Raw genomic sequence first — 54,720 nt, forward strand, 5'->3', positions numbered from 1 at the left:
TTTTTGTTTTTCGGGGTGGGGGGGGGGGGGGCGCCGGCGGGGGGGGGGGGGGGGGGGGCCGCGGGGGGGGGGCCCCCCCCCCCGGCCCCCCCCCCCCCACCGCTGGGTGTCACTGCCGACGAGGCGTCACCGCGGGGCGGAGACCGAGGTGTCCAGCGTGCTCAGCGTGATGACGATCCCGCTGGTCAACACCATCCCGGCCAGTACACGGGCGCGGGCGCAGGCGCGGTTGCGGCCCTTGAGGGCGATCCCGCCCGCCGCGTCCTGCTCGACGGTGGCGGCCTCGGTGACGTCGGCGTCGGCGTCGGCGGAGGTGGCGGTGGTGAACTGCTGGTCCATGACGGTGATCCCCTTCGGATGACCCGTGCGGGCGAGCACGGGGTGGGAGGCGGAGGAAGGCCGTGGTGCTGACGAGCGGTCGGGCGAAGGTGCGTGGGTCGGTCAGTGGATCGGTCGGTGGTCAGGATGTCCCAGGAGCAGAGCGGAGGGGACGGTCTCGGGGCGGGCCAGGCGGAGCAGGCCGTAGCCGATGCCGGACAGTCCGGTCAGCAGCCCGGGGGAGGGCACGTGGTCGGGAGTGGCACATCGGTGGCCCTGAGCCTCGACGAGGGCGAGCACCTGCCCGGTGCGCCGGGTGAGGGTCTCGGCCGCGGTCGCGTCACCATGTTCGGCGAGCACGGCCAGGGCCTCCAGCGTGCCGAGGGTGCCGTGCCCGAGGCTCAGGCCGGGGTACACCTCGGTCTCCGTCAGTCGGTTCCGGACCGAGGGCGCGTCGTGTCCCACGGCGGCGGCCGCCACCCCGGCGAGTCCGGAGCACCAGGACGGGTCCTGTGCCGTGGCGGGGGCGTCCTGGAGCGCGGCACGGAGCATGGCGTGGGCGGTGGCCGCGTGCGCGGCGGCGCGTCCGGGCCGACCGGCCGCGTACCGCAGCAGCGCCCAGCCGACGCCCGCGCCGCCGTCCGCGAATCCAGGGACTCCGTCGGCGTCGGCCGTCATGGCCAGCAGCCGGTCCGCGACCGCGTCCGCGAGCCGCAGGGCGGCGGGCGCCCCGGTCGCCTCGTGCACCGCGACCGCGGCGGCCAGCGCTCCGGCCGTACCGCCGGCCAGCCCCGGATCCGGGCAGGCCGCCACGGCGTGGCCGAGCGCGGTCAGCGCGTCCGGCAGACAGTCCGTCAGGTTCTCGTCCAGCAGGGCCGACAGCCGCACCAGGGCGTACACGATGCCACCGAGCCCGTCGTACGCCCCGGGACCGGCCGCCGCACTCGACTCGGGATCGGCGGCCAGCCCCTTCAGCAGGGCCGGCAGGGGTGTCACGGCCTCCCGGGCCAGCGGCGCGTACCTGTCGCCCCCGGCCAGCGCGTCCGCCTGGGCCAGGAACAGCGCGACCCCGCAGTAGCCCTGCGCGAGTCCGGCGCCCATGGGCAGCACCGCCCAGTGCGGGCCCGAAACCCGTTCCAGACCCAGCCAGTTGGTCCGGCCCTCCGAGCGCACCGCGCGGGCGGCGATCTCGTCGGCGATCCCGCAGGCCGCGGCGAGCAGCCGGGACGGCTCCGGCACGACGGCGGGCACCGGTGCCACGGTCAGCTCGGACCTGGGCCGGTCCTGCGGAGCATGGGCGCCGCGGGCCGCTAGCGTGGCGGCGACGATCCACTCCTGGTCGTGGCAGTCGACCTCGTCCATCCGGGCGATCTTCTCCCGGACCGCGGTCAGACTCGCCACCGGGAGCAGACCGGGCAGCCAGGTCCCATCGGCCGTCCGGACCCCGGTCCCGGACGGCCGATGGGCGAACAGGGGTACGTCACCGCGCCACAGGTCCGCCGTCTCGTGCTCGACGAGCCGGCGGCGCGTCTCGTCCTGCTCGGACTCGGTCCACAGGACGGCGAACACACCCTCCCGGGCCAGCGCGTCACCGAGCAGCGACGGATGGGTGGACTCCTCCAGCAGCGTCGCGTACAGCCGGGTCGAGCGGACGATGAGGCGCGCCGGACTGTCGCCCCGGGCGGCCAACGGGCCGTCGGCACCGTCCAGTTCACGGCCGTGTGCGGCGATGGTCGCGTAGGCGGTGCGGAAGCCCTCCAGCAGGGCCGCCCGGTGGTCGGCGCCGTCCAGCGGACGGCCGTCGGGCAGGGGGTGGTTCTGCGCGGCCGGGCTGAGCACGGGGGCGCGCACGGCCCGCATGGTGTCCGTGCCGCTGTCCTCCCAGCGCAGCCCCTCGCTCGGGTAGGTGCCGTCGGTGGACCGGCCGAGCGCGGAGATGTCGAGCGCCCCGTGCTCGCCGATCAGCAGGTGGGGCAGCAGGCAGGTGCGGTGCACGGAAGCGTGCAGGGCGTCCGCGGCCGGGTCGGCGCCGGCCGTCATGGCCTGCGGGAGCCCGGTGTGCAGCAGCGTCTCGGCGTCCACCAGGACCGGCTGGTCGCCGCAGGCGATGACGTTCTCGTAGTGCATGTCCGCGCCGTCCACCGCGTACAGCAGGGCCAGCAGCGCGCCCTGCCGCCGGTAGAAGGCGTCGGTCTCGGTCACCGACCGGCACCAGCGGTGTTCCACGAACTCCAGCCAGCCGTATCCGTCCCGGCGAAGACCGCGCGGGCTGCGCAGCCCGAGCCCGGGCACCTTGGCGTTCAGCCAGCCCACCAGGTCGTCCAGGAGAGCGTGCTGCTCCAGCGGCCGGGGCTTGTACACGATCCGGTCGCCGCTCGAGAAGTGCAGGATCGCGACCGCCCGGTTGCCCTGGTGCGCGTCACCCAGGCCGAGGTCGGCGCGGGTGAGCGCGCCGGGGATCCGGCCGTCGAGGAGACCGGCGGTCAGGTCGTCCCGGTCGGCCTGGAACCGTCGTACGAGTTCGGCGGCGGCCTCGGCGGCGTCCAGCGCGGTCTGCCCGAGCATGCGGGCGAGCACCGGGTAGGCGGCGAACAGCCCGCCCAGACCCTGCCGGGTGCGTGTCTTGGAGAGGAAGGAGGTGAACCGCTCGCGCGGTCCGGCTCCGGCCAGCCGGCCGGCCCGTCGCGCCGAGGTGAGTTCGTGGACCAGGGTGCGTGCGGCCTGCCGGACCAGCTGGTGCGTCAGCCGCTCCTCGAACGCGCCTCGCCAGACCGCCCGTTCGGCCTCCGGCAGCCCCTCCAGCAGGCTGTCCAGCCGCGCGGCGGCCGGGGCGACGAGGGGTCGTACGACGGGAGCGAACGCGTCGGGTCCCGCGCCGCCGCCGGTGCTCCCCTCCACCGTTTCCTCGGTGGCCGCGTCCAGGGCCTGTTCGACGTACCACGCCCAACGGGGCCTGTCCGCACGGGCCGCCAGCCGCTCGGCGGGCTCCAGCGCGAGCGCCGCCACCGTACCCGCGTCCACTCCGAGGTGGGCCAGCCGCGCGGCGAAGCCCTCCGCGTCCCCGGCGGCCCAGGGGGCGCGGACGGCGGCGGTGCCGGTCGGCGCAGCGGGAAGGTCCGGGGCGGCGAGCCGTTCCGCGAGGGACAGCGCCGGGGCCCACCAGTCGAGCGGCAGGCCGGCGCTCCGGGGAGTCGGGAGGCTGGCGGTCTCAGTCACGAGACGAAGGTCGCAGAACCGGTACGTCCCCCACATGGGGAAGTGACCCCCATATTCTCCCGGGGCCCCCACCCCACTGGGGCCCGGCCTCACCCACGGCGGAAGAAACCACAGGTCGGCTGGGGTGTTCCCGCAACCCCCGGGTAGGGGCGGCGAGTTCGCTCCCGGTTCGCGACAACCAGGCTCACCCGCCGGTACGGCCCTCGCACCCGCCCTCCGGACGGCATGCGACCCCCATGCCCCCGCACTCCCCACCCCCACCCGGCCTTCACACAACCTCCCCGGACCCGCTCCACGGCGCCATGACCGGCTCCCTCCCGCCCATCGCCGGGGGCCGACACCCACCGGGCGGGAAAGGTGGGGGACTACTACCGATGCTCCGCACCTGACGACGCAGCAGTGTGTTGTGCAGTACCCCAGACCGCCCGCCACTCTGACGACCGGGCGGACGACCTTCCAAGGAGAGCAGATGGGAGCACCCGTACCCGTCGGTGTGGTCGCCCTCGACCCGGTGCTGGAGGCCGGCACCCGCAGTACCCTGCTCGCGTGCCCGGGGCTGGCCGTGTGCGAGCCCGGCGACGCACGGGTCGCGGTCCTCACCGTGGACCGGCTCGGCCCCGCCGAACTCGACATGGTGCGCACGACCCGCGCCCACCCGAACCGCCCGGCCGTTGTTCTGGTGGCCGGCGCCCTCGCCTCCGGTGACGCCCTGCACGCCCTCGCCGCCGGCGCCCGCGGCCTGCTGCTGCGCCGGGAGGCCGACTCCGCACGCCTCGCCCACGCGGTGCTGGCCGCCGCACGGGACGACTGCACCCTGCCTCCCGATCTGCTCGAACAGGTCCTCGACCGGCCGGGCTCGGCCCGGCACACGACGGGCGGCTGGGCCGGCAGCGCCCTGTCGGAGCGCGAGCGTTCGGTCCTGCAACTGGTCGCCGACGGGCACGAGACGGCGGAGATCGCCCAGCGCCTCGCCTACTCCCCGCGCACGGTGACCACGGTCGTCCACGACATCACCCAGCGTTTCCGGCTGCGCAACCGCGCCCACGCGGTCGCCTACGCATTGAGGGCGGGCCTGCTGTGACGACCACATTGAGCGCACCCACCACCGGCGGTGCGCTCCGGATGCGCGTCCTGTCGCCCCGGCACGCGGATCGTGTCCGCACCCTCGCTCGCCGCGCCGGTCTGCACCAGACGCCCGGCCATGATTCCCCCACCCCCACGGTGATCGTCGCCGACGATGCCGAGCAGGCGCTGCGGGGCGTCCGTGACCCCGGCCCGCTGCTGCTCGTGTGCGACAACGTCACGCGCAGGGGCCTGATGCTGGCCCTCCGCGCCGGAGCGGTCGTCCTCAGGGCCGCGGACCTCACCGAGGACACCCTGACGGCAGCCTTCCGCAACACCGGCCATCCGTACCGGAGCATCCCCTACCCGGTGCTGTCCCACGTCCTCACCAGCGGCTCGCAGCACGGCGCACCGGCGCCGACCGGGGTGCACGCCGCCCTGACGGCCCGCCAGACCTCCGTGCTGCGCCTGATGGCCGAAGGGAACGCCAACGCGGACATCGCCCGGCTGCTGTCCTGCTCCGAACACACCGTCAAGAACGTCATCTACGAGGTCATGTCCCGCCTCCAGGCCCGCAACCGCGCCCACGCGGTGGCCCACGCGGTACGCCACGGCCTCATCTGACGCCGTGCCGCAGGCCTGCCGACGCCCTGAAGGCGCCTCAGAACGACGGTGTCGGCAGCAGCCGCGGCTCGATGCGCTCCTCGACCGCCCGATCGCCCTGCCGGGAGACCAGGTAGGCGCCCTTGCCCGGCAGTTCCGTCACGGCCTCGACCAACTCGGTGCCCCGGTAGACCAGGCCCACCCCGTCGTCGGTGCAGTGGGAGCTCGGCAGGGTGCCGTCCGCGACGAGGCGGTGGATCAGCGGGCGCCGGCCCTCGTCGGAGTCGTAGTGCACACCGTTGCCGTACGGCAGCAGGCCGAGGGCGTCGGTGACCGGGCGCAGCTCGGGCCCGTAGGAGTCCGTCGCGCCGCCCCGGAACCAGCAGATGGAGCCCGCGCTCACCCCGGCGAGCACCACGCCCGCCTGCCAGGCGCGGCGCATCACGGCGTCCAGGCCGTGCACCCGCCACACGGCGAGCAGGTTGGCCACCGAGCCGCCCATCACCCAGACCACGTCATGGCCGAGGACGGTGCCCTCGACGTCGTCGACGTTCGGCATGGGGAACAGCTGCAGCGGGGTGAGGTCGAAGCCCGCCACCCGGGCCGCCTCGGACACCCGCGCCGTGACGTGTTCCGCGTCCCCCGTGGCCGTGCCGACGTACAGGATCCGCGGGCGCCTGCCGTGCACGCCGGAGAGTTCGACCGCGTGGTGGACCAGGGCATCGAAGAGCACCCGGGTGCGCCCGCCGACGCGGTGCCCTCCCGAGGTGGCGAGGATGGTCGGTTCGGGTGCCGTCACGCGCGTGATCGTATCGCGGTGACTCCGGGGGAGACAGGGAGGAATCGTGGAGGCGAACACCACGAGCCTCGGGTGGCGCAGCCGAACAGCCCAGTGGGGGCCGGACGTTGGACCGGCCCCCACTGCTCCCCTCCGGTGAGCTCCCCCTATGGACTGCGCAGCGCCACGGCGGCCGCGTACCCGGCCGGCACGAGGACGTCCCGCAGGGTCCAGTGCGCCGCCGGTGCGACCGGCAGCGGTCCGGTGCCGACGTAGTCCAGCGCGGGATCGCGCACCAGTCCCGTGCCCAGACCCTTGAGGTAGGCCTCCTTGCGGACCCAGGCCCTGGTGAACGCCGCCGGACGCTCGTGCGCGGGCAGCAGGGCCAGCTGATCCCGCTCGGCCACGTGCAGCGCGGACTGGGCGCTCAGCACTGCCTGCGCCGTGGCCAGCCCCTCCACGTCGACGCCGACCGGAGCGGCGGCGAGCGCCACCAGCACCAGGCCCCCGCTGTGCGACAGGGAGAAGTGCACCCCCGGTGTCGTCAGCGCCGGCCGGCCGTGCGGTCCGCCGCAGCCCGCGCACGGTTCGCGCACCAGCGGCAGCGCGTCGGCCCGCATGCCCAGCAACACGCTCAGCACGTTGCGCAGTGCCGCGTGCGCCACGACATAGGCGTCCCGGTCCCGGGCGTGCCGGAACGCACGGGCACGCGCCCGCTCCTCCGCGTCCAGCAGCTCCTGCGCACAGCGCAGCGCGTGTTCGTCCAGGGCGCCGACCTGGGCCTGGTACAGCTCCAACGGCCCGTCCAGCGTCCGGGGCCGAGGGACGTACGCCTGGCGCCGCAGACCCGACAGGTCCAGCACGGCGGGGCAGAGCCGGCCCGGCGGCGGGGCGTTGGCAGGGCGGGTCAGGAGCCGGCCCGGGTGGCGCTCAGACATCAGCCCCGGCCAGCCGGCGGCGCAGGCTGAGCGGGCGCATGTCCGTCCAGATCACGTCGATGTGGTCCAGGCACTCCTGCCGGCCGCCCCGCCGGCCCTCCGGGTACCAGCCCGCGGGCAGCTCGCGGTCCGCGCGCCAGATCGAGTACTGCTCCTCCTCGTTGCGCACCACGAGGTACACCTCGTCGCTGTCCGGGCCGGCCTCCTCGCCGCCCGTACCGGTCGCCAGGTTGTCGTGCGTCACGGTGAACCTCCCGCAGATGATGGGCCGGCCGCAGGTCAGGGGCCGACGAGGTCAGCGTGCCCGCGGCCGCGCACCCCGGGCAGGGACGAACGCGCCGATCCGGTGGCGCGCGTTGCTGCCGGATCTTCTCTGGTGGCGGGTGGCCGTACCGCGGGACGGTGCTGACCGGTCGCGGGGAGCCCGGCACCCGGAACACCCCCGGCGGCGCCTGCCGCCCGGCCGAGCCACGCGATTCCCGCGCACCCCCTTTCCGGAAGGAGCCACGCGATGTCGGACGAGCACGCACCTGTCCTGCTGCCGGGCGGAGGCTGGCGGCTGTGGGAACAGTTCGCGCTGCGCGGCCCCGGCTTCCCCGCCGACGGCGTCCTGCGCCTCGCCCCGCCCGGACTGGCCGAGGCCGCCGACAAGTTCGGCCCGGACACCGACCTGTCCGGCACCGAGTGGCAGGCCTTCACCGAGGACGTCTCCGAGGCCGCCGTACGCACCGCCCACCACCTGCAGGAGATCGCCGCCCAGGCCCGCTTCCAGGCGGCCCTGGCCTGGCAGAACCCGGCCGTCCTGCGCACCGGCATCGCCCCGTTCCTGCGCTGGACGCCCACGGCGGAGAGCCGTAGCAGCATGCCCCGGCAGCGCGAGGAGCTGGTTGCCCACTACTGGCAGCGGTTCTGCGTGAAGAACGACACCATCGGCTTCTTCGGCCCGGTCGGCTGGGGCCAGTGGGACCCGGCTGCGCCGGAGGCCGTCGCCGTCGACCCCGGGCAGGGCTTCCTCGCGGCGTCGGAGGTGTACTTCTCCGCCTGGGCGATCGACGCCCTCGCAAAGGTGCTGGCCGAGGACCGGGACCTGATGCGCTGGATACCGCCCCGCCGGGTGTCCTTCGTACGCGGCGCGGACGGCGCGGTGCGGGTACCGGGGCGGCCGGCCCAGCAGATCGGCGCCACCGAGCTGGCCGTGCTGGAGCTGTGCGACGGCACCCGCCACCCGGACGCGATCGCCGACGCCCTGGGCATCGAACCGGGCGAGGCGGCCCGGATCGTGGGCGAACTGGTCTCCCGCCGCTGGGTGCACTGGAAACTGGAGGTCCCCGCCGCCACCCGTCCCGACCGCGCCCTGCGCCGCATCCTGGAGCGCGTACCCGACGAGGCGGCCCGCGACCGGGCGCTCGCCAGGCTCGCCGTGCTGGAACGCGGCCGCGACGCCGTACGGGACGCCGGTGCCGACGCCACCGCGCTGACCGCCGCGATCGGCGCCCTGGAGGCCGACTTCGCCGTGCTCACCGACAGTGAGGCCCAGCGTGCCAAGGGCGAACGCACCGCGCCCTGCCGGGGGTTGGTGTACTCCGACGCCCGCCGGGCGGCGACCGCCACCGCCGGCACCGGACTCCTCGCCCATCTGGAGCCGCTCCAGCTGTGCCTGACCGCCGCCCGCTGGATGACCAACCGCTTCGCCGACGCCATCCGGACCCGCCTGCGCGCCGTCCACGACCGGCTGCACGCCGACGGCGCGCCCGTGGACCTCGCCACCCTGTGGCTGCACACCCTGCCGTCCCCGCACCCGGACGCCGCCGACCTCATCGACACCGCCCAGGCCGAACTGCGCGCCAAGTGGTCGAGGATCCTCGACCTGCCGCCGGGGGCGCGCCGGGTCCGGCTGTCCACGGCGGAGCTGGCCGAGCGGGTGCGGCGGGAGTTCGACGAACCGGGCGACGGCTGGTCCCTGGCCCGGTACATCAGCCCCGACGTCCTGGTGACGGCCGAGGACGACGCGGCCCTCGCGCGCGGCGACGTCGAACTGGTCCTGGGGGAGATGCACTGCGCGCTGAACACGATGGGCGCCTCCCTGTTCGTGTACCAGCACCCCGACCGGGACGTGCTCCTCGCCGAGACCACCCGCGACTTCCCCGGCCCGCGCCTGCTGCCCATGCTGCCGAAGGAACTGCCCCTGAAGTGGTCCTCGCGCAGCCGCCCCGCCCTGGACCGGCCCGAGGACCACTACGTCGCCCTCGTCGACCAGACCGGCGACCCGCACCGGCCCCGCACCGTGCTCGGCGCGGACGTCACCGTCGAGGACCGCGCCGGCCGGCTCACCGCCGTCCTGCCGGACGGCACGGCGTACGACCTCCTCGACGTGTACGCCAACACGCTCACCCAGCGCGTCATGGACCGCTTCACCCTGCGCCCGGAGGGCGAGCACACGCCGCGCATCACCGTCGACCGCATGACGGTGGCCCGCGAGACCTGGCAACTCCCTGTCGCCGAGGTGGACTTCGCCGACGAGAAGGCGGAGGCCGCCCGCTTCGTCCGCGCTCGGCACTGGCAGCGCCGCCATGAGCTGCCCCGGTTCGTGTTCGTCGTCTCCCCGACCGAACCCCGGCCGTTCTACGTCGACTTCGACAGCCCCGTGTACGTCACCATCCTCGCCAAGGCGGCCCGCAGGCTCGCCCGCAAGGACCCCGAGGCCCGGCTGAAGGTCAGCGAGATGCTGCCCACCCCGGAACAGGCCTGGCTCACCGACGACGAGGGCCGCCGCTACACCTCCGAACTCCGTTTCGTGGCCGTCGACCAGACCGTCGTCGGCACCGGGGAGGCGTGATGCGGACCGTAGCCGACGACATCGACGCCCATGCCCGGCGTCACCCGCGCCGGATCGCGCTCACCACGCCGTCCGGTGACGTGCCCTACGCCCGACTCGCCCAGCACATCGAGGAGACGGCCCGGATCCTGCGGGCCCACGGCGTCGGCCCGGAGACGGTGTGCGCCGTGGCCGTCGAGCACGGCACCCGGGCGGTGGCGGCCATGGCGGCGGTCCTGCGCTGCGGAGCTGCCTTCCTGACGCTCGACGTGGGGCAACCGCGTGACCGGCTGGCCGCGTTCACCCGCAGCGCGGGCGCCACCCTGCTGCTGACCACCTCCGACCTGGCACCCGCACTGGGCCTGCGGATGCCGTCCGTCCTCCTCGACCAGCCGCACCCGGTGACCCCGGACGACGCACCGCCCGGCCCGGTCGACCCCCGTGCCCTCGCCTACGTCAGCCACACCTCCGGCAGCACCGGGGAGCCGAGTGCCGTCCTGGTCGAACACCGCAGCCTCGACGCGTACGTGCGCGACACGGCCGCCGCGTTCGGCCTCGGCCCGTCCACCGTGGCCCTGCAGACGGCACCCCTCGGGTACGACGCCTCGATCCGGGACACCTTCGTCCCGCTGCTCGCCGGCGCCCGCCTGGTGATCGTGGACCGGGCCCGACTGCTGCGCCCCGAGGAGTTCGTCCGCACGGTCCGCGAGCACGACATCACCGCCGTGCTGAGCGCCACCCCCTCCTTCCTGTCCCACCTGCTCGGGCAGCAGGGGCCGGGCGAACCGCTGGCGGGCGTCGGCCTGGTGGCGTCCAGCGGGGAGTCACTGCGGCCCTTCCTCGCCGCGGGCGGCCGCTCCCTCGTACCCGGCACGCTGGTCAACCAGTACGGCCCGACCGAGTGCACGATGACGACCACCCGGTACGCCGTCCCCGCCCGCCCCGACCCGGCGGCCGACCCGGTGGGCACGCCCCGCGCCGGAGCCGTGATCCGGATCCTCGACGCCGACCAGGCGCCCGTGGCCGACGGAACCGTGGGCGAGGTGTACATCGGTGGCGCCGGCCTGGCCCGCGGCTACGGCGGGCGACCGGCCCGAACCGCAGCGTGCTTCGTACCCGACCCCTACGGTCCGCCCGGCGCCCGCCTCTACCGCACCGGCGACCTCGGCCGGTGGGGACCCGAGGGCCTGCACTACGCCGGGCGCACCGACCGGCAGGTGAAGATACGTGGCTACCGCGTCGACCCGGCGGAGATCGAGGGTGCGCTGCTCGCCCACCCGACGGTCACCGGAGCCGTGGTCACGCCCCACACCGACGACCGGGGACGCGGGTATCTCCTCGCCCATGTCACGGGCGAGCCGGCCGGCACCACCGACACCGCGCTGCGCGCCCATCTCGCCCGCCTGCTGCCGCCTCACCTGATGCCCCGCCGCTTCGAACGACTCGACACGCTCCCCACCACCCGAGGCGGCAAGGCGGACCGCAGGCTCCTTGCCGATGCGGGGAGGGCCGGGAGAGTAGGGGGCGCCGGGCGAGTTGGGAGAGTCGGGGGAGCCGGGGAAGTCGGGAGCGCCGGATGACCGCCACCGACGTGCGCACGGGTGCGACGGTCTGCCGCCCGGGGGCCGCAGAGGCGGGCCCCGGCCCCGTCCAGATGCGCCCCGACCTCGCCGACCCGCGCCCCGGCCCTGCCGACCTGTGTGCCGCCGCCGAGCGCATCGCCCCGTACGTTCTGCACACCCCGCTTCTGTCCGGCCCGGCGACGGCGGTGGACGGTCCGCGTCTGCTGCTGAAGGCCGAACACCTCCAGCCGGCCGGCTCGTTCAAGGTGCGCGGTGCCGCCAACGCCGTCCTCACGCTGGGTGCCGACCGGGTCGTCACCGGATCCTCCGGCAACCACGGCATCGCGCTGGCCCGGCTCGCCCGTACGCTCGGCATCCGGCTGACGGTGGTCCTGGCGGCGGGAGCGGCTCCCGCGAAGGCCGCCGCCATCCAGGCCCTCGGCGCCCGGACCGTGCGGGTGGGCGGCGGAGTGGCCGAGCGGGAGGAACGCGCCCGCGCCCTGGCGAGCGAACAAGACGCCGTCCTCATCCCCTCCTCCGACCACCCGCTGGTCGTCGCCGGACAGGGCACGGTCGGCGCCGAAGTGCTCGCCGACGCCCCCGACACCCGGACGGTCTACGTCCCGACAGGCGGCGGCGGACTCCTCGCCGGCGTATGTCTCGCCGCCGACGGCCACCCGGTGCGCGTGGTCGGCGTCGAGCCCGCGGCCACCCCACGCTACGCCCGGTCCCTGGCCGCGGGCCGTCCGGTCCAGCTGCCGCCCAGCACCACCGTGGCGGACGGGCTGCGCGGCCAGCGCCCCGGATCCGTTCCCTACCCGATCATCCGCGACCGCGTCGACGACCTGATCGCCGTCGGCGACGCCGAGATCCTCGCCGCCGCGGCCCTGCTGCGCCGGTACGGCATCGACGCCGAGCCCAGCGGGGCCGTGGCCCTGGCCGGTGCCCTGCGCGCCGGCCGCCGCGAACGAGCCGTGGCCGTCGTCTCCGGCGGCAACACGCCCACCCGCCTGCACGATCACCACCTCACCCACCCTCACCCGAAGGAGCACACGTCATGACCACGAACACCGCCACCGCCGCCAGCACCCTCGACCTGCTCGTCGGCATCTTCCAGGACGTCCTGGCCCTCGCCGACCTCACCGCCGACACCGACTTCTACGAGGCGGGCGGCGACTCGCTCACCGCCTTCCAGATCACCGGCCGGCTCCAGGAGGCACTGGGCGTGGACCTCCCGGTCTCCCTGGTCTTCGCCTACCCCACGCCCCGCGACCTGGCCGAGGTCGTGGACACGGACTACGGCGTCGCCTGACGCCCCCGGGGTGCGGTCGCCAGGTCGCACCCCTCGAAGCAAGGAAGGCAAGGACAGCCCACCCGCGTTCGCCAAGGAGAGCCCTGCCATGACCGAAGACCTCGTGCCGTCCCTCGGCCGCTGGCGGCTGTGGGAGCAGTTCGCCCTGCGCGGGCCGGGCTTCCCCGCCGACGGCGTGCTGCACCTCGCACCGGAGGGACTGGCCCAGGCGGCCGACAAGTTCGCCGCAGGTGACGCCCTGGACGGCGCCCACTGGGCGGACTTCGCCCACCTCTTCGCCGAGGGCGCCGTGGAGACCGCCCACACCCTGCAGAACATCGCCCGCATCCCCGCCTTCCGGGAGGCGGTCGCCTGGCAGAACCCGACCGTGCTGCGTACCGGTATCGCCCCGTTCCTGCGCTGGACGCCCACGGCGGAGAGCCGTAGCAGCATGCCCCGGCAGCGCGAGGAGCTGGTTGCCCACTACTGGCAGCGGTTCTGCGTGAAGAACGACACCATCGGCTTCTTCGGCCCGGTCGGCTGGGGCCACTGGGACCCGGCCGCGCCGGGCGTCGCGCTCGACACCGGGCACGGTCTGATCGCCGACTCGACCGTCTACTGGGCCAGTTGGGGCATCGACGCGCTGGCGAAGACCCTGGACGCGGACCCCGCCCTGCGCGAGTGGATCGCACCCCGGCGCGTGCCCTTCGTCGCCCTGGACGGGGACCGGGTCCGGGTACCGGGGCGGCGCCCGGTGACGCTGCCGGCCGCGGCCGCGGCCGTCCTCGCCCGCTGCGACGGCATCCGCGCGGCCCGGCAGATCGCCGCCGAACTGCCGGACACCGACGTGCCCGCCGTCCTGGACGACCTGGTCGCCCGCCGCTGGGTGGTGTGGCGGCTGGAGGTCCCCGCCGACACCCACCCGGACCGCGCCCTGCGCTCCTGGCTCGAGTCCGTCGGGGCGCCCGAGCCGCGCCGCCGTGGCCTCGCGGCCCTGGACCGGCTGGAGGTGGGCCGCGCCCGTGTCGCGGCGGCCCGTGACGTCGACGAGCTGGTCGAGGCGATGACCGGCCTGGAGCGCACGTTCGTGGAGTTGACCGACATGCCCGCCGTGCGCGAGAAGTCCGCGTCGACCGCCCCGTGCCGGGCGCTGGTGTACTCCGACACACGCCGGGCCGCCACCGCCCGCGTCGGTCCGGCCGTGCTCGACGCCCTGCGCCCGCTGCGGCCCCTCATGGACAGCGCAGGCTGGCTCACCTCTCGCCTCGCCGAGACGGTGACGGCCGAGGCACAGCAGGTGTACGCGCGTCTGGCCGCCGAGGGCCCGGTCGACCTGGCGTCCTTCTGGTTCGCGTGCCTGCCCGTACTGCACGGCCCGGCGCGCACCGCGGCCACCGAACTCCAACGGGAGTTCGCCGAGCGCTGGCAGCGCGTCCTCGCCGTGCCGGCCGGGGCCCGCCGCGTGAAGGTACGACTGGCCGACATCGAGGCTCAGGTCAGGGAGGAGTTCGGGACGACCGGCGGCGGCTGGACGGCCGCCCGCTATCTCAGCCCGGACGTGATGCTGGCCGCCGACGGCGCGGAGTCGGTCGCGGGCGGCGACTTCACCCTCGTCCTCGGTGAACTCCACGTCGCCGCCAACACGTTGGGCGCCTCGCTCTTCACCCACCAGCATCCCGACCCGGACGAGCTGCTCCGCCTCACCGATCGCGACCACCCCGGCCCGCGCCTCATGCCCCTGATTCCGAAGGAGCACCGCGCCCGTCTCTCGGCCAGGATCCGCCACACCCTCGTACGACCCGTGGACCATCAGGTGGCCCTGGCCGACTTCACGGCGGACCCGGCCCGCCCCCGCACCGTCCGCAGCGCCGACGCCACAGTCGAGGAGCGTGACGGCCGACTGCTCGTCCGGCTCCCGGACGGCTCCGCGTTCCCCGCGACGGACGTCTTCTCCCACGTCCTGACGACCCTGGCGATGGACCTGTTCCGGCTCCTCCCGGAGACGGACCACTCGCCCCGGGTGAGCGTGGACCGCCTGGTGATCGCCCGCGAGACCTGGCGGGTGGCCGCCGCCCGGGCGGAGTTCGCCGACGACAAGGACGAGGCCCGCCGCTTCGTCCGCGCCCGCCACTGGCGGACCGAACTCGGCCTGCCCCGCTTCGTGTTCGTCGTCTCCCCGACCGAGTCCCGGCCGTTCTACGTCGACTTCGACAGCCCCGTCTACGTCACCATCCTCGCCAAGGCCCTGCGCCGCCTCGCCCGCAAGGACCCGGAGGGCGCCGTCACGATCACCGAGATGCTGCCCACCCCGGAACAGACCTGGCTCACCGACGACGAGGGTCGGCGCTACACCTCGGAGCTGAGGTTCGTCGCCTTCGACACCGATCCCAGGCCGTAGTGTTCGACCACATGCGCGAGCCGGGAGGTGCCTTCATGGCCGAGGAGCCGATCGACCTGATCCGTCTGGAGGGCGGGGGCAACAGCGTCACCCTCCGGATCACCGGGAAGGAGGCGGGGAAGCGTCCCGACGAGACGGACGTCCTGGCCGGGGAGTTCCAGGTCGACACAAGCTTCGTGCGGGGCAGCCTCAAGACCTGGCTCTTCCCGGAGGATCTGCGACAGTGGCAGCAGGCCCTGGACATGCTCGACGCGGGACAGGACATCGCATGGCGTGAAGGCTCCCGCGCCCCATGGCTGTTCATCGAGCGAGTCGAGGACGACGACCGGTGCCGAGTCACGATCAGGGACCACTCGATGTCCCTGACGACAGTGACCGTGACCGTCCCGTTGACCGACGCCTGGTTCGACGAGGCGTACGACCGCCTCGACCTGATCTGGAAGACCTGGCGTCCGAACGAGGGCTGAGCCGGAGCCGGCTACCCGTGCTGCGAGGGCGGTACGGGGCCCGTGAACGGGGGCATGTGCCGAAAACGCTCGTCCAGGGTGACCGTCGGCGTGATGCGATGCAGCGCTGCCCGGACCAGGGTGAGCGGATGGTCGGGGAAGAGCGCGTCCCACTGCTCGTCGTCGGCCACGTGGCACGGGAGTCCGCCGAACTGCCCTCCGACGGCGTACGGGTGGGGACGGAAGTAGGCCTCGTGTCCCACCTGGGCCATCACCGTGGCCTCGCGCATCCCGGTCATCCCGCCCTCCGCGGCCTGCACCTTCAGGACCGTGCTGCACCCGGCCTTCGGCACGGTCCACGAGCCGAGGAACACCTGCCCGTGCGGTCCGCCGGGCCTGGGCACCTTCACCAGTTGACGGACCGCCGGGACGCCGTGCACGGTGCCGGGGACCGCCTCGATCAGCCCGCCGCCGGCCCGGGCCACGCCCGCCGCGAGCCCGGTCCGCAGGTGTTCCAACTCGTGCAGCGGGGTGGGCAGATCGGGAACGAGGGGAAAGAAGTGGACCGACAGGACGAGTCCCGCCGCATCCGTCCACACGCCGGGCTCACGCTCGGTGAAGCCGGTCAGATCCAGGCCGGTGATCGGAGTCATGGTGATCATCATGCCGGGTGCGGACACTTCGCCGACGGCCGGGGCTCAGTCGTCCTCCTCCTCGCCGAAGGCCTCGAAGTCCGCGAACTCGACCGGGTCGTCGTCCTCGTCCAGGACGCACAGGCCGGCCGTGCCGAGCCGCCCGCGCTGCCAGGCCAGCAGCGTGTCGATCAGACCCTGCTCCAGCGGCGGCCCCTGGTCCGCGTGCCGGGGCCAGAACACGAGCGGCCAATCGTCGGGCCGGTCGCCCTCGGTGAGCCAGCCCAGGTAGTCGCCGTCGATGGAGTCGGCGAAGGGCAGGAAACCGCCGGGCGCCGGGAAGGTGGCGAGGGGATACCACTGAGGGTGGCCGGACTTCAGCGACTCGTAGGCCTCCAGCGTCTCGTCCACGAAGGCGGTGAAGCGCGGTGCCGTGGTGCGCAGCGGCTCCGGGAACCGCAGCCAGCCGCTCCAGCAGCCGCTGCCGTACGTCTCCATCAGCCGCACGTACTCCCCGGGCAACGGCGTGCCCAACTGCTCGAACAGCCCCTCCCAGGTGCCGTCGCCGAGCCGTGGCTCGGCCGGCGGCGGAGTCAGCAGGCGCAGCGCCTCCAGCCCCGTGCCGGTCTCCAGGGCGACCCGGCGCTCCGCCTCGCTCAGCCGGGGCGGGACGGGGGTTGGGGCGGTCCACGGCTCGGCGGTGTGGAGGAAGGCGGTGCGCGCGAAGGCGCCGGGCAGGGGGCCCATCAACGGGCCCGGCGGGGAGGGGAGTTCCCAGGTGTCGCGGACGGTGCGTCGGAGATATCCGGTGAGCGTGAGGTCGTAACGGTGCCAGGGGAGCAGACCGCTGCCGGGCACGGGCCCCTGGTGGGTGACGACCACCGTCCACTCGTCGGGATCGTCGGAGACCGAGGTGTCCCAGAACAGTGTGTCGCTGCCCCGGCTGCAGCCCCAGGCGAGCAGCCCGCCCGGTTCAGGGTGCAGCAACGGTCGCTCGCCCGCAGGGAGTTCACGCGCCTCGATCCGGGCCTCCCGCTGCGTGGCCCGCAGCCACTGGCCGTAGTCGAACCTGCCCGGCTGCACGCACGGCACATGGATCCAGAGGAACTCCCCGAAGTCCACCGGCCCGTACCGGTCGGCCAGCAGCTTGTAGTCGGTGGGCAGCCGCGTCCCCAGCCATTCCTCCACGGCCGCCCAGTCGACGGGGACGGGTGCGGGCGGGTGTTCGGCGTCCGGCTCGGCGAACTCGGCCAGGTCCACGGTCACGTGCGTCCTCCGGTGTGATCATCGACTGGGCGGGATTCTGCCACCGGTGGTCACCCCCTGCGGTCAGCGGCCCCCGCCGTATCGCCGACGACGACGTGTTCGGGCACTCCACCCGGAGCCTGTCCGCCGGGGTCGCCATCCTCGCCACCTCGGTCGCGGTCATCAACCTGCTCGTCGGCGGCGCCCTGACCGCTGTCGCCCTCACCGGGCACGTCCTCGGCGCCTGGCCCTCACCGGACCCGCTGAGCCCCGGCCTGATCGGCGCGGGCATGCTGGGCACCGCCCCGGCCTTGTTCGGACTCGCCCGCACCCGTGCCTGGGAGCAGGCCCGCACCCTCGTCCTGCCGCTCGCCGTGGTCCTGGCCGGTCTGTTCGCGGTCAGCCTGCTCAACGCCGGCCGGATGTACCTCGCCCGTGGCGGCCCGATCGTCTCCGTGCTGTTCAGCCTGGGCCGGCTGTTCGTGCTGGGGCTGCTCTGCGTGGGCGCGGCGATCTGCCTCGCCGGGCAACTCCTCCGCCGGTCCGGGCCGCCGGTCCCGCGCACCGCCCCGCTGCCCGGCTGGTCCAAGCCGCCCCTCGCCGTGCTCGGCTCGTCCTGGCTGGGCATCGGGACCGGACTGCTCCTCCGCCCCGGCTTCTGGGCGGACTTCGTCCCCTGGCACACCGACCGGGCGGACGCCCAGGCCCTCGGCCTCTGGGCCCTCGCGCTCGGCGTGGGGGTGCTGGGCGCTCTCGCCGAGGACGACTTCGACCGCACCCGCCCCGCCCTGCTGTCCCTGCCCGACACGGCCCTCGCCATCACGGTCGTCCTGGCGGCCCGCGCCCCGCACGTCGACTGGTCCTCCGGACCCGCCCTGGGCCTGGTCGTCATGGTGGCCGGACTGCTGACCGCCGGGGCCGGCGGCCGCCTCCTGCTGAAGGGCGGTGCCGCCGACGGCGGGGCGATGCGGAGCGCTGGTTAGGCTCAGTGCGTGCCCCATGTGGAAATCCTTCAGCTGCTGGTCTCGCCCGTGCACCGGTTCGAGGGCCGTCCGGGAGACGGACTGCCCGAACTGCCGCCCGACGACCTGGTGACGACCGCCGAGATCCGCGCGGGACTGGGCATCATCGGGGACCGGTACTTCAACCACCCCGCCCACCGCAACGCGTCGATCACCCTCATGGCCGTCGAACGCCTGCCGGGGCAGGGCCCGGACGAGTCCGACCTGCTGCGCACACGTCGTAACGTCCTGCTGCGCGGCGTGGACATCGACGCGTACATCGGCTCGACGGTCTTCCTCGACTGCGGCACCGGGCCCGTGGACCTGGAGGTACGGAGCGCTGCCCGGCCCTGCGCCTGGATGGACACCACGCTGGGACCCGGAGCGCAGCGGGCGCTGCGCGGCGGCGGGGGAGTGCGCTGTCGGCCGCTGACCGACGGGATCCTGACCGTGGGACCCGCCGTGTTCGGGGTGCGGGAAGCACAGGAGACGTAGGCGAACCAGGCACGGCAGATGAGTACGGCGACTCAGGCGATGCGCTCCGGAGATCATGAAGCCTGAGGGCATGACAAGCCCCTCGCCCAGCCCCTCGCCGATCGCCCCGTTCCCGTACCCCGCCCAGGCGCCGCAGCCCGTGCCGCCCCGTCCGCGCCGTCGGCTGCTCGTGGGCGCGGTGGCGCTGATCCTCGTCGCCGCGTGCGCGGTGGCCGCCGTCTGGTGGAGCAAGGGCGGGGAGGACGACCCACTGGCGGGACGTCCCCGGGTCACCGACACACGCGCCGGACTCTCCTACGCCGTGCCGGAAGGCTGGAAGCACGACGCGGCCAAGGACAAGGACCTGATCGACGCCTTCTCCTCGACGATGAGCAGGACCTCCGGCGCGGCCTCCTCGGGCGGCGGCACCGTACTGGCCGGCCGTGCCGCGCGGGCCGTGCCGCGCGCGGAGCTGCGCCGGGCGACCGAGAACGCCGCCCGCTCCAACGCCGAGTTCTTCTACCCCGACCGGCCGGCCACCCTGGAGGAGTCGCACGCCACCGAGGTGGACGGCCGGCCCGCCCACACGGCCGTCCTGCGGATCCGGAACGGCGACGACGGCACGGCCCGCCTGGAGATGACCCTGGTGACCGTCGACGGCGCACGCACCGCCTTCCTCCTCGGAGTCACCACGGACGAGGCCGACACACAGACCACGGCGGACATCCACGCGGTCGTCACCGACGCCACTGTCTCCTGACTGCACCGGTCACCAGGATCAGGAACCATGGGCGACCGACTGCCCCGAGCCGGCACCGGCCTTCACCCGCGCCGCCTCACGAAGCAGCCGCAGGCCGTTGCGCCCGACGACGACCGTCGAGCCCTCGTGGCCGAGGACACCGAGCGGCAGCGGCAGGGTGGCCGCGAGGTCCCAGCTCGGCCTGCCCGACACCCCGGACACGGACCGCCCGGCGGGTTGATCGCACTGCGGGTGTGCGCCGGACGCCGGCCCGGTGTGACCTGGTGTCCTGCGGCGCGGAGGCCTCACCCCAGGCTCGGCGGCGCCCAGTCGGCGTGGCGCAGGATGCCTCGGACCGTCGCCCGGGACGGGGCGAGTCGCAGGGCCGTGTTGCGCAGGGCGACGGCCGCGGGATGGGACAGCTGCTGGCCCATCCGGCCCGCCTGCCGGGCCGCGCGGGCGACCGACTGCGTGCGGGGCCGGCGCTCGGCGTCGTACCGGGCCAGCGCCGCTGCGACCGTGGGCGCGTTCGCCAGCGCCGCGGCCAGCGTGGCGGCGTCCTCCAGGGCCTGGCAGGCACCCTGGCCGAGATGCGGGGTCATGGCGTGGGCCGCGTCGCCGAGGAACGCGATCCGGTCCGCGACGAAGGTCGGCAGCGGTGTCACCAACTCGTGGATGTCGTGGTGCAGTACGGCCTCGGGCCGGGTCGCCTCCAGGAGCGCCGGGATCGGTTCGTGCCAGCTGCGGAAGCGGTCGCGCAGCATGCCGAGGGGGTCCGTATGACGCACTCCGGGCGGGGAGTTGAGCACCGCGTGCCACTCGGCGCGCCCGTCGGCGAAGGCGATGTGGCCGAACTCCGCTCCCTGTCCCCAGGTCAGCTCGAAGTCGCTGCCCAACTCCACCGGGCGCGCGGTGATGGCACGGAGGACCGTCGACCCGCTGTGCACGGGGCCGGGATGGTCCGGGAACACCTGGCCGCGCAGCCGGCTGCCCACGCCGTCCGCCGCGACGACCAGGTCCGCTTCCAGGACACCCGCTCCGGTCGGCACCTCGATCCGGTCGGGCGCCGGGCGGTCGACCGACGGCACGGTGACGCCCGTGCGCAGGCACTCCGGGGGCAGCGCCGCGCGCAGCAGGCCGTGCAGCGTGGCGCGCGGGATGCCGACGATCGGCGTGCCCAGCTCACGCGCGAGCGCGGCTCCGTCCATGCGTGCCAGCAGGCCGCCCGAGGGAGTGCGGGTGCCCCCGCTGTACTGCGGCCGGCCCGCCGCGCGCACCGCCGCGCCGACGCCGAGGACGTCCAGTGCGCGCAGCCCGTTGGCGTGCAGGGAGATGCCCGCACCCGCGTCGGCCAGGGCGGCGGCTCGTTCGAGGACCGTCACCTCCCAGCCGATCCGCTGCAGACCGATCGCCGCGGACAGTCCCCCGATCCCGCCACCGACCACCACCGCGGTACCGCCCATGTCGGTCCCCTCCCGTGCGCAGATCTTCTACAGATGTAGAAGGAGCGTACTCGGGCCCTCTACGGCTGTAGAAGCGGGGGTGTAGAAAGAGGGGGTGTCCACCGATCGACGTACCCTCCTCGCCGACGCGGCCATCGGCGTGCTCGCCGACGCCGGCATGCGCGGACTGACGCACCGCGCCGTGGACCGCGCGGCGAACCTGCCGCCCGGCACCACCTCCGCCTACTACCGCACCCGCCAGGCGCTGCTCACCGCACTGGTGCGCCGCCTGGTGGCACTCGACCAGGCGGAGCTGCAGGAGATCGGGAGCAGGACACCGGCGATCCGGCACGCCGACGAAGTGACGGCGGGCCTCATGGCCTTCACCGCGCTCCGACTCGCCGGGGAGGGGCGGCGGCGGTCCCTCGCGCGGTACGCGTGCGCCATCGAGAGCGTGCACCAGCCCGAGCTGCGCGAGATCCTCGTGCCCCGCGAGAACCTGGCGCGCCAGGCCCTGCAGGACTTCCTGGCCGCGCAGGGCGTGGAGGATGCCGAAGAACGTACGGTCACCCTGCTGACCTGCGTGGACGGGCTGGTCTTCGACCGGCTGGTGAACGGCGGGAGCGTGACCGGACCGGAGATCCGCGGCCTCGTGGCGGCGGCGCTGCGCTGAGCCGTACGACGACAACGGCACGGTCTCCCTCAGAAGCAGCCGTCTCCCTCAGGAGTAGCGGTCTCCCTCGGGAACAAAGGCAAGTTGTCGCGACCGCGGTCACGGCGGCACCGCCCGCACCGCGCGCGTCACCGCCCAGACGACCGAGATGAGCGGGACCGCGACCACCGCGCCGATCACGCCCGCGACGATGCTGCCCGCGATGACGGACACGGCGACGACGAGCGGGTGCAGCCGGACCGCCCAGCTCATCACCAGCGGGTGCAGCACATGTCCTTCGAGCTGGCCGATGACGACGATGAGCACCAGCACCGCCGCGGCCGTCAGCGGCCCGCGCCCGGCCAGGGCGACGATCGTGGCCACACCGAGCGCGACCGGTGAGCCCACCAGGGGCACGAACGTGGCGAAGAACTCCAGCAGCGTCAAGGGCAGCGCGAGCGGCACCCGCAGCACGAGCAGCGCGATGCCGACGAGCACGGCGTTGGTGGCCGCCACGATGATGATGCCGCGCGTGTACCCGGCGAACGTCCGCCAGGCGGCGCTCCCGGCCCGGTCCCAGGCCGGCCGGGCCGGGCCCGGCAGCAGCTGGTCGCGCGCCCAGCGCCACATGCGCTCGCCGGAGTGCATGAAGAAGGCGGAGGCGAACAGTGCGAGCGCGCCGCCCGTGATCACCTCGACGACTCTGCCCAGTCCCGACAGGGCGCTGCTGAGCAGGCTGGCCCGGTGCGCGGAGATGTAGTCGGTCACCTGGCGCTGCAGACCGGAGAGCCCGCCGGGGCTGAGCCGGAACGGCGGACGCTGCAGCCACAGCTCGATGCGGTGGATGCCGCCCCGGAACTCGCCGGCCAGCCTCGCCGACTCGCCCGCCACCGCGTTGCCCACGAGCGCCAGCAGGCCGAGCAGGATCAGCAGGCTGCCGACGAGTGCGAGGGCGACGCTCAGCGGCCTCGAAAAGACGCGGTTGAGGAAATCGACGAGGGGGCGCAGGACCGAGGTGACGACGAGGGCGAGGAACAGCGCGACGGCGATGAGCTGGAAGCGGCCGAGGATGCTGAAGACGCCGTAGACGACGATGCCGACGAGGATGAGGCGCCAGGAATAGGCCGCGGCGACCCGCAGCCACGGCACCGGGCGCCCGGCCACCGGGGCGTCGGGCTCCGCGCGGGTGACCGCCGAGAGCCGTACCGAGTACGCCGGCCGACTCCCCAGCACCGCCCGGCCCGCCCGGCGCCCTCCGCTCATCCGTCGACCCGCACCACCCACCAGGTCTTCCGCCTCCTCGCTGTGCCCGCACCCTGACCGTCCGTCACATCCTGAGAACGGTAAAGGCAAGCTGAAGGAGGAGGTGGCGCAACGCGCGGTAACAAGAACTTCACAACCCGTGGGTGCGCTCCACGGGCAGCAGCTCCCGGATGTCCGACGGCAGCGCCCCGGCGATCCGCTCGGTCAGCTCCGGAGCCAGAGCGGCGTCCAGCACCTCCAGTACCGCCGCGGCGTCGCGCAGGGCCGTGTCCTCGTCGGTGCCGGCCCGGTCGGCGATCCGTCCGGCGAAGACGGTCAGCCCGAACCGCTCGCCCGCGGTGCCCGAGTCGGCGCCGCCCGACGTGTCCGCCGCCAGCCGCATGTCGGCCGCCAGGTCCGGCGGCAACTGAGCGGCCACATGGCGGGCGAGCCCGGACGGCAGCCGTTCCGAGAGCGTGCTCACCACGGCGTGCGTCGCCCGCTCGGCCGTTCCCCGGTCGGGCAGCCGGGCGAGTGCCTGCACCTTTCCGATGATCTCGTCGTGATGCATGAGGCCGGCTCCTTCCTCACGATGCCAGGGCGGGGCCGCGCTGGGACTCCGGGGAGCGGCGGGTGAAGGTGACGGCCCGCACCGGCGCGCAGATCACGGCGAAGAAGACGAGGGCCGTGAAGACGATCCATGGCGCGAAGGAGAGGAAGACGCTGCCGTACCCGACCGGTGCGGCCGTCCGGTCCCTGGTCGCCGATTGCTGAGCCATGGGATCACTTCCAGCGCGGGGGCGGGCCCGTCGGGGGCCCGGCCCGTCCTTCCATCGTGCCGCCGGGACACGGCCCGCGCATCCGCGCCCGCGAGCCCCGAGGGGCCGCCCGGAACGCGATCCGGATGGAGGAAGAGACCCCGCCGACACCAACGAAACGCCGCAGGGGTTCTTCACGGCTCCCCCGAGAGGGACGAACATGCCATGTCATGGACATTTTGCTCGTGGCCAGCGCGTTCAACAGCCTCTCCCAGCGGCTGTACGCCGAACTCTCCGACCTGGGACACCGCGTGGAGGTCGTACTCGCCACGCACGGCGCGGACCCGGTCCGTGCCGCCGTACACGACCTGCGCCCGGACCTGATCGTCGCGCCGATGCTGAAGACGGCCCTGCCGGAGGACGTCTGGCGGGAGCAGACCTGCCTCATCGTGCATCCGGGGCCGCCCGGCGACCGGGGCCCGTCCGCGCTGGACTGGGCCATCGCCGACCAGGCGCCGCGCTGGGGCGTGACGGTGCTCCAGGCCGAGGCGGCCATGGACGCCGGGGACATCTGGGCCGCGGAGTCGTTCCCCGTGCCGCCCGTCGGCAAGAGCGACCTGTACCGCAACGAGGCCTCCGACGCCGCCGTGGCCGCCGTCCTGCTCGCCGTACGCCGGTTCGCCGACGCCTCGTTCAAACCGCGCCCGCAGACCGGTGACCCCGACGCGTCCCAGGCCCCCGTCCCCGTCGTGTGGCGCGACTTCTTCCGGCAGGAGCGACGGCGCATCGACTGGGCGCACGACACCACCGAGACCGTGCTGCGCAAGCTCCGCGGCGCCGACTCGCAGCCCGGTGTCCTGGACGAACTCCTCGGCCACGAGGTGTTCCTGCACGGCGGGCACCCCGAGGACCGGCTGCGCGGCCGCCCCGGCGAACTCCTCGCGACCAGGGCGGGCGCGGTCTGCCGGGCCACCCGGGACGGCGCCGTGTGGATCCCGGAACTGCGCCCGCGCAAGAACTCCGGGGACCCGGCGCCCTTCCGCCGCCCCGCAGCCTCCGTGCTCGCCTCGCTCGCCGGCACGCTCGAACTCCCGGAAGCCGCCGTCCCGCTCGAACTATCCCCGCGCCGCCGCACCTGGACCGACATCCGCTACCGGCGGCGCGGCGACGTCGGCTTCCTCGGCTTCTCCTTCCCGGGCGGAGCGATGAGCACCGACCAGTGCCGCAGGCTGCTCGCCGCCTACCGGTACGCGCTCGCCCGCCCCACCTCCGTCCTGGTGCTCGGCGGCGCCCGCGACTTCTTCTCCAACGGCATCCACCTGAACGTCATCGAGGCCGCCGCCGACCCGGCCGAGGAGTCCTGGACCAACCTCACCGCCATGGACGACCTCGTCGAGGCCGTGCTGCGCACCACCGACCGGCTGGTGGTGACCGCGCTCGCCGGCAACGCGGCCGCGGGCGGCGCCATGCTCGCCCTCGCCGCCGACCACGTCTGGTGCCGTACCGGAGCCGTCCTCAACCCGCACTACCGGCGGATGGGCCTGTACGGATCCGAGTTCTGGACGTACTCGCTGCCGCGCCGCGTCGGGGCCGACACCGCCCACCGGCTGACGGAGGAGGCGCTGCCGCTGAGCGCCGCATCGGCCGAGGGGCTCGGGCTGGTGGACCGGCTCGTGCCCACCGGACCGGGGGACTTCGCCGCCGAGGTCGAGCGACTGGCCGCCGGCCTCGCCGCCGCCCCGGACCTCGGGCGACGCATCGCAGCCAAGGCCGCGGCACGCCACATGGACGAGCAGGCACGGCCGCTCGCGGACTACCGGCGGGACGAACTCGCCCGCATGTACGCCCTCTTCTTCGACCCCACGGCCCCGTACCACGCCCTGCGGTCGGCCTTCGTCCGGAAGATGCCCACCGGCGACGCCCGCCCCCTGGCACCGGCCGTCGGAGCCCTCCGGTGAACCCCGCACACTCCCCGCTGCTCGTGGCGGGCGTCGGCAACATCTTCCTCGGCGACGACGCGTTCGGCCCCGAGGTGATCCGTGCCCTCGACCGGCGCCCGCTGCCGCCCGAGGTGGGGGTGCGGGACTTCGGCATCCGCGGCCTGGACCTCGCCTATGCGCTGCTGGACGGTTGCGCCACCGCGGTCCTGGTCGACGCGGCCCCGCGCGGACACCGCCCCGGCACACTCACCCTGATCGAGGCGGCACCGCCCGACGGCACCGCCGTGCCCGAGGCGCACGGCATGGATCCGCAGAAGGTGCTGGCCCTGGCCGCACACCTGGGCGACGAGCCGCTGCCCCGGGTCCTCGTCCTGGCCTGCGAGCCCGCCGTCCTGCCGAGCGGCGACGAGGACATCATGCCGGGGATCAGTCCACCGGTGCGGGAGGCGGTCGACCGGGCCGTGGACGCGCTGCACACCCTGGTCCCCGTACTGCTGGCCGACCCCGCCGCACCCGCACCGCCGTTGGGCCGCCCGATGGAATCCGGGCCCCCGCACGCGGCTGCGCTGCCCGGCCTCGCGGCCGACGGAGCCGAAGATCGGTGAGACCCCGGGCCGTACGTGACACGGCCGGGGCTCCGCCGCACGACTCCGAGGAGCTGCGCCCATGTGCCGGTCCGACGTCAAGCAGGCCGTCCTGGCGAAGAACGACGACCTGGCCGCGAGCCTGCGCGACGATCTGACGCGACAGGGCGTCACGGTGGTCAACCTGCTGTCCAGCCCGGGCAGCGGCAAGACCGAGATCCTCGGGCGGATCCTGGCCCGAGCGGTGGAGCGCGGCGTTCCGGTCGCCGCGCTCACCGCGGATCTCGCGACCGAGAACGATGCCGTCCGGCTGGCGCGTTCGGGCGCCCCCGTCCAGCAGCTGCTCACCGACGGACTGTGCCATCTGGAGGCCCGGCAGGTACGCGGGCGCCTGGAAGGCTGGCTGCCGGCGGACACCGCGGTGCTCTTCGTGGAGAACGTCGGCAACCTCGTCTGCCCGGCCTCGTACGACCTCGGCGAGACCCTGCGGATCGTCCTGATGGCGGTGACCGAGGGCGAGGACAAACCCCTGAAGTACCCGACCGCGTTCGGCTCGGCCCACCTGGTCGTCGTCACCAAGACCGACCTGGCCGAGCCGGCCGGCTTCGACGAGATGACCTTCCGGGCGAACGTCCAGCGGGTCAACCCGGGGGTGGAGATCGTACGGTCGTGCGCGCGCACCGGCGACGGCGTCGACACCCTCCTGGCCCACGCCCTCGCCGCCCGGCACGGAGCCCCGCCGCACCGGCCGCCGCTCGCCCCGCATCCCCACGGGCACCACCACCCCGCCTCCGCCCCCGTCTCGTGACCGCTCCCGTCACCGGCCCGGTCCGCCGCCGGATCACCGTGCGCGGCACGGTGCAGGGGGTCGGCTTCCGGCCGTACGTGCACCGGCTGGCCGCCGACCTGGAGCTGGCCGGGTTCGTCAGCAACACCGCGAACGGCGTGCTCATCGAGGTCGAGGGCCCGGCGGGCGAAGTGGGCCGGTTCTTCGACCGGTTGACGGAGCAGCCACCCCCGCTGGCGGCGGTGACGGGCGTCGGCAGCGAGGACGTCCCCGCCACCGGCACCAGCGGCCCGTTCACCATCCGGCCCACCGAGCGGTCGGCGGGCCGGACCCTGCTCCCGCCGGACACCGCGACCTGCGCCGACTGCCTGCGCGAGCTGGCCGACCCGGCCGACCGCCGCCACCGTCACCCCTTCATCACCTGCACCCACTGCGGCCCCCGCTTCACCATCGCCACGGGGATGCCGTACGACCGAGCGGCCACCACCATGGCCGGCTTCCCGATGTGCCCCGCCTGCGCCCGGGAGTACAGCGCCCCCGAGGACCGGCGCTTCCACGCCCAGCCCGTCGCCTGCCCCGACTGCGGCCCGCGGCTCCGCCTGATCCCAGCCGACGGAACCGGTGTGCGCCCGGCCCGGGACGCGGACGCCCTGGCCACGGCGCGGGCGCTGCTGGCCGCGGGCCGGATCGTCGCCGTGAAGGGGGTCGGCGGCTACCACCTGGCCTGCGACGCCACCGACTCGAGCGCCGTCGCCACGCTGCGCACCCGCAAGGAGCGCGGCGGCAAGGCCTTCGCCGTGATGTGCGCCGACCTCGACACGGCGGAGCGCGTCGCGGCCCTCTCCGACGCCGAACGGGCCGCGCTCACCGGCGCCCGGCGCCCCATCGTCCTGCTGCGCAGACGCACCCCCGCGGACGGGCTCCGCCTCGCCGACCAGGTCTGCCCCGGCAGCCCGCACGTGGGCGTGATGCTGCCCTACACCCCCGTGCACACCCTGCTGTTCGGGCTGCCCGGCGATCCTCCCGGCCCCCGGGTACTGGTCATGACCAGCGGCAACCGCTCCGGCGAGCCCATCGTCACCGACGACGCCGAGGCGCTGACCCGACTGGCCGGACTCGCCGACGCCTGGCTCGCCCACGACCGGCCCATCGCCTCCCCGTGCGACGACTCCCTCCTGCGGATCCGCCCCGACGGCACCGAACAGGTGCTCCGACGTTCCCGCGGTTACGTCCCCCGCCCGCTGCGCCTCCCGCTCCCGGTCCGTCCCACGCTCGCGGTCGGCGGCGACCTGAAGAACGCGCCCTGCCTGGGCGAGGGAGACCTCGCCTGGTTCGGGCCGCACATCGGCGACATGGGTGACCTGGCCACCCTCGAAGCGGCCGAGAGAGCCGAACGGCACCTCGGCCGCCTCACGGGAGTCACCCCGCGGCTGGTGGCCGCCGACCGGCACCCCGGTTATCACTCGACGGGTTGGGCACGGACACGATCGTCCCGACTCGGGCTTCAGCCGCCGACGCTGGTCCAGCATCACCACGCCCACATCGCCTCGGCGATGGCCGAACACGGCCTCGACGGCACCGCACCCGTCATCGGCGTCGCCTTCGACGGCACCGGGTACGGCGACGACGGCACCGTGTGGGGCGGCGAGGTGCTGCTCGCCGACTACACCGGCTACCTGCGCTTCGCCCACCTGACCCCGGCCCCGTTGCCCGGCGGGGACGCGGGCGTCGCCAACCCCTGCCGGCTGGCGCTGGCCCGACTGTGGGCGGCGGGGCTGCCGTGGGAGCGGGACCTGCCGAGTGCCGCCGCGTGCTCCGAGTCCGAACTCGCCGTACTGCGGCGACAGTTGGAACGTCAGGTGGCATGTGTCCCGACGTCCGGCATGGGCCGCCTCTTCGATGCCGTGTCGTCTCTGGTCGGCGTGTGCCACCGCGCGGGGTACGAGGCGCAGGCGGCGCTGGAACTGGAGGCCGCGGCGACGGAGGCATGGCATGCGGACACCAGGGCGTACCGCTTCGGGTTCCGGACCCTCCCGCCACCCCACGCAGCCCCGGCCGGTGAGTCTCTCGGCCGACTGAACCGGGCGGGCAGGTGGGAGATCGCACCCCCGCTGCAGGCTCTCCTCACCGACCTGCGGCGCGGCACCCCCACCCCCGTGCTCGCGGCCCGCTTCCACCGGGGTGTGGCCCGGGCCGTCACGGAGATCTGCCGGCGGGCCCGCGGAACGACCGGCCTGACCACGGTCGCCCTCACCGGAGGCGTCTTCGCCAACGCCCTGCTGGAGGAGGAGTGTGCCGCCCTGCTGGCCGCGGACCGGTTCACGGTCCTGCGGCACCGCGAAGTACCCCCGAACGACGGCGGGTTGGCGCTCGGTCAGCTCATGGTCGCGGGAACAGCAACCAACCACGAGACGGAGTGACCCATGTGTCTGGCAGTGCCCGGCAAGGTCGTGGCCATCGACGACGGCGCCGACCCGCTCACCGGTCTGATCGACTTCGGCGGAGTGCGGAAGCAGGCGTGCCTCGAGTACCTGCCCGATGTGCGGGTGGGGGAGTACGTGATCGTCCACGTCGGGTTCGCCCTGCAGCGCCTGGACGAGGAGTCGGCCCGGGCGTCCCTGGAGCTGTTCGAGCAACTCGGTCTGCTGGAGGAGGAGTTCGGCGACGCCTGGCAGCAGGCTGCCCGGCAGGAGAACGGGAGCGAGGTCCAGTGAAGTACATCGACGAGTTCAACGACCCGGATCTGGCACGCCGGTTGCTCGACGAGATCCGCGCCACCGTCACCCGCCCCTGGGCGCTGATGGAGGTGTGCGGCGGCCAGACCCACTCCATCATCCGACATGGCATCGACCAACTCCTGCCGGACGAAGTGGAGTTGATCCACGGTCCGGGCTGCCCGGTGTGCGTCACGCCCCTCGACGTGATCGACAAGGCGCTGGAGATCGCCGCCCGCCGGGACGTGATCTTCTGCTCCTTCGGCGACATGCTGCGGGTGCCCGGCACCGGCCGGGACCTGTTCCGGGTCAAGGGCGAGGGCGGTGACGTACGGGTGGTCTACTCGCCGCTCGACGCCCTGGACCTCGCCCGCAAGAACCCGGACCGGCAGGTCGTCTTCTTCGCCATCGGCTTCGAGACCACCGCCCCCGCCAACGCCATGGCCGTGCACCAGGCCCGCCGTCTCGGCGTGGACAACTTCAGCCTGCTGGTGTCCCACGTCCGGGTCCCCCCGGCGATCGACGCCATCATGTCGGCGCCCGCCTGCCGGGTGCAGGGCTTCCTCGCCGCCGGGCACGTGTGCAGCGTGATGGGCACCGCCGAGTACCCGGACCTGGCCGAGAAGCACCGGGTCCCGCTCGTCGTCACCGGCTTCGAACCGCTGGACATCCTCGAGGGCATCCGCCGCGCCGTCCACCAACTGGAGCGCGGTGAGCACCGGGTGGAGAACGCCTACCCCCGGGCCGTGCGCGAGCAGGGCAACCCGGCGGCCCTGCGCATGATCGAGGAGGTGTTCGAGGTCACCGACCGCAACTGGCGCGGCATCGGCCGGATCCCGGTGAGCGGCTGGCGCCTGACCGACGCCTTCCGCGCCTACGACGCCGAGCACCGCTTCGACGTCGCCGGCATCCGCACCGAGGAGCCCGCCGCGTGCCGGGCCGGCGAGGTGCTGCAGGGCCTGATCAAGCCGACCGAGTGCGCCGCGTTCGGCACGACCTGCACCCCGCGCACCCCACTGGGCGCCACCATGGTCTCCAGCGAGGGCGCCTGTGCCGCCTACTACCTGTACCGCCGGATGACGGACACCCCGGCACGGCAGGGATCCCGCATCCCGCAGGAGGAGATGAACCCCGTTGGCTGACCTCGCCACCGAAGCGGCCGACGCGGCCGAAGCGACGGAAGCGGCCGTCGACCCCGCGAACTGGACCTGCCCGGCGTCCCTGCGCGACCAGCCGGTCGTGGTCATGGGGCACGGCGGAGGCGGCGCGCTGTCCGCCGAGCTGATCGAGCAGGTCTTCGCGCCCGCGTACGGCAACCCCACCCTGGCCGCCCTCACCGACTCGGCCGTCCTCGAGCTGGGCGGCGTCCGGCTGGCCTTCTCCACCGACTCCTACGTCGTACGGCCGCTGTTCTTCCCGGGCGGCTGCCTGGGCGACCTCGCGGTCAACGGCACCGTCAACGACCTGGCGATGAGCGGCGCCCGCCCCGCCTACCTCTCCACGGCCTTCGTCCTGGAGGAGGGCGTGGAACTGGCCGTCGTCGGGCGGATCGCCCGCGCCATCGGGGCGGCGGCCGAGGCGGCGGGTGTCACCGTCGCCACCGGCGACACCAAGGTGGTCGAGTCCGGGCACGGCGACGGCGTCTACGTCACCACCGCCGGCGTCGGCCTCGTCCCCGACGGCGTCGACATCCGCCCGCAGCGCGCCCGGCCCGGCGACGCCGTCATCGTCAGCGGACCGATCGGCCTGCACGGCGTCGCCATCATGAGCGTGCGGGAGGGGCTGGAGTTCGGGGTCGAGATCGCCTCCGACACCGCGCCGCTGGCCGGCCTGGTGGAGGCCATGCTGGCGGTCACCCGGGACATCCACGTGCTGCGCGACCCCACCCGGGGCGGGCTCGGCGCCTCGCTCAACGAGATCGCCCGCGCCTCCGGCACCGGCGTACGGCTGCGGGAGCGGGCTATCCCGGTCCCGGACGAGGTCGCCAACGCCTGCGGCTTCCTCGGCCTGGACCCGCTGTACGTCGCCAACGAGGGCCGGCTCGTCGCCTTCGTGCCCCGGGACGAGGCCGAGGCCGTGCTCGCGGCGATGCGCGCCCATCCGCAGGGCACCGGCGCGACCCTGATCGGCAGTTGCGTCGAGGAGCATCCCGGCATGGTCGTCGTGGCCACCGGACTCGGCGGCACCCGGGTGGTGGACCTGCCACTGGGGGAGCAGTTGCCCCGTATCTGCTGAGCGGCCCGGACAGCAGTCGGCCCCGCCGGAGCCCGAGCTCCGGCGGGGCCGACTGCCGTCAGGGCCGGACCGCGGCCGCCTCGACGTCCGTGATCTCCAGTTCCCTGCCGCTGCGCAGGTCCTGCGAGGGCCGGTCGCAGCGCGGGCACCAGAAGAACGGCGGCATGCCGACCGCGAACTCCTCCGCGCACCCGCCGCACCAGGCCCGCGCCGTCACCTGCTCGACCACGAGCCGGGCCGCGGCGAGGGCCGTACCGTCGCGGGCCACCTCGAAGGCGAAGTGCAGCGCGTCCGGCACCACACCGGCCAGCTCGCCGACCCGGACGGTCACCGACGAGACGTCGTCGGCGCCGTCCGCGCGGGCGATCTCCTCGGCCTGCTCCACGATCGCCGTGGCGATCGACAGCTCGTGCACGGCCGGATCAGGGGTAGCGGCGGTTCGCGCGGACGCCACCGGTCATCCGGTAGATCCGCAGCTCGCGCACCACACCGGGCAGCTCCTTCAGGAACAGGGCCAGTGCCAGACCGCCCACCAGAGCGGCCTGTGCGAGCAGCACCTGACGTCCGGACATCGCCGACCTCGCTCTCTTCGCTGTTCGGCAGCGTTGGTTCACGCTCACTCCCTGCTCTCTCATCCCGGTGAGATGTTCGGCATCACGTCCAGCAGGGCGTCATGCCGCTTCCAGTGGATCCCGGTGGAGCGGCGCGCGTCGGCGGTGCCGTCCTCGTGGTGTCCGCTCTGGTGCTGGTAGGGGCCCCGGTTGCCCTGGTGCAGGCCCGGCACATGGCTGGGCGTGTCGGGCTTCGCCTGGGGGCGGCCCACTCTGATGCTGCCCATGTCTGTTCTCCTTCCAGGTCCTCACGAACGCTCGGTGAGCTCCGCGAAGAACCGCTCCACGGCCGGCCAGACCCCGTCGCCACCGGACAGGCCCCGCCACTCGCGGCGGACGAGGGCGACCATCCGGAAGCAGTCGTCGACCGGCACGATCCAGTGCTCGTCGAGGCCCCGCACGGTGTTCATCAGCAGTGCCTCCACGTCGGGTGCCATGGAAGCGAGCTGCGGAAACGTGGCGGTCAGCCGCTGCCAGGCCGCCGCGTCCACTTCCCAGCGCATGGCACCGGCCGGGCTCGGCCCCTGAGCGGTGACCGTGCCGTCGGAGCGCGGCACGAAGAACACCAGGCCCACGGGCACGCCCAGCACCGCCGTGTCGATCGGCGGCAGCCGCAGCCGGCGCCGGGGCACGAGCCGGTAGTGCCCCTCGCCCGCCCCGTCCTCGGCGAACAGCACCGAACACGGGCCGCACACGCACCGCACCTCGGTGGCCTCGGTGTCGTACAGGTGGGGGTGCGCGTCGGCCACCGGGGCGGCGCACAGCTCGCACACTTCGGGCTCGCCGGTCGCCGTGCGGTCGGCCGCCGAGCGGATGACGCGGGCCAGTGCCCCGTCCGTGATCACCGTGACTCCGGGGGCTGCTGCGCGGTCCGGCGCGTCAGCGTCGTCAGGGGTACGAAGGCCGGGGCCGCCCGCCGCTCTTCGGCGACGGGCTCCACCGTCTCCAGTTCCGGGGCGGCGGCCAGCACCGCAGCGCGGACGGCCGCGGTGACGTCGGCCGACCCGCTGCCGCACCCGGAACCGCAGCCGCCGCCGGTGCTCACCCGGACCCGGGCCACCCGCCCCTCGACACCGGACCACTCCAGGTCGCCGCCGCGCTCGCGGACCGCGGGTCGCAGCCGCTCGACGGCGCGGGCGGCCCGCGCTTCGGCGGACTCGGGGTGGATGGCGTGCAGCACCAGCAGGTGCCCGAGCAGCTCGTCGTCGGCCAGGCGCTCGCACAGCCGCTCGTCCGCGTGGTCCAGAACCCGGGCGAGCGCCTCGCCGTAGACCTCGGTCAGCAGCGTCACCGACTCCAGCGCCTCACGGGCGGCCGGACCGGGCGCGGACTCCAGTCCGGCCAGCACCTCGTCGAGCCGGGCGAGCCGCGCCTCCACCGCCGGATCCGGGAGCCGTACGGCGGGATCAGGCATGGCCGGCCCCGTACGTGGGCGAGTGCACGGTCGACAGCGTCTTGCCCTTGCCCATGTACATGTGCACCCCGCAGGGCAGACAGGGGTCGAAGCTGCGCACGGTGCGCATGATGTCGACACCCTTGAAGTCGTCGGGCCCGTTCTCCTCGAAGATCGGCTGGCCCTGGACGGCGTCCTCGTACGGACCCGGGGTGCCGTACATGTCGCGCGGGCTGGCGTTCCACGGGGTCGGCGGGTACGGGTGGTAGTTGGCGATCTTCTTGTCGCGGATCACCAGGTGGTGGGAGAGGACACCGCGCACGGCCTCGTGGAAGCCGCAGCCGATCGCCTCGTCGGGCACCTCGAAGTTCTCGAACACCTTGGAGTCGCCGTCGCGGAGCATGCCCATCGCCTCCTCCAGGAACTGCAGGGCCATGGCGGCGGCGTAGGCGACGAAGTACGGCCGGGCACGGTCCCTCTCGATGGTGTTGCTCCACTTGGGGATGTGCCACTCGAGCGTGGTCTCCGGCAGCGTCTCGCCCTTGGGTAGCGAGATGCGCACGCTGCTGCCGGTGGCCTTCACGTACGGCGTGTCGACCAGGCCGCTCAGCGCGGTCGTCCACAGCCGGGCGAGGGGCCCGCCGCCGGTGTCGAGGGCCAGGTGCTCGCCGGTCCCCGAGTGGTGCCAGCGCGGGCTCATCACCCAGCTGTACTTGCCGTCGAAGTCCCGCTTCTGCGGCACCGGCACGGTGGTCTGGTTCCACGGGTGACGCATGTCGACGGGGTTGCCGAGCGGGTCGTGGGTGACGAACGGCTGCTCGTTGACCCAGTCCTCGTAGAAGGAGCTGCCGAGCATGATCCGCAGGCCGAGGTTGATGTCGACCAGGTTGTTGGTGACCAGTTCGCCGTCGACGACGATGCCGGGGGTGACGTACATCGCCTTGCCCCACTCGTTCATCGTCGCGTAGCGGTAGTCGACGACGTCCGGGTTCTGCCAGGCGCCCCAGCAGCCGAGCAGGATGCGGCGCTTGCCGACCTCCTCGTAGCCGGGCAGCGCCTCGTAGAAGAAGTCGAAGACGTCGTCGTTCATCGCCACGGCCTTCTTGACGAAGTCGATGACGCGCATGAGCCGGCTGAGGTAGTCGGTGAAGGTGTTGGGCTGCGGCATCGTGCCGACGCCGCCCGGGTACAGCGTCGACGGGTGGACGTGCCGTCCCTCCATCAGACAGAACATCTCCCGGGTGACCCGGCTGACCTTCAGCGCCTCCTTGTAGACCTCGCCCTCGAAGGGGTTGAAGGCCCTCATGATGTCGGCGATGGTCCTGAAGCCGTGGACGTCCCCGCGGGGCGCGTTCGTGCGCTCGGCGCGGGCCAGGACAGCGGGGTTGGTGGCCTTGACCATCGCCTCGCAGAAGTCCACGAACACCAGGTTGTCCTGGAAGATCGTGTGGTCGAACATGTACTCGGCCGCTTCGCCGAGGTTGGTGATGTGCTCGGCCAGCTTCGGGGGTTTGACGCCGTAGGCCATCTGCTGGGCGTAGTTGGAGCACGTGGTGTGGTTGTCGCCGCAGATGCCGCAGATGCGTGAGGTGATGAAGCCCGCGTCGCGCGGGTCCTTGCCCTTCATGAACACCGAGTAGCCGCGGAACAGCGACGAGGTGCTGTGGCATTCCACGACTTCCCGGTTGGCGAAGTCGATCTTCGTGTAGATGCCCAGGTTGCCGATGATCCGGGTGATCGGATCCCAGGACATGTCCACGATCTGCGCGGGCTTGCGTTTGGTGGACCGGGACTGGGTGGTCGTCATCTGCGGTACTGCCCCTTGCTGTTCGGGTACGGCGGGTCGATGGCGGGATGCGGGACGGGCGGCGTCGGGGCCAGCGTCACGGGCGGTAGCGCGGGTCGTAACCGCTGGTCAGCTTGTGCTTGTTGTGGCGCCACTTGGGCTCGTGGTTCACCATGTCGTTGGTCAGGCCGCGCAGGCGGCGGATGACGGCGCCGTAGGGCTTGATGACGAGGGAGGACAGGGTGCCCCCTGGGGGCTCGTCCATGAACGGCATGAACGCGTCCGGGAAGCCGGGCATCGTGCACCCGATGCAGATCCCGCCGACGTTCGGACAGCCGCCGATCCCGGCCATCCAGCCCCGCTTGGGCACGTTGCAGTTGACCACCGGCCCCCAACAGCCCGTTTTCACCAGGCACTTGGGCGAGTTGTAGTCGAGGCCGAAGTCGCCCTGCTCGTAGTACGAGCCCCGGTCGCAGCCCTCGTGCACGGTCTTCCCGAACAGCCACTGCGGACGCAGCATGTGGTCCAGCGGGGGCGGGGGAGCGGCACCGGCCGCGTGCTGGAGCACCCAGATCAGGGTCTCCATGAAGTTCTCGGGCTGGATGGGACAGCCGGGCACGTTGACGACCGGAAGCCCGGCCTGCGACTTGTACTCCCAGCCCAGGTAGTCCGCGAGGCCCATGCAGCCGGTGGGGTTGCCGGCCATGGCGTGGATGCCGCCGAAGGCGGCACAGGTGCCGGCGGCCACCACCGCCCAGGCCTTGGGCGCCAGGCGGTCGATCCACCAGTTCAGCGGCAGTGGCTGGCCGGTCTCCGGGTCGTTGCCGAAGGACGTCCAGTAGCCGTCGCCCTCGATGATGTTCTGGTTCGGGATCGAACCCTCGATGACGAGGATGAACGGGCCCAGTTCGCCGCGCGCCGCCGCCCGGTACGGGGCGAGGAAGTCCTCGCCGCCCAGGCTCGGCGAGAGCACCTTGTTGACCAGGTTGACCTTCGGCAGGCCCGGGATGAGACCGAGCACCACGTCCTCGAGGGAAGGCTGGTCGGCGGCCGTCAGGGAGACGGTGTCGCCGTCGCAGCTCATGCCCTCGGAGATCCAGAGGATGTGGATCTCGTCGATCGCGTCGCGCTCCTGGGTGGCACTGGTCTGGGTGGTCATGTCGTCCGCCTTTGCTGCGGTCGGTCAGGGAGTCGGTGGGTGGCGTGCGCGGGCAGGTCAGGGGCGTCCATCGAGCCGTCCCTCCTCCGGCCCGTCGGCCGGACATCGGGGCCGCGGGGACTGCGGCCGGGGTGGGTGGACCGGGTCGGCGGGACCCGGCGCGTGCGCGTCGGCGAGCGGTTCGACCTCGTCGGGCCGGAAGTAGTGGAAACGGCCGTACCAGCCGTGCAGTTCGGCCGCGGGGTCGTCGTCGACGGTCACCGCGAGGTGCACGCTGCCGTCCACGTCGTGGAACACGGCCGCCACCTGCGCGGTCCGGCCGGCCAGGAACATGTCCTGGGCGTCGGCACCCCGGCCGCGCGGCCGCAGCCGCACCCGGCTGCCGCCGCCGACGGGTACGCCGTCCACGAGCACCGTGTCGGTCGTCGGGGACAGCCCTTCGTCGGCGCCCTCCTGCCACCACGCGGGCCGTTCGACCGGGTCCTCGGCGACGGCGGCGGGCGTGACGGGACGCAGGGAGCGGATGGCGCCGTGCAGCCGGGCGAAGACCTCCTGGGGCATGCTGTCGACGCGGTCCAGGATCTGCGCGGCCCGCGGGTCGGTGGCCCGCGCCTCGGCCTTCTCCTCGTCCGTCAGGAGCATCGTGCGCAGCGTCAGGATCTCGTCGATCTCCGCCGCGTCGTGCAGGTCGCCCGGGCTCTCCGGCGCCACCTGCGGACGGTCCGGGAGGATGATCGGGGAGGACAGGACGACCCGACCGACCGGTCCCGTCTCCTGCGGCTCGCCGCCCAGGACAGGAAAGGTGAACGCGTTACGGCAGTCGCCCACGGGGGCCTGCAGTTCCGCGGGCGGATCGATCAGCGAGACGAACTCCACGCCCGCGCCGCCGAGCAGGGTGTGCGCGGCGAGCAGCGCATGCCGCAGGGCGTCGCTCCGAGCTGCCCGGGCATCCGGTGCGCGCCCGGTGTTCTCGGTGCGCACCCGCAGCCGGCACACGTCGTCGGTGATCCGCTCGGCCACGACCGTGGTCCGCGCCCGGACCTGTTCGCGTCGCCGCACCACGCGCCCGGCACCCCCGGGCAGCGGCTCCGTCCGCTCACCGGGCGGCGCCCCGGCCTCGGCGCGGCACTCGCCGCGCAGCAGATCGGCGAGCGGCCACTCGAAACCGATCTCGTGCGGCACCGCCTCGTCGAAGGTGAGATGGGCCGTCCCGTCGTCGGTCCGCAGCGACTCGACCGGGCGGTACTGCCCGTCCGCACCGGCCGCCTGCACCTGCTTGTGCTGCATCTGCAGGTACCGCACCCGCACCCGTACGACCGCTCCGGGCTGCCGCACCCGCACCAGGCACTCGGTCTGCTGGTACCAGGAGTCCGCGGAACCGGAGAGGCCCGGGGTCACGGGCCCGTCCGCCTCCACCCACTCCCGGGGCAACAGCACCCCGAACTGCCAGCGGACGCGGTTCTTGGCCGAGGAGCGGCGGTACGGGTAGAGCAGATAGCCCTCGTAGAGGACGGCATCGGCGACCGCGGTCACCTGCGCGAAGGCGTCGCCGGACGGGTCGTCTCCCGCCACGGCGGTACACGCCACGCCACTCACGCCGCCCGTCTCGGCCATTCCGCCTCCTCGCCACAGGTGCACCCGCCGATCCCTTCCACCACGGTCACACCCCTCACGGGTGCTCGCCCTTCCGGCGGACCGGGATTGGGCCGGGCGGGGGACAAGGTCACGTGCGAGGTGCGGGCTCGGCTGGCTCGGAGTGTGCGGGAGGCCCGAGCGGGTCACCGGTCCGGGCCGGCGCTCACACCTGTCCTGCCAGGTCGAGGCAGCAGCGGACGAAGTCCTGCACGACCGGATTGCGGTCGTCGTCGGGTGCCCACGCGACGCCGACGTGCGTCGGGCTCACCCCGGTGACCGGTCGGTACACGACGCCGGGCCGGGCGTAGAACCGTGCGGCGGACCGGGGGGCGAGGGCGATCCCGTACCCGTTGGCGATGGCGTTCAGCCAGTCGTCGGGCTGCTCGGTGACCGCGCCGACGCGGACGGGCCGGCCCTCCCGCTCGTCGGCGGCCAGCCAGTGGTCGCGCCACGCGCCGGTCTCCTGCGGGGCGGCGACGAACGGCTCGTCCCACAGCTCGCGGAAGGCGATGGTGTCGCGCGCGGCCAGCGGGTGCGCGGTGGGCAGGGCGACCCAGCGCGCCTCGCTGAACAGCGGCTCGACGCGCAGGGTTTCCTGGCCGGGGAAGGGCAGCCGCAACAGTGCGACGTCCACGTCCCCGGTGGCCAGACCGGCGCTCGGGTTCGTCCAGGCCGCCTGGCGCAGCTCGGCGCGCCACCCGGACCGGCGTCGGGCGAACGCGGCGACGATCTCCTGCGTGGCCTCGTTGGCCGCGCTCGCCAGGAACCCGACCCGCAGTACCCGGGAGGCCTGCCGGTCGGCGGCCCGGGTGGCGCGCAGGGCGTCGTCCCACGCCGCGAGCACCTTCGGGGCGAGGCGCGCCAGCTCCCGGCCGGGTCCGGTCAGCGCCATCCCGGCCCGCGAGCGGTCGAACAGCCGTACACCGAGCTGGGTTTCCAGCTGCCGGATCTGTTTCGTCAGGGCCGGCTGGGACACGTACACGCGCTCGGCGGCCCGGGTGAGGCTGCCGTCCTCGGCGACGGCCAGGAAGGAGCGCAGGAGGCGGGTGTCGACATCCATTCCATCAGGTTATAGACACAGGTATTGGACGGTGTGTCGGCTTCCCGCAGAGGGTGGGGGCATGGAACTCGCCTACGTCCTCGTCACCTGTGCGGCCGTCCTGGCCAACGCCGGCATCGCGGCGGCCGACTTCGCCGGGGCGCCGTTCGTCCTCGCCAACTCGAGTGAGGTCGGCGTGCCGGCGGCCTGGCTCCCGCCCCTGGCCCTGCTGAAGGCGGCCGGGGCCGCGGGACTCCTGCTGGGACTGCTGGGCCTTCGCCCCCTGGGCGTCGCCGCCGGTCTCGGCCTGGTGCTGTTCTACATCGGAGCCCTGGCCGTCCACGTACGGGCACGCGTGCTCCACAACATCGCCTTCCCGGGCCTGTTCCTCGTACTGGCCTCGGGAGCGCTGACGATGGCCGTGATCGTCTAGCGTGGCGCCATGACGCCACTGTCGCTGCCCGACGAGGTACGCCAATCCGGCCAGAGTTACCTGCAGTTGACCGACGAGGCCGTCCCCGGACTCGTCAAGGGCCTGTATCTGCACGGGTCGCTCGCGTACGGCGACTTCCGTCCCGGACGCAGCGACATCGACTTCCTGGCGGTGCTGAGCGAGCGGCCTTCGGGGAAGGCGGTGGACGCGCTCCGCGAGGTCTTCGCGGAGCTGAGGAGTCGTCACCCACGGCCGTACTTCGACGGGTTGCACGTCACGCACGCTGATCTGGCCGGCTCGCCCTACGACTGCCCGGACGTGCCGTGCGTCCAGGAATGGGACTTCCGGCCCGCAGGTCACTTCGGTCGCAACCCGGTGACCTGGCACGAGCTCGCCGAGCGAGCCGTCACCGTGCGCGGCCCCCGGCTGACAGCGGACGACGTGTGGAGGGACCGGACCGCGCTCCGCACGTACAGTCACGCCAACCTCGACGAGTACTGGAAGCCGAAACTCGATGAACTCCGTGCGGGTCAGGAGTGGGTCCACGACGGCCCGGCCGGGCGGGGCGAGTGGGTCACCGAGTGGTTCGTCCTCGGTGTCGCGCGACTGCACCATCTGCTGGCCACCGACCGGCTGACCTCCAAGACCGGCGCCGGGCACCATGCCCTGACCGCCTTCGGCGAGCGCCGTCAGCCGATCGTCCACGAAGCGCTGCGGATCCGTGAAGGCGCCGCCGCCTCCGCGTACGAGGGGGAGCCCATCGCGCGCCTGCGGGACACGATCGAGTTCGCCGCGACGGCGATCGAGGAGGGCCGGCGGCTCGGCCCCTGACGTTCGCAGCTCGCCCCTCGACGCCTGAAGGCGCTCTCACGGCAGCCGCTCCAGCGCCACCAGCGCCGCGTCGTCGCCGAGGTCCCCGTCGACGTGGTGCAGGAGGGCTCGGCGCAGGGCGGAGACCAGGGCGGGCAGCGGGCGGTCCGCGTGGGTACGGGCGTGCGCGGGGAGGTCGTAGAACCGGCCCCGGCGGTCCCGGGCCTCGATGAATCCGTCCGTGTACAGCAGGAGCCGGTCGCCCGGAGCGAACGGCACCGTCGTCGCGACCGGTTCCGCGGCCAGGAGGTCGCCGAGTCCGAGCGGTGGCCCGGGCCGGTCGGGCGGGTGGGCCTGGACCCGGCCCGCGCGCACGACGAGCGGCTCGGGATGACCGCAGTGGACGATGCGGGCCACTGCCTCGCCGGGCGGGAACTCGACCAGCAGGGCGGTCGCGAACCGCTCCGTGAACAGCGCCTGCGTGCCCTGGCCGTCCCGCGCCGCGATCTGCCGTCGGGCGCGCTCGTCCAGGCCCTGGGCCACCTTGGCCAGGGACGCCTCACGGTCGGCCAGTTCCCGGAACGCGCCCAGCAGGTTCGCGGAGGCCCCGACGGCCGTCAGTCCCTTGCCCCGCACGTCGCCGATGAGGATCCGGGTGCCGTACGGCGTCTGCAGCGCCTCGTAGAAGTCGCCGCCGATCCGGGCCTCCGACTCGGCCGGCAGATACACACCGCACAGGGCCAGTGAGCGGATCCGGCCCGGCAGCGGGTGCATCAGCGCACGCTGTGCGGTCTCCGCGACGGAGCGGACCTGGCGCAGCTGCCGTTCCCGGTGCCGGCGCAGCGAGCAGGTGGCGAGGGAGGCGAGCCCGACCACGGCCAGGGTCCCCAGGATGACGTCCGAGTCCGGGCGGCCGAGCTGACCCGCGACCATCTGCAGCAGGGCTGTCACGCAGAGCGCCGCGCAGGCGAGGGCCGCCGTCGCCCACACGGGGAGCAGGGCGGCGGCCAGGACCGGCACCGCTGCCATCACCGGCGAGACGTGCAGCCAGTCCGGCGTCAGCAGGTCGGTGAGGGCGACGACCGCCAGGAGCAGGACGGGGGCCAGGGTGAGAGGCAGCCGGTTCCAGGCGGGCCGGGTACGGCCGGTGATGTCGGTGGGTGCGGTGTCGTCGTGCGGGTGATCCGTGGGGTGAGAGGTCATCGTCGCTGTGAGGGCCGCAGCGGGCTGAGCACCCGGTGCTGCCGGGTCGGGGTGGGTACGGACGTGGTCAGGCAGGACAGGACCGCGTCCAGGTGATGGACGAGATGGCGGTCCGCCTCGCGGTCGACCGGTGAAGCACGGTCGGGTCTGTCGAGGCGGGCGAGGGCGTGACGGGCCGCCGGCAGTGCGGGGTGGGGCCGCCCGCCCCGGCAGCCGTAGACGCACAGGGCCGTCGTGCGCAGCAACCGTGCGTACGGCCCGGCGAATCCGTCGGCGGCGGGAGTGCCCTCGCCCCGTGAGCCGGGCCGGCTCACCTCGGGTCGCGTGTCGAGGAGTCGTCCGGCCGCGCACACCTGCTGTTCCACGTCGGCCAGCGTCCGCATGACGCGACGGTCCAGGTGCCAGCGGCGGCGCCGAGCCGTGGGCCGTACATTCCAGCGCACGCTCTCGTGCGCTTCGTCCACGGCGGTACGGGCCTCCGCCACCGCGACGTCGAGTTCGCGCTCCCAGCCGGAGCCCAGGACGCTCCGCGGCCGCTCCCGCCGGGCGACCGCGTCGGCCAGACCGTCGAGGTGGTAGGCGAGCAAGGTGCGCAGCTTCTCCACGGCGTGCTCCGCGGACCGCACCCGTACCGCCGGGAACAGCAACGCGCTGCACGCCAGGCCGAACGCGATGCCCAGCATGATCTCCGCGAGGTGGGAGCCGACCTCGGCGGGATGCCGGCCCCGGACCAGGGCGAAGGTGATCAGGGCCGTCGTCGGCAGATGCAGTCCCTGGTGGCCCAGCAGCTCGTGCCGGGCCAGCAGGACGGAGGCGAAGACGACGAGTCCCAGACCCGCCATGCCCGGCTCGACGTACAGGGCGGCGGGTACGGCGACGACCACGCCGAGCAGGCATCCCGCGGCGTACCGGGTCGCCGCGGCAATCGTGCGCACCACCGTCGCCTCGACGATGAGCAGTGCTGCCACGGCGCCCACATAGGGGTGGGGCGTATGCAGCAGGTTCACGCACACCTGCCAGGTCAGCCCTGCCGCCACCGTCGCCCGAGCGGCGTCGGCACAGTTGGCTCGTCCGAAGGGCATAGCGAGGGCGGATATCCGTGCGCTGCGCATGCCTTTCGTGCTCCTTCCCGCTGCCGGACGTCCCGAGCCCGCCTGGACGGGTTCGAGGCAACAGCCCCCCAGGGTAATCGGACAAATGGGGCATCTGGCAAATGAGGAGCGCATCAGGCTTGTGGTCGGCGGAGAGGGCAGGATTCGAACCTGCGTGGGCCCCGTGGGGCCCGACCTCGAGGCGTGCTCGTAGGTCCCCGATCAGCCGCTCCGGGCACCTCTCCCCGTGTCCGGCTTCCGGTTTCCCGTGCCGTTCACATCAACTACGGTGCCAGGCCCCGCTGACGCGACGGTGACGTCTTGCTGACGTGCCGAGCCCCCTGCCGTGCCCACTTGCGGCGACCGCACTATGGGGTCCGGCCCCATAAGCGCAGCCGTGCCGGGCTCCTAGCATCTCCGGGCATGCAGACCAGAGCCGCACGCCTGACAACCGCCCTGGTGGCCCTCGTGGCCGCCTTGGCCGCCGGACTCCTCACCCCCCGCACGGCGGCCGCTGCCGCCTCCCTCGGCGAAGTCACCGGGTTCGGTCCCAATCCCGGTGCGCTGCGCATGTTCCGCTACGACCCCCCGGACCTGCCGGCGCACGCCCCCGTCGTCGTCGCCCTGCACGGCTGCACTCAGGACGCCGGGTACGCCGTCGACAGCGGCTGGACCACGCTCGCGGACCGCTGGCACTTCTCCGTCGTGGTCCCGCAGCAGTCCACGAGCAACAACATCAGCAAGTGCTTCGACTGGTTCCAGGCCGGGGACATCGAGCGCGGGGACGGCGAGGCCGCCTCCATCGCGCAGATGGTGGACCGCCAACTCGCCGACGTCCGGGGCGATCCCTCGCGGGTGTTCGTCACCGGCCTGTCCGCCGGCGGCGGTATGACGGCGGTGATGACGGCGACGTACCCGGAGAAGTTCCGGGCGGCCGGCATCGTGGCCGGGCTGCCGTACGGCTGCTCCGCGGCGGCCGGTGGACCCTACCCGTGCATGTACGGGTGGGCGAACCAGACACCGGCCCAGTGGGGCGACCGCGTCCGCGGGGCCCGCCCCGGATACACCGGCCCCTGGCCCACGGTCACCGTCTTCCAGGGTTCGGCGGACGGCACGGTGAAGCCGTCGAACATGACGGACCTGGTCAGGCAGTGGACCGACGTCCAGGGCGCCGATCAGAGCGCCGACGTCTCCGACACCGTGGCGGGGTACCCGCACCAGGTCTACCGGACCCCCTCGGGACAGGCCGTGGTGGAGACCTACGGCATCACCGGAATGGGGCACGGGCAGCCCGTCGACCCGGCGACCGGGTGCGGGACCACGGCCCCGTACGTCCTCGACGTCCACCTGTGCGCCGCCTACCGGCTCGGCCTCGCCTGGGGCCTCGGCTGACCACGGTCAACTCCCGGCCTGACCGGAGCGGTCCCGCCGTTCGCGCCGCGTTCGGCGGGCCTCCGCCAGCAGGGGCAGCAGGGAGGCGGCGACGATGAGCGCGACCAGCGGCAACAGGTACTCGTCGACGTGGGACACCGAGGAACCCAGGAGATATCCGGCGAGCACCAGGCTCTGGGACCAGAGCAGGCCGCCGATGGTCTGCCAGACGGTGAACGTCCGCACGGGAACGCCGAGTGCGCCGGCCGCCGGGTGCAGGACGGAGCGCAGCATCGGGACGAAGCGGCCGATCACCAGCGCCTTGCGGTATCCGTAGCGGGCCAGCATCCGTTCCGCCCGGGCCGTGACCTCCTTCACCCGCGGCCGCGAGGTGCGGGCCAGCAGGGGCCGCCCGCCGTGCCGCCCGAGCAGATAGCCCACCTGGCCGCCCGCCACGGCGCCGACGGCCGCGCACAGCAGCACCTGCCACAGCACCAGCCGCGGCGCGTGCTGAGCGCTCGCCGCGCACAGCACACCGGCCGGGAACAGCAGTGTGTCGCCCGGCAGGAAGAAGCCGACGACCAGCAGAGCCGACTCGGCGAAGATCACCACCAGGACGCCCAGCGCGCCGAAGGCAGCGAGCAGCGAGGCGCTGTCGGTCGGATTGACCGCGATCACCGCCCTCGCCTCCCGGCCCCGTTCGTCCGTCGCTTCCCTCAAGTGTCACGTGGCCGCGGTCCAGGTGCCCGGACAACGGGGTGGACGGGACGGCAACGGGCGGGAAACTCCTTTGCGGGCTCCTTCACCCGCCCCGAGACTGACGTCATGCTCGGATTCGTCAGGACCGACAACGACCCTCTCGTCTCCTGCCTGGGCGACCCGCAGCGTGCCGTGGCGGCCCACCGTGAGCCGCTGCGCCGCGCCTCCGCCGCCGTGGACGCCGTCCGTGCCGGCCTGGGCCACCACGACCCGGCCGTCCGCGCGGGCTGCTGCCGGCTCCTGGACCATCTGGTCGACGGCGAGTCCATGGGGCAGCTGATCGCCATGGCCGACGACGTCGACGCCCGGGTCAGGGGCGCCGCGCTCCACTCACTGGCGTGCGACCGGTGCAAGGGCGACACCTGCGCCCCCGGCGTGGACCGGGTGCTCGGTCCCGGGTTGCGGCGCCTGGCCGCCGACCCCGATCCGCACGTCCGGGCGATGGCCGTCGAACTCGTCGGCAAGTTCGTGCACACCGACGCCCGCGCACGCGCAGCCCTCGACAGGTCGCACGCAGAGGACCCGAGCCCGGCCGTCCGGAAGAAGGCGGGCTGGTTCCTTCCCGGCGGCGCCGTCCACGAACGGACGGCCCCGCGCCCGCCCGGGTGACCTGCAGGGCCGGAGGGTCGGGCCTTCTCCCTTTGTCCTGAGAGTGGCAAAAGTATCGGCTACCGCAACATGGCCGCCCTGCGCGGCTGACGGCAGGCGCGGGCGGAGGGCCCTGCCACGCCGTCACCAGGCCCTCCGCCCCGGCCGGCCCATTGTCCGGACACCCTCTGTCAGGTCCTCGGCCCCAGCCTTACACTGCCGATCCGCAGTATTTCGGGGGCAGTTGACGGGGGGAGACCAGCATGTCCGATCCGTACGGTCCGTACCAGGGGTTCGCCGTACCACCGATGCCCTCGGCTCCGCCGCCCGCGCCGCCGGACGGCCGGCGGGCGGCCGCCGTGGCAGTGCTCAACCTGAGCGGACTCGGCCTCGGGTACGCGCTCCTTCGAAGATGGGTCCTGACGGCCGCCTGCCTGGCGGCGACCGTCGTCCTGCTGTTCGTGGCCCTGCCCGCCGACGCCGACGGCGTCCCGGGGGCCGCACTCACCGTCTACGTCCTGCTCCTGCTGGCCGCCGCCGTCCACGGAGTGGTCGCCGGACTGCGCACCCGGCTCACCTGGCCGGGCCGAGCACACCTCGCGCTGCTGCTCGGCGTGCTGCTGCTCGCCGTACCGGCAGGTGGCGTGGTGTGGTACGACGACGCGCACGAGGAAGCCGTGCAGCAGGCGCTCCTCGACCGCCTGGACCGGGCCGACCATCTGGTGACCAAGGCCGGCCGGCACAGGTTCGCCACCGCCCGGGGCGACTACGGCGCGGCCCTGGAGATCTACCGGGACCTGGCGGCCGAGCACTCCGGCACCCGCGCCGCCGACCAGGTACCCGACCGCATGCGGAGCTTCTACACCACGGTCGGCGCGGCCTACGGACACCAGGAGTACTGCGACGCGATCGAGCCGCTGAAGTACCTGCGTACGGTCCCCCGCTTCATGCCGAGGAAGGAACTCGGCTCGCTCAGCCAGTGGCCCGACGACCGACTCGCCACCTCGTTGTACGAGTGCGGACGGGCGGGCCTGACGGGGGGTCAGGCCGACTGGGTCGCACGCTTCGACGACCTGCTGACCACCTTCCCGCGGTCCGAGTCGGCGACCAAGGTCGCACCCGCACTGGACGCGGCGGTGAAGAAGGCCGAGAAGGACGTCGACGGCGGCGCCCCCTGCACCGCCGTCGCGAAGCTGCACGACCTGAACACCCGGATCACGGACCTCTCCGGGTCGGTGGGGAACGCGGCCGACGGTCTCACGAAGTCCGCCGACCGGGCCGGCCGGAGCGGTGACGCGGGGGAGTACTCCTGCGGCGTCGACCAGTACAAGGACGGCGACTTCGACGCGGCCCAGAAGACCATGGAGGAGTACGCCTCCGACAACAAGAGCGGCAAGAACCGGGACCGGGCCAAGAAGATCGCCATCGGAGCCGAGGTGGCCCAGACCCTGCCGGCCGCCGGGAAGAAGCTGCCCACCACCGCGTCCGGCGGCAGCATCACCGTCACGGTCAAGAACGACAGCCCCGACGACGTCACCGTCCTCTACACCGGACCGGTCACCGGCAGCTTCACGCTCAAGGGGTGCGGCAGTTGCAAGTCGTACGGCTTGGCCGACACGCTGAGGATCGGCTTCAAGCCCTGCAACGGTGGCAAGAACTACCCGCAGCGGACGCTCACTCTCCCCGTCGGCACCACGTACTTCGTGCACAAGCCGCACGGCGACAGCACCGCCACACCGGCCTCGGACACGGCCAAGCTCCGGCCCGGATACATCTACACGGAATGCGCCTACACGACACAGACGTTGGGCTCCAGCTACTGACCGTGCGGGGCGGGCCGAGGCCCGCCCCGCAGCTCGTCAGCGCCGTCGACCGGCGCGACGGCGTACCACCAGGACGGTGCCCGTGCCGAGGACCACGGCGCCGGCCGCGGCCGCCGTGAGCGGCAGCACCGAGCCGGTGCCGGTGCTCGCCAGGTTGCCGCCCGTGCCGGAGGGATCCGAGGTGCCGGTGGTGGCGGTGCCGCCCGTGGTGCTGGAGGAGGAGCCGGAAGCCGACCCGGAACCGGAGCCCGACCCGGAACCGGAGCCCGACCCGGAGCCGGTGCTGGAACCGGAACCGGCGGTGGACCCCGAGGCGGAGCCCCCGGTGGAGCCCGTCGAGCCGCTGCCACCCGTGGAGCCGTCACCGGAGACGTCGAGCAGGATGTCCGCGGTGTCGTTGGACTTGTCGGTGTCGAACGGCCGGGGCTCTCCCGCGAGCGCCACCGAGCCCTTGGCCCCGGACACCACCTTGTCGATCTTCAGCCGGAACTCGTACGTCTCGCCGCTGTTCTCGTCGACCCACGCCTCGCTGGTGCCGCACTCGTACGTCCGCGACCCCACGCTGTTGCAGAACCCGTCGGTCTTGGCGACCGACGTACCGGCCGGCACCTTGATGCGCACGCGGGTCGCCCCCGCGCCGATCTCCCGCAGTACCCAGCCGGGCCCGGCGTTGGTGAACTTCACCACCAGCGGGACCGTGTCCCCGACCTTGCCCTTCAGCCGGGCGCCGGTCACCTGGAAGTCGGCCGTGTTCTTCGCGGTCACCTTCACGGTCGCCGCGTCCCACTCCTCGTGCTGGGCGGAGCCGGGTGCGGCCGGGGTCTCGTCGGGCCGCTCGACCAGCTTCACCGCCGGGCCCGTACCTCGCACGGGCGGCGGCCCGGCGTCCGTGAACGCGGGGTCGTACGTGGCGACCGTCACCCGCAACTCGTCGTAGAGGGCGCGGTCGAGTGCCTTCAGCGTCGGTGTCCGGTCGGGTGCGTAGACGACGCCGGGCTTCACCTGCTGGTCGAACTCGCAGACCACGTCCGAGGAGCTGGGTGCCTCGTCGAAGGAAGGGATCTCGTAGCGCAGGCAGTTGGAGGGCACCTCGGTGTGGCTGAGCCCGCGGGTGACGGAGTACGACATCCAGACCTTGTCGAGAGCCGCGGTGCCGGTGTTGGTGAAGGAGGCCGGGACCTTGAACTCGCTGCCGGGGCGCACTCCGTCGGTCGGGGCGATCTTGCCCAGCACCAGACCGGGTCTCGCGTCCGCGGCGCCGGCGGGCGCGGCCCCGAGCGCGATCAGGGCGACGGCGCCGACGGCACCGGCGGTCCGGCGGAGTACACGAGGGCCGGAGAACGTGGCGGGCATGAATTCCTCTGTATGAATCGGCTGCTACGGAGAGCTGAACTGTGCGGGAACGCGCGTTCCCGCACAGGAGACCTCCGTCGCCGCCCGATGGTTGTACAGCGCCCGACCGGAGGTCACTGCCACGCGCGGCGAACCAGCCACTCCAGGGCCGCGGCCGCCTCGCTCAGGACGGAGAGGTGGCCGTCGTCCGGTCGAAGCCGGAGTTCCGAGCGCGGGCAGCGGTTCGCCAGCCACTCGCCGTGGGTGCTCGGCACGATCCTGTCCCGACCCCCGTGCAGGACGAGGACCGGCGCGGTGACCGACCCGGGGTCGCAGCCCCACGCGTGGACGTAGGCCAGGTCGTCGTCGACGAGCCCGCCCGGACCGGCGGCCACGGCCGGCTTGACGACTTCCTCGAACCAGGACCAGTCACCGGCCAGGGCCGCGTGGTCGGCCGGGGTGAACATCTCGGGGTCGTACACCGCCTCCGCCTCGTACCGCTCTTTGGTCTCGCGGCCCGCCGCGGCCGCGGTCAGTGACGCCCGGCAGGACGTGGCCATGCCCGCGAACCAGTCGAGCCCCTCGGCGTCGAACGGGGCCGGACCCGACACCTCGACCACGCCGAGCACCCGCTCCGGCAGTACGGCGGCACACGCCAGGGCGTGCGAGGCACCCCCGGAGTGACCCATGACGGCGAACCGGTCGATGCCGAGCGCATCGGCGATGTGGGCGACGTCGGTGGCGGCCGAGGCGATGCCGCGGCCGTCGAGCGGGGTCGAACCGCCGTATCCGGGACGGTCGTACGACACCCAGCGGACCCCGAGCCGGGCGGAGGCGGGGAAGAGCGGCCGGGGCGGCAGGCCCACGTTGGGTGTGCCGTGATGCCAGAAGACGGGGAGAGCGCCGGATCCGCCGACGCCGGTGTCGTAGACGTGCAGTCTGCGCCCGTCGGGCAGTTCCAGGTCGGATTCGGTCACGTGGATGTTCGTCACAGCGCGGGTCCTTCCGGGCGGGTGCCGGGTTCATGGCTGCGTAACTGACCCCGCGGACTTCCGGAACTCATCGCTCGGCCGGTCGGGCGACAGTCCGTAGGTCCGACACTCTCAGGTCCCCACCGAGCGGAGCGGCCGGGCCGGTCGTCCGGGTCTTCTGCGCTCAAGCCATTCCTGATACGCCGGGGCCTGCTGGGCCGCCTCCCCATAGGCCTCCTCCAACTCCGCGACACCGTTGTCCAGTTCGGCTGCTGTCCGGGCCGCGAGCAGCAGCCGTACCCCTATCGGGTCGCCCCGCAGTGGCCGGATGGCGAGGTCGGGACGGGGGCGTGCGGTCGGCTGGCTGACCGTGACGACCTCGCCGATGGCGGCCAGGGAGTAGGCGCTGAGATAGTCACCGTGCAGCAGGTCGGGTTCGATCCCGGCCTTGCGCAGCACCCGGCACAGACCGTCCCATTCGCCGTCGACCGTGGAGTCGATCATCCAGCGCTCGCGGGCGAGGTCGGTCAGGGGTATCTCGCGCTGCGCCGCCGCGGGGTGGTCGGCGGCCAGGGTGACGAACTGGGGTTCGCGCTCCACCAGGACCCGCAGGCGCAGCCCGGCCGGGACACGCAGCGGGCTGCCCTCGACCTCGTGCACGAAGGCCAGGTCGAGCCTGCCCTCGGCGACCATCCGCAGCAGGGAGTTGGCGGACACGTCCATCTGGAGGCTGGGCTCGACCGGCGGGACCCGGGCGCGCAACCGGCGGAGCCAGCCCGGCAGTGCCCGGCTGGCCGTGGCGCCGATGCGCAGTCGCGGACCGCCCGCGGCACGAGCGGCCGCTGCCCTCGTCTCGGCCACGATCGCGGCGAGTTCGGCGACGAGCGGCCGGGCGCGGCTGACCACGAGGTGGCCCAGCGGGGTGAGGCGGCTGCCGGTACGGTCACGGGTGAAGAGCCGGCCGCCGAGCGTCTGCTCGATGCGGCTCAGCTGGGTGCTCAACGAGGGCTGGGCCATGCCCAGTTCGCGAGCGGCCTGGTGCAGACTGCCGGCGTCGGCGATGGCGCACAGAACGCGCAAGTGCCTCACCTCGAGCTCCATGTACGGAGCGTAAGGGCAGGGGCTGATGAGACGCCAGATGTTCAAAAGCCAACGGAACGGCTGGAGTTGGGCGTGATAGCCGGCGGCTATCCCCGGTTGCCATCATCCGCCGACCGCCGGGCTGACGGAAACTCAGGGTCGACCCATCGTTCACCACCCCACACGAACGAGTAGGAGCACCCCCCACATGACGTCGACCCGTACGTCCTCCCCTGCCGCGAAGGCCTCCAGGAGAGCGCTGGCGCTCGGCCTGGGCCTGGCGTTCGCTGCACTGGGCACCGCGATCCCGGCGAGCGCCCAGACCACCGGCTCCACCGCCACGCCGCACGCCCGCTACACGGGCCCGGCCGGTGCGACGGGCAACAACAAGGCGTTCTTCGAGGCCGTGCTGGCCTCGGTCGCCAAGAAGCAGGCGGCTCACCCGAGCCTGCGGTCGGTGACCGTCTACTACGACGCCTCCCAGGCGCCGAGTTTCCGTTCGCAGATATCGAGCGCCGCGTCGATATGGAACAGCTCCGTCTCGAACGTCAAGCTGCAGGCGACCTCGGGCGGCGCCGACTTCGCCTACTACGAGGGCAACGACCCCGAGGGGTCCTACGCCTCCACGGACGGCCACGGCAGCGGCTACATCTTCCTCGACTACGCGCAGAACCGGCAGTACGACTCGATCCGCGTCGCCGCGCACGAGACCGGTCACGTGCTGGGGCTGCCGGACCACTACAGCGGCCCGTGCAGCGAACTGATGTCGGGCGGCGGCCCGGGTACCTCCTGCACCAACCGCTACCCGAACGCGGCCGAGCGCGCCCGCGTCAACCAGTTGTGGGCCAACGGCCTCGCCAAGGCGCTCGGCAAGCTGAACAAGGTGCACTGACCCGCGACAAGGCGCGCTGAACCGACCCCACGACAAGGCGCGCCGACCGTCCGAGAACCATCCGCCTGCGACCGGAGGCGGGCCGTGCCACCCGGGTGCGGCCCGTCTCACGCGCCTACGTGGCCGCCTGCCGCCCGGTCCGCGCGGTCGAGGACCAAGGCGAAGTACGGCCAGCCGTCCACCACCACGTTCCGCACCGCCGGTTGTGCCTCCAGGGCGGGTGCCGCGGCGTCCAGGAGGCGGCGTGCCGTCCCGGGTTCGTAGAGGTTGAGGTGGCCGCGGTCCGGCAGGCGCACCACGGTGCCCGACTCGAAGTACGTGTTCGAGACGACCCGGTTCGCGCTGGGAGCGAAGAGCAGGGAAAGCCGGCGGCCGGCATTCTTGGCGGTTCCGCCGGTGAAGAAGGAGAGGGTGAGGCGGCAGTCGTCGTAAGCGGGCCTGATGTGCTGCCGGACGGTCCAGTACCAGACCGTCTCACCCACGACGAGGCGACGGAGGCGACGCTCGTTCCTCACGGCCGGTCGAACCAGGCGAGTGCCGCGATGCGCCAGCCGTCCGGAGTGCGCACGAACTGCAGGGTCTTGGCACCGCCGCCCTCGAACGGCTCACCGTTCATGATCCCGGACTTGCGGTACTCACTCACGCGGGACGCGATGTCGCCCACGATCTCCGTGTGTTCGGAGGTCTCCCACTCCGAGAACTCGACGAGCCGGCCGTCGGAGAGCAACTGCCGACGGGGCTCGATGAATTGGTCCACGGTGTAGACGGTGAAGTCCGGGCCGGTCATGACGATGACCCCGGAGGGGAGGACGAGCCGGCGGATGCGTGCCACGTCGGCCGGTCTGCCGCCGCGGTTGTCGAAGGCGCCGAGGAACTCGGCCGTCACCGCGTCGATCTCGATCTTGGACACCGTGCGAAGCTACCACGCACCCGAAGGCCCGCCAAGGGAGCAGCAGTTGGGTAGGGGTGCCGCCCGGTCGCCGTCGACCGGGCGCTGATTCCCTAGGAGTGCTCGGCCACGCGCTGGGGGCGCGCCTGGTTGAGCTGTGCGGTGAGGAGGTGCGCGTCCAGCAGGGCGACATCGGCCGTGCGATTGGCGCGCGAGTATCCCGCGAACATGCGCTTGGTGAGGGTGAGTGCTTCGGGTGAGCGCCGGACGAGCGGGCGTACCCAGGCGTCGACGGCCGCGTCCAGTTCGTCGAGCGGGGCGACCTTGTGCAGGAGGCCGAGCCGGTGGGCGGTGGTCGCGTCGAAGGTCTCACAGGTGAGCATGAGTTCGCGGATCCTGGCGGCTCCGCCCTCGACGATCAGACGGCCCATGGCGCCTCCCCAGGCGGGCGGCAGACCGAGCCCGATCTCGGGCATCCGGAACCGGCAGCTGTCGGCTCCGGCGCGCAGGTCGCAGAAGGAGGCGAGCGCGAGACCGGCGCCCACCACCTTGCCGTGGAGCCTGGCGACGGTGACCGCGTGCGTGTTCTCCAGTGCGTCGCACACGCGGTAGGCCTTGTCCGTGATCCGGCGCATGGCGGCTCCGGTCGGGTCCTCGGCCAGCGCCGCCTGGTACTCGACCCGGTCGGCGCCGAGACAGAAGTCCGCACCTGCGGCAGAGAGGATCAGCACCCGGATGTCGGGCCGGTCGTGGAGGCTGTGGAGGAGGGTGGCGAGGTCGTCGAGGGCGGCGACGGTCAGTGTGCCGTCCTGTGCCAGGGGGTTGAGGCGGGCCCGGAGGACCGGCCCGTCCTGTTCGACGTGCAGCGCCTTGTAGGGGAAGTGGGGGGAGGTGTTGATCATGTCGGTCATGAGAGGGCGACGTCCAGGTTCAGCAGGCGCCGGAAGGCCACGCGTGGTGCCCAGGTCGGCCTGCGTACGAGGGTGAGGCGGGGGAAGCGCCTGACCAGCTGGTGGAGCAGGGTCTGTGCCTCCATACGGGCCAGGGGAGCCCCGAGGCAGTAGTGGATGCCACCGCTGAAGGCGAGGTGCGCCGGTTTGCGGTGCAGGTTGAACAGTTCGGGATCCTCGTGCTTGGCCGGGTCCCGGTTGGCCGCGCCCACCATGAGGTGGACCATCTCGTCCTTGCGGACCTCGACGCCGCCGAGAACGCCGTCCCGGGAGGAGACGCGGGTGATGACGTGCGTGGGCGGGTCGTAGCGCAACGATTCTTCAACGGCGGCGGGCACGAGTTCGGGGTGGACGGAGAGCCAGTCCCACTGACGGGGATGCTCCAGCAGCAGGAGCGTCATCGTCGACAGCAGCGTGGCCGTGGTCTCCAGCGCCGCAAGGAGCACGAACAACGCCAGGAAGTAGACCGCTTCGTCCGCCTTGTCCTGGTCGTTCTCCATGGCGTCCCACACCGTGATCCACCGAGAGACGGGGTCGTCACCGGGACGGGCCCGCCGCCCGCGCACCAGGTCCATGAAGTAGGTCCGCAGCTCCGCCGTGGCCGCGTCCGACTTCGCCAGCTGGCTGGCCGACGGCAGCAGTTCCTGGGTGAAGACCTGGTCGTGGGTCAGCTCCCGCAGCCGGGGGAAGTCGGCGGCAGGCAGCCCGAGCCAGTGCCCGATGGTGGCGACGGGCAACTCCTCGCCGACCAAGGTGTTGAAGTCCGCCTCGCCGTCGTGCAGCCGCTCGGCGAGCGAGTCGAGGAGCCGGGTCGTGCTGTGGCCCACCGTCCCGCGCAGCTGCTCCAGGGTGGTGCGGTCGAACATGCCCGCCGACCGGCGCACCCAGGTGTGCTCCGGAGGGTTGAGTGCGGGCAGTGTCCGGCTCATCTGGCGCGAGGACGGAGCCGTCCAGCGCGTGCCGTCTCCCTGCTGCTCCCGCCAGCGTGCGTCGGGCTCCAGCCAGTCACGGCTGCGCAGCACCTGGTCGCACA

56 protein-coding genes and 1 pseudogene (1 of these 57 running past the window's edge) are annotated in these 54,720 nt (G+C 73.3%); 25 read left to right on the forward strand and 32 right to left on the reverse strand.

The genetic code is table 11. The annotated features are described in order from the left end of the window. Nucleotides 1-126 precede the first annotated feature (126 nt). On the reverse strand, nucleotides 127-339 hold the full coding sequence (locus tag ACIRVH_RS40270) for a hypothetical protein (RefSeq protein ID WP_403964513.1): 213 nt from the start codon (nucleotides 337-339) through the stop codon (nucleotides 127-129). Between the two features lie 102 nt (nucleotides 340-441). Then, a complete protein-coding gene (locus tag ACIRVH_RS40275) occupies nucleotides 442-3,534 on the reverse strand; it encodes a type 2 lanthipeptide synthetase LanM family protein (RefSeq protein ID WP_403964514.1) in 3,093 nt (1,030 codons plus the stop codon). A 469-nt stretch (nucleotides 3,535-4,003) separates the two neighbouring features. On the opposite strand from ACIRVH_RS40275, the gene ACIRVH_RS40280 reads away from it, so the two are divergent. Then, nucleotides 4,004-4,615, forward strand: a complete 612-nt coding sequence (locus tag ACIRVH_RS40280) for a LuxR C-terminal-related transcriptional regulator (protein ID WP_403964516.1) — start codon at nucleotides 4,004-4,006, stop codon at nucleotides 4,613-4,615. Continuing rightward, nucleotides 4,612-5,220 carry a response regulator transcription factor gene (locus ACIRVH_RS40285; RefSeq protein ID WP_403964518.1) on the forward strand — a complete coding sequence of 203 codons (609 nt, stop codon included), beginning with the start codon at nucleotides 4,612-4,614 and terminating at the stop codon, nucleotides 5,218-5,220. The genes ACIRVH_RS40280 and ACIRVH_RS40285 overlap by 4 nt, the downstream gene beginning before the upstream one ends. A gap of 37 nt (nucleotides 5,221-5,257) precedes the next feature. On the opposite strand, the gene ACIRVH_RS40290 is transcribed toward ACIRVH_RS40285, so the two are convergent. The 3 genes from ACIRVH_RS40290 to ACIRVH_RS40300 all read right to left on the reverse strand — a co-directional run bounded on the left by ACIRVH_RS40290 (nucleotide 5,258) and on the right by ACIRVH_RS40300 (nucleotide 7,144). Beyond that, nucleotides 5,258-5,998: a Type 1 glutamine amidotransferase-like domain-containing protein gene (locus ACIRVH_RS40290; RefSeq protein WP_403964520.1), complete on the reverse strand. Its 741-nt coding sequence runs from the start codon at nucleotides 5,996-5,998 to the stop codon at nucleotides 5,258-5,260. Nucleotides 5,999-6,144: 146 nt separating this feature from the next. Continuing rightward, nucleotides 6,145-6,915 carry a 4'-phosphopantetheinyl transferase family protein gene (locus ACIRVH_RS40295; RefSeq protein ID WP_403964523.1) on the reverse strand — a complete coding sequence of 257 codons (771 nt, stop codon included), beginning with the start codon at nucleotides 6,913-6,915 and terminating at the stop codon, nucleotides 6,145-6,147. Further along, nucleotides 6,908-7,144 carry an MbtH family protein gene (locus ACIRVH_RS40300; RefSeq protein WP_403964721.1) on the reverse strand — a complete coding sequence of 79 codons (237 nt, stop codon included), beginning with the start codon at nucleotides 7,142-7,144 and terminating at the stop codon, nucleotides 6,908-6,910. Before ACIRVH_RS40300 ends, ACIRVH_RS40295 begins: the two co-directional genes overlap by 8 nt. A gap of 282 nt (nucleotides 7,145-7,426) precedes the next feature. On the opposite strand from ACIRVH_RS40300, the gene ACIRVH_RS40305 reads away from it, so the two are divergent. From ACIRVH_RS40305 to ACIRVH_RS40330, 6 genes are all read left to right on the forward strand, one after another. Then, nucleotides 7,427-9,751, forward strand: a complete 2,325-nt coding sequence (locus ACIRVH_RS40305) for a lantibiotic dehydratase (protein ID WP_403964526.1) — start codon at nucleotides 7,427-7,429, stop codon at nucleotides 9,749-9,751. Further along, the gene (locus ACIRVH_RS40310) at nucleotides 9,751-11,310 is read left to right on the forward strand and encodes an amino acid adenylation domain-containing protein (RefSeq protein WP_403964528.1); all 1,560 of its coding nucleotides are present in this window, start codon (nucleotides 9,751-9,753) and stop codon (nucleotides 11,308-11,310) included. Before ACIRVH_RS40305 ends, ACIRVH_RS40310 begins: the two co-directional genes overlap by 1 nt. Then, a complete protein-coding gene (locus tag ACIRVH_RS40315; RefSeq protein WP_403964530.1) occupies nucleotides 11,307-12,353 on the forward strand; it encodes a threonine/serine dehydratase in 1,047 nt (348 codons plus the stop codon). The genes ACIRVH_RS40310 and ACIRVH_RS40315 overlap by 4 nt, the downstream gene beginning before the upstream one ends. Continuing rightward, entirely contained in the window at nucleotides 12,350-12,604 is a 255-nt protein-coding gene (locus ACIRVH_RS40320; RefSeq protein ID WP_403964532.1) for an acyl carrier protein, read from the forward strand. The genes ACIRVH_RS40315 and ACIRVH_RS40320 overlap by 4 nt, the downstream gene beginning before the upstream one ends. A gap of 88 nt (nucleotides 12,605-12,692) precedes the next feature. Next, complete coding sequence (locus ACIRVH_RS40325) at nucleotides 12,693-14,981, forward strand: lantibiotic dehydratase (protein WP_403964534.1); 2,289 nt, start codon at nucleotides 12,693-12,695, stop codon at nucleotides 14,979-14,981. 11 nt (nucleotides 14,982-14,992) lie between these two features. After that, the gene (locus ACIRVH_RS40330; protein WP_403964536.1) at nucleotides 14,993-15,448 is read left to right on the forward strand and encodes a DUF5959 family protein; all 456 of its coding nucleotides are present in this window, start codon (nucleotides 14,993-14,995) and stop codon (nucleotides 15,446-15,448) included. Between the two features lie 11 nt (nucleotides 15,449-15,459). Here ACIRVH_RS40330 and ACIRVH_RS40335 read toward each other — a convergent pair whose 3' ends face one another. Both ACIRVH_RS40335 and ACIRVH_RS40340 read right to left on the reverse strand, forming a co-directional pair. Further along, nucleotides 15,460-16,080 (reverse strand): hypothetical protein, encoded by a 621-nt coding sequence (locus tag ACIRVH_RS40335; protein ID WP_403964538.1) that lies wholly within the window; start codon nucleotides 16,078-16,080, stop codon nucleotides 15,460-15,462. 45 nt (nucleotides 16,081-16,125) lie between these two features. Further along, complete coding sequence (locus ACIRVH_RS40340; RefSeq protein ID WP_403964540.1) at nucleotides 16,126-17,325, reverse strand: SMI1/KNR4 family protein; 1,200 nt, start codon at nucleotides 17,323-17,325, stop codon at nucleotides 16,126-16,128. Nucleotides 17,326-17,339: 14 nt separating this feature from the next. Between ACIRVH_RS40340 and ACIRVH_RS40345 the strand changes: the two genes are divergently transcribed. From ACIRVH_RS40345 to ACIRVH_RS40355, 3 genes are all read left to right on the forward strand, one after another. Next, nucleotides 17,340-18,287 carry a hypothetical protein gene (locus ACIRVH_RS40345; RefSeq protein ID WP_403964542.1) on the forward strand — a complete coding sequence of 316 codons (948 nt, stop codon included), beginning with the start codon at nucleotides 17,340-17,342 and terminating at the stop codon, nucleotides 18,285-18,287. 9 nt (nucleotides 18,288-18,296) lie between these two features. Then, nucleotides 18,297-18,800, forward strand: coding sequence for a molybdenum cofactor biosysynthesis protein (locus ACIRVH_RS40350; protein ID WP_403964544.1), 504 nt, complete (start codon nucleotides 18,297-18,299; stop codon nucleotides 18,798-18,800). 70 nt (nucleotides 18,801-18,870) lie between these two features. Continuing rightward, entirely contained in the window at nucleotides 18,871-19,539 is a 669-nt protein-coding gene (locus tag ACIRVH_RS40355; protein ID WP_403964546.1) for a hypothetical protein, read from the forward strand. A gap of 18 nt (nucleotides 19,540-19,557) precedes the next feature. Here the strand turns inward: ACIRVH_RS40355 and ACIRVH_RS40360 are convergent, their stop codons facing one another. Together ACIRVH_RS40360 and ACIRVH_RS40365 are read right to left on the reverse strand one after the other, a co-directional pair. Beyond that, nucleotides 19,558-19,731 carry a hypothetical protein gene (locus ACIRVH_RS40360; protein WP_403964548.1) on the reverse strand — a complete coding sequence of 58 codons (174 nt, stop codon included), beginning with the start codon at nucleotides 19,729-19,731 and terminating at the stop codon, nucleotides 19,558-19,560. A gap of 92 nt (nucleotides 19,732-19,823) precedes the next feature. After that, nucleotides 19,824-20,981 (reverse strand): FAD-dependent monooxygenase, encoded by a 1,158-nt coding sequence (locus ACIRVH_RS40365; protein ID WP_403964551.1) that lies wholly within the window; start codon nucleotides 20,979-20,981, stop codon nucleotides 19,824-19,826. Nucleotides 20,982-21,075: 94 nt separating this feature from the next. Between ACIRVH_RS40365 and ACIRVH_RS40370 the strand changes: the two genes are divergently transcribed. Then, the gene (locus tag ACIRVH_RS40370; RefSeq protein WP_403964553.1) at nucleotides 21,076-21,633 is read left to right on the forward strand and encodes a TetR/AcrR family transcriptional regulator; all 558 of its coding nucleotides are present in this window, start codon (nucleotides 21,076-21,078) and stop codon (nucleotides 21,631-21,633) included. Nucleotides 21,634-21,732: 99 nt separating this feature from the next. On the opposite strand, the gene ACIRVH_RS40375 is transcribed toward ACIRVH_RS40370, so the two are convergent. The 3 genes from ACIRVH_RS40375 to ACIRVH_RS40385 form a co-directional block, all read right to left on the reverse strand. Then, nucleotides 21,733-22,875 carry an AI-2E family transporter gene (locus ACIRVH_RS40375; protein WP_403964555.1) on the reverse strand — a complete coding sequence of 381 codons (1,143 nt, stop codon included), beginning with the start codon at nucleotides 22,873-22,875 and terminating at the stop codon, nucleotides 21,733-21,735. A 130-nt stretch (nucleotides 22,876-23,005) separates the two neighbouring features. Continuing rightward, nucleotides 23,006-23,425: a DUF2267 domain-containing protein gene (locus ACIRVH_RS40380; RefSeq protein ID WP_403964558.1), complete on the reverse strand. Its 420-nt coding sequence runs from the start codon at nucleotides 23,423-23,425 to the stop codon at nucleotides 23,006-23,008. Between the two features lie 16 nt (nucleotides 23,426-23,441). Next, entirely contained in the window at nucleotides 23,442-23,633 is a 192-nt protein-coding gene (locus ACIRVH_RS40385; RefSeq protein ID WP_403964561.1) for a hypothetical protein, read from the reverse strand. Between the two features lie 209 nt (nucleotides 23,634-23,842). Between ACIRVH_RS40385 and ACIRVH_RS40390 the strand changes: the two genes are divergently transcribed. The 7 genes from ACIRVH_RS40390 to hypE all read left to right on the forward strand — a co-directional run bounded on the left by ACIRVH_RS40390 (nucleotide 23,843) and on the right by hypE (nucleotide 31,872). Next, entirely contained in the window at nucleotides 23,843-25,570 is a 1,728-nt protein-coding gene (locus ACIRVH_RS40390; RefSeq protein ID WP_403964563.1) for an enoyl-CoA hydratase-related protein, read from the forward strand. After that, nucleotides 25,567-26,157, forward strand: coding sequence for a hydrogenase maturation protease (locus ACIRVH_RS40395; RefSeq protein ID WP_403964565.1), 591 nt, complete (start codon nucleotides 25,567-25,569; stop codon nucleotides 26,155-26,157). Before ACIRVH_RS40390 ends, ACIRVH_RS40395 begins: the two co-directional genes overlap by 4 nt. A gap of 61 nt (nucleotides 26,158-26,218) precedes the next feature. Then, complete coding sequence (gene hypB, locus ACIRVH_RS40400; protein WP_403964567.1) at nucleotides 26,219-26,944, forward strand: hydrogenase nickel incorporation protein HypB; 726 nt, start codon at nucleotides 26,219-26,221, stop codon at nucleotides 26,942-26,944. Beyond that, on the forward strand, nucleotides 26,941-29,343 hold the full coding sequence (hypF, locus tag ACIRVH_RS40405) for a carbamoyltransferase HypF (RefSeq protein WP_403964569.1): 2,403 nt from the start codon (nucleotides 26,941-26,943) through the stop codon (nucleotides 29,341-29,343). The genes hypB and hypF overlap by 4 nt, the downstream gene beginning before the upstream one ends. 3 nt (nucleotides 29,344-29,346) lie before the next feature. Continuing rightward, the gene (locus ACIRVH_RS40410) at nucleotides 29,347-29,637 is read left to right on the forward strand and encodes a HypC/HybG/HupF family hydrogenase formation chaperone (RefSeq protein ID WP_403964571.1); all 291 of its coding nucleotides are present in this window, start codon (nucleotides 29,347-29,349) and stop codon (nucleotides 29,635-29,637) included. Continuing rightward, complete coding sequence (gene hypD / locus ACIRVH_RS40415) at nucleotides 29,634-30,779, forward strand: hydrogenase formation protein HypD (RefSeq protein ID WP_403964573.1); 1,146 nt, start codon at nucleotides 29,634-29,636, stop codon at nucleotides 30,777-30,779. The genes ACIRVH_RS40410 and hypD overlap by 4 nt, the downstream gene beginning before the upstream one ends. A gap of 103 nt (nucleotides 30,780-30,882) precedes the next feature. Further along, nucleotides 30,883-31,872, forward strand: a complete 990-nt coding sequence (gene hypE / locus ACIRVH_RS40420; RefSeq protein ID WP_403964723.1) for a hydrogenase expression/formation protein HypE — start codon at nucleotides 30,883-30,885, stop codon at nucleotides 31,870-31,872. A 58-nt stretch (nucleotides 31,873-31,930) separates the two neighbouring features. On the opposite strand, the gene hypA is transcribed toward hypE, so the two are convergent. From hypA to ACIRVH_RS40465, 9 genes are all read right to left on the reverse strand, one after another. Then, nucleotides 31,931-32,287 carry a hydrogenase maturation nickel metallochaperone HypA gene (gene hypA / locus ACIRVH_RS40425; RefSeq protein ID WP_403964575.1) on the reverse strand — a complete coding sequence of 119 codons (357 nt, stop codon included), beginning with the start codon at nucleotides 32,285-32,287 and terminating at the stop codon, nucleotides 31,931-31,933. A 7-nt stretch (nucleotides 32,288-32,294) separates the two neighbouring features. Further along, the gene (locus tag ACIRVH_RS40430; protein WP_386578740.1) at nucleotides 32,295-32,444 is read right to left on the reverse strand and encodes a hypothetical protein; all 150 of its coding nucleotides are present in this window, start codon (nucleotides 32,442-32,444) and stop codon (nucleotides 32,295-32,297) included. Nucleotides 32,445-32,503: 59 nt separating this feature from the next. Then, nucleotides 32,504-32,710: a hypothetical protein gene (locus tag ACIRVH_RS40435; protein ID WP_403964577.1), complete on the reverse strand. Its 207-nt coding sequence runs from the start codon at nucleotides 32,708-32,710 to the stop codon at nucleotides 32,504-32,506. Nucleotides 32,711-32,731: 21 nt separating this feature from the next. Next, nucleotides 32,732-33,328, reverse strand: a complete 597-nt coding sequence (locus ACIRVH_RS40440) for a DUF5947 family protein (protein ID WP_403964579.1) — start codon at nucleotides 33,326-33,328, stop codon at nucleotides 32,732-32,734. Continuing rightward, nucleotides 33,325-33,897, reverse strand: a complete 573-nt coding sequence (locus ACIRVH_RS40445; protein WP_403964581.1) for a NifU family protein — start codon at nucleotides 33,895-33,897, stop codon at nucleotides 33,325-33,327. Before ACIRVH_RS40445 ends, ACIRVH_RS40440 begins: the two co-directional genes overlap by 4 nt. Continuing rightward, on the reverse strand, nucleotides 33,890-35,683 hold the full coding sequence (locus ACIRVH_RS40450; protein WP_403964583.1) for a nickel-dependent hydrogenase large subunit: 1,794 nt from the start codon (nucleotides 35,681-35,683) through the stop codon (nucleotides 33,890-33,892). Before ACIRVH_RS40450 ends, ACIRVH_RS40445 begins: the two co-directional genes overlap by 8 nt. A gap of 76 nt (nucleotides 35,684-35,759) precedes the next feature. Then, nucleotides 35,760-36,821, reverse strand: a complete 1,062-nt coding sequence (locus tag ACIRVH_RS40455) for a hydrogenase expression protein HypE (protein WP_403964585.1) — start codon at nucleotides 36,819-36,821, stop codon at nucleotides 35,760-35,762. Nucleotides 36,822-36,878: 57 nt separating this feature from the next. Next, nucleotides 36,879-38,435 carry a hypothetical protein gene (locus tag ACIRVH_RS40460; protein WP_403964587.1) on the reverse strand — a complete coding sequence of 519 codons (1,557 nt, stop codon included), beginning with the start codon at nucleotides 38,433-38,435 and terminating at the stop codon, nucleotides 36,879-36,881. A 184-nt stretch (nucleotides 38,436-38,619) separates the two neighbouring features. Next, nucleotides 38,620-39,516 carry a LysR family transcriptional regulator gene (locus tag ACIRVH_RS40465; protein WP_403964589.1) on the reverse strand — a complete coding sequence of 299 codons (897 nt, stop codon included), beginning with the start codon at nucleotides 39,514-39,516 and terminating at the stop codon, nucleotides 38,620-38,622. 61 nt (nucleotides 39,517-39,577) lie between these two features. Between ACIRVH_RS40465 and ACIRVH_RS40470 the strand changes: the two genes are divergently transcribed. Together ACIRVH_RS40470 and ACIRVH_RS40475 are read left to right on the forward strand one after the other, a co-directional pair. Beyond that, entirely contained in the window at nucleotides 39,578-39,928 is a 351-nt protein-coding gene (locus ACIRVH_RS40470) for a DoxX family protein (RefSeq protein ID WP_403964591.1), read from the forward strand. Between the two features lie 9 nt (nucleotides 39,929-39,937). Then, nucleotides 39,938-40,759 carry a nucleotidyltransferase domain-containing protein gene (locus ACIRVH_RS40475; protein WP_403964593.1) on the forward strand — a complete coding sequence of 274 codons (822 nt, stop codon included), beginning with the start codon at nucleotides 39,938-39,940 and terminating at the stop codon, nucleotides 40,757-40,759. A gap of 36 nt (nucleotides 40,760-40,795) precedes the next feature. On the opposite strand, the gene ACIRVH_RS40480 is transcribed toward ACIRVH_RS40475, so the two are convergent. The 3 genes and pseudogenes from ACIRVH_RS40480 to ACIRVH_RS40490 all read right to left on the reverse strand — a co-directional run bounded on the left by ACIRVH_RS40480 (nucleotide 40,796) and on the right by ACIRVH_RS40490 (nucleotide 43,277). Continuing rightward, a complete protein-coding gene (locus ACIRVH_RS40480) occupies nucleotides 40,796-41,941 on the reverse strand; it encodes a PP2C family protein-serine/threonine phosphatase (protein WP_403964595.1) in 1,146 nt (381 codons plus the stop codon). Then, nucleotides 41,938-43,053 (reverse strand): aromatic acid exporter family protein, encoded by a 1,116-nt coding sequence (locus ACIRVH_RS40485; RefSeq protein WP_403964597.1) that lies wholly within the window; start codon nucleotides 43,051-43,053, stop codon nucleotides 41,938-41,940. Before ACIRVH_RS40485 ends, ACIRVH_RS40480 begins: the two co-directional genes overlap by 4 nt. A 129-nt stretch (nucleotides 43,054-43,182) precedes the next feature. Beyond that, a pseudogene (locus tag ACIRVH_RS40490) lies at nucleotides 43,183-43,277 on the reverse strand. Nucleotides 43,278-43,455: 178 nt separating this feature from the next. On the opposite strand from ACIRVH_RS40490, the gene ACIRVH_RS40495 reads away from it, so the two are divergent. Next, entirely contained in the window at nucleotides 43,456-44,424 is a 969-nt protein-coding gene (locus ACIRVH_RS40495) for a PHB depolymerase family esterase (RefSeq protein ID WP_403964599.1), read from the forward strand. A 6-nt stretch (nucleotides 44,425-44,430) separates the two neighbouring features. Here ACIRVH_RS40495 and ACIRVH_RS40500 read toward each other — a convergent pair whose 3' ends face one another. After that, nucleotides 44,431-45,081 (reverse strand): DedA family protein, encoded by a 651-nt coding sequence (locus ACIRVH_RS40500; protein WP_403964601.1) that lies wholly within the window; start codon nucleotides 45,079-45,081, stop codon nucleotides 44,431-44,433. A 147-nt stretch (nucleotides 45,082-45,228) separates the two neighbouring features. On the opposite strand from ACIRVH_RS40500, the gene ACIRVH_RS40505 reads away from it, so the two are divergent. Then, nucleotides 45,229-45,771 (forward strand): HEAT repeat domain-containing protein, encoded by a 543-nt coding sequence (locus ACIRVH_RS40505; protein ID WP_403964603.1) that lies wholly within the window; start codon nucleotides 45,229-45,231, stop codon nucleotides 45,769-45,771. 242 nt (nucleotides 45,772-46,013) lie between these two features. Continuing rightward, nucleotides 46,014-47,573, forward strand: coding sequence for a hypothetical protein (locus tag ACIRVH_RS40510; protein ID WP_403964605.1), 1,560 nt, complete (start codon nucleotides 46,014-46,016; stop codon nucleotides 47,571-47,573). Between the two features lie 36 nt (nucleotides 47,574-47,609). Here the strand turns inward: ACIRVH_RS40510 and ACIRVH_RS40515 are convergent, their stop codons facing one another. The 3 genes from ACIRVH_RS40515 to ACIRVH_RS40525 form a co-directional block, all read right to left on the reverse strand. Beyond that, complete coding sequence (locus ACIRVH_RS40515; RefSeq protein ID WP_403964607.1) at nucleotides 47,610-48,926, reverse strand: hypothetical protein; 1,317 nt, start codon at nucleotides 48,924-48,926, stop codon at nucleotides 47,610-47,612. A gap of 113 nt (nucleotides 48,927-49,039) precedes the next feature. Beyond that, nucleotides 49,040-49,888, reverse strand: coding sequence for an alpha/beta fold hydrolase (locus ACIRVH_RS40520; RefSeq protein WP_403964725.1), 849 nt, complete (start codon nucleotides 49,886-49,888; stop codon nucleotides 49,040-49,042). A gap of 120 nt (nucleotides 49,889-50,008) precedes the next feature. Then, complete coding sequence (locus ACIRVH_RS40525; protein WP_403964609.1) at nucleotides 50,009-50,977, reverse strand: LysR family transcriptional regulator; 969 nt, start codon at nucleotides 50,975-50,977, stop codon at nucleotides 50,009-50,011. A gap of 187 nt (nucleotides 50,978-51,164) precedes the next feature. On the opposite strand from ACIRVH_RS40525, the gene snpA reads away from it, so the two are divergent. Next, nucleotides 51,165-51,848 (forward strand): snapalysin, encoded by a 684-nt coding sequence (gene snpA, locus ACIRVH_RS40530; protein ID WP_403964611.1) that lies wholly within the window; start codon nucleotides 51,165-51,167, stop codon nucleotides 51,846-51,848. Between the two features lie 107 nt (nucleotides 51,849-51,955). On the opposite strand, the gene ACIRVH_RS40535 is transcribed toward snpA, so the two are convergent. The 4 genes from ACIRVH_RS40535 to ACIRVH_RS40550 all read right to left on the reverse strand — a co-directional run. Then, nucleotides 51,956-52,363, reverse strand: a complete 408-nt coding sequence (locus ACIRVH_RS40535; protein ID WP_403964613.1) for a hypothetical protein — start codon at nucleotides 52,361-52,363, stop codon at nucleotides 51,956-51,958. Then, a complete protein-coding gene (locus tag ACIRVH_RS40540; protein WP_403964615.1) occupies nucleotides 52,360-52,758 on the reverse strand; it encodes a DUF4440 domain-containing protein in 399 nt (132 codons plus the stop codon). The genes ACIRVH_RS40535 and ACIRVH_RS40540 overlap by 4 nt, the downstream gene beginning before the upstream one ends. Before the next feature lie 92 nt (nucleotides 52,759-52,850). Next, a complete protein-coding gene (locus ACIRVH_RS40545; RefSeq protein WP_403964617.1) occupies nucleotides 52,851-53,648 on the reverse strand; it encodes an enoyl-CoA hydratase/isomerase family protein in 798 nt (265 codons plus the stop codon). Continuing rightward, a protein-coding gene (locus ACIRVH_RS40550; protein ID WP_403964619.1) for a cytochrome P450 crosses the window boundary here: on the reverse strand, nucleotides 53,645-54,720 show its 3' portion. 172 nt of this gene lie beyond the right edge of the window; 1,076 of the gene's 1,248 nt are visible here — the last part of the coding sequence; its start codon lies off the right edge, out of view; the stop codon is at nucleotides 53,645-53,647. The genes ACIRVH_RS40545 and ACIRVH_RS40550 overlap by 4 nt, the downstream gene beginning before the upstream one ends.

This window comes from Streptomyces sp. NPDC101165 (assembly GCF_044768135.1).
Classification (GTDB): Bacteria; Actinomycetota; Actinomycetes; order Streptomycetales; family Streptomycetaceae; genus Streptomyces.

Bases quoted from the DNA above. Each gene is read 5' to 3' on its own strand.
- ACIRVH_RS40485 (WP_403964597.1), bottom strand. From the start codon at position 43,053: ATGCGCAGCGCACGGATATCCGCCCTCGCTATGCCCTTCGGACGAGCC.
- ACIRVH_RS40330 (WP_403964536.1), top strand. From the start codon at position 14,993: ATGCGCGAGCCGGGAGGTGCCTTCATGGCCGAGGAGCCGATCGACCTG.
- ACIRVH_RS40470 (WP_403964591.1), top strand. From the start codon at position 39,578: ATGGAACTCGCCTACGTCCTCGTCACCTGTGCGGCCGTCCTGGCCAAC.
- ACIRVH_RS40385 (WP_403964561.1), bottom strand. From the start codon at position 23,633: ATGGCTCAGCAATCGGCGACCAGGGACCGGACGGCCGCACCGGTCGGG.
- ACIRVH_RS40315 (WP_403964530.1), top strand. From the start codon at position 11,307: ATGACCGCCACCGACGTGCGCACGGGTGCGACGGTCTGCCGCCCGGGG.
- ACIRVH_RS40390 (WP_403964563.1), top strand. From the start codon at position 23,843: ATGGACATTTTGCTCGTGGCCAGCGCGTTCAACAGCCTCTCCCAGCGG.
- ACIRVH_RS40375 (WP_403964555.1), bottom strand. From the start codon at position 22,875: ATGAGCGGAGGGCGCCGGGCGGGCCGGGCGGTGCTGGGGAGTCGGCCG.
- ACIRVH_RS40435 (WP_403964577.1), bottom strand. From the start codon at position 32,710: ATGGGCAGCATCAGAGTGGGCCGCCCCCAGGCGAAGCCCGACACGCCC.
- ACIRVH_RS40325 (WP_403964534.1), top strand. From the start codon at position 12,693: ATGACCGAAGACCTCGTGCCGTCCCTCGGCCGCTGGCGGCTGTGGGAG.
- ACIRVH_RS40430 (WP_386578740.1), bottom strand. From the start codon at position 32,444: ATGTCCGGACGTCAGGTGCTGCTCGCACAGGCCGCTCTGGTGGGCGGT.
- ACIRVH_RS40460 (WP_403964587.1), bottom strand. From the start codon at position 38,435: ATGGCCGAGACGGGCGGCGTGAGTGGCGTGGCGTGTACCGCCGTGGCG.
- ACIRVH_RS40280 (WP_403964516.1), top strand. From the start codon at position 4,004: ATGGGAGCACCCGTACCCGTCGGTGTGGTCGCCCTCGACCCGGTGCTG.
- ACIRVH_RS40515 (WP_403964607.1), bottom strand. From the start codon at position 48,926: ATGCCCGCCACGTTCTCCGGCCCTCGTGTACTCCGCCGGACCGCCGGT.
- ACIRVH_RS40320 (WP_403964532.1), top strand. From the start codon at position 12,350: ATGACCACGAACACCGCCACCGCCGCCAGCACCCTCGACCTGCTCGTC.
- hypE (WP_403964723.1), top strand. From the start codon at position 30,883: ATGGGGCACGGCGGAGGCGGCGCGCTGTCCGCCGAGCTGATCGAGCAG.
- ACIRVH_RS40305 (WP_403964526.1), top strand. From the start codon at position 7,427: ATGTCGGACGAGCACGCACCTGTCCTGCTGCCGGGCGGAGGCTGGCGG.
- ACIRVH_RS40525 (WP_403964609.1), bottom strand. From the start codon at position 50,977: ATGGAGCTCGAGGTGAGGCACTTGCGCGTTCTGTGCGCCATCGCCGAC.
- ACIRVH_RS40455 (WP_403964585.1), bottom strand. From the start codon at position 36,821: ATGACCACCCAGACCAGTGCCACCCAGGAGCGCGACGCGATCGACGAG.
- ACIRVH_RS40270 (WP_403964513.1), bottom strand. From the start codon at position 339: ATGGACCAGCAGTTCACCACCGCCACCTCCGCCGACGCCGACGCCGAC.
- ACIRVH_RS40335 (WP_403964538.1), bottom strand. From the start codon at position 16,080: ATGACTCCGATCACCGGCCTGGATCTGACCGGCTTCACCGAGCGTGAG.
- ACIRVH_RS40380 (WP_403964558.1), bottom strand. From the start codon at position 23,425: ATGCATCACGACGAGATCATCGGAAAGGTGCAGGCACTCGCCCGGCTG.
- ACIRVH_RS40365 (WP_403964551.1), bottom strand. From the start codon at position 20,981: ATGGGCGGTACCGCGGTGGTGGTCGGTGGCGGGATCGGGGGACTGTCC.
- ACIRVH_RS40465 (WP_403964589.1), bottom strand. From the start codon at position 39,516: ATGGATGTCGACACCCGCCTCCTGCGCTCCTTCCTGGCCGTCGCCGAG.
- ACIRVH_RS40310 (WP_403964528.1), top strand. From the start codon at position 9,751: ATGCGGACCGTAGCCGACGACATCGACGCCCATGCCCGGCGTCACCCG.
- snpA (WP_403964611.1), top strand. From the start codon at position 51,165: ATGACGTCGACCCGTACGTCCTCCCCTGCCGCGAAGGCCTCCAGGAGA.
- ACIRVH_RS40480 (WP_403964595.1), bottom strand. From the start codon at position 41,941: ATGACCTCTCACCCCACGGATCACCCGCACGACGACACCGCACCCACC.
- ACIRVH_RS40355 (WP_403964546.1), top strand. From the start codon at position 18,871: ATGACAAGCCCCTCGCCCAGCCCCTCGCCGATCGCCCCGTTCCCGTAC.
- ACIRVH_RS40450 (WP_403964583.1), bottom strand. From the start codon at position 35,683: ATGACGACCACCCAGTCCCGGTCCACCAAACGCAAGCCCGCGCAGATC.
- ACIRVH_RS40510 (WP_403964605.1), top strand. From the start codon at position 46,014: ATGTCCGATCCGTACGGTCCGTACCAGGGGTTCGCCGTACCACCGATG.
- ACIRVH_RS40505 (WP_403964603.1), top strand. From the start codon at position 45,229: ATGCTCGGATTCGTCAGGACCGACAACGACCCTCTCGTCTCCTGCCTG.
- ACIRVH_RS40445 (WP_403964581.1), bottom strand. From the start codon at position 33,897: ATGCCTGATCCCGCCGTACGGCTCCCGGATCCGGCGGTGGAGGCGCGG.
- ACIRVH_RS40410 (WP_403964571.1), top strand. From the start codon at position 29,347: ATGTGTCTGGCAGTGCCCGGCAAGGTCGTGGCCATCGACGACGGCGCC.
- ACIRVH_RS40495 (WP_403964599.1), top strand. From the start codon at position 43,456: ATGCAGACCAGAGCCGCACGCCTGACAACCGCCCTGGTGGCCCTCGTG.
- ACIRVH_RS40475 (WP_403964593.1), top strand. From the start codon at position 39,938: ATGACGCCACTGTCGCTGCCCGACGAGGTACGCCAATCCGGCCAGAGT.
- ACIRVH_RS40295 (WP_403964523.1), bottom strand. From the start codon at position 6,915: ATGTCTGAGCGCCACCCGGGCCGGCTCCTGACCCGCCCTGCCAACGCC.
- hypB (WP_403964567.1), top strand. From the start codon at position 26,219: ATGTGCCGGTCCGACGTCAAGCAGGCCGTCCTGGCGAAGAACGACGAC.
- ACIRVH_RS40545 (WP_403964617.1), bottom strand. From the start codon at position 53,648: ATGACCGACATGATCAACACCTCCCCCCACTTCCCCTACAAGGCGCTG.